This is a genomic window from Duganella kummerowiae (assembly GCF_053572355.1).
Window position 1 is genome coordinate 56045 of the sequence record NZ_JBKFEH010000003.1, and the last position, 57148, is coordinate 113192.

The following is a 57148-nucleotide window of genomic DNA, read 5'->3' on the forward strand; positions in this document are numbered from 1 at the left end:
TAGTCCAGCCAGCCCTGGTACAGGGACAGCTCGCCGCGGAACTGCGCCGGGGCCTGGTTGATGCTGACCTGGAAACCCTCTCCCAGCTCGGCCTGCCAGGCGCGCGCCTGGCGCGCGGCCGCCCGGAACACCCAGTCGCCGATCTCCAGCATCAGGCCGCCGGACTGGGCGAAGGGCAGGAATTCCACCGGCGTCAGGAGGCCGCGCACCGGGTGGCGCCAGCGCAGCAGGGCCTCGGCGCGCTGCACCTTGCCGCTGTCCAGGCTGACGATGGGCTGGTAGTGCAATTCCAGCTGCTGCTGGTCGAGCGCGGCGCGCAAGTCCAGCGCGGCCTGCTGGCGGGCCTGGGCCGCCAGTTGCAAATCCGGCGTGAAATAGCTGTAACGGCCACGGCCTGACTTCTTGGCCGCATACATGGCCTGGTCGGCATGCTCCAGCAGCTGGTCCGGCTCGGCGGCATCGGCCGGGTACAGGGCGATGCCGACACTGGCCGACACCGTGCAGGCCTGCCCGTCCAGCTGGAACGGACGCTGCAGCGCCACCACGATGGCTTGCGCGATGCGCTCGATGGCAGACACATGGTCCAGCCCGGACAGGATGATGGTGAACTCGTCGCCGCCCAGGCGCGCCAGGGTATCCGTGGCGCGCACGCAGGCGGCAATACGGCTGGCGGCCTCGACCAGCAAGGCGTCGCCCTGCTGGTGGCCCAGGGTATCGTTGACCAGCTTGAAGCCGTCCAGGTCGATGAACAGCAGCGCCAGCAGCAGGTCTTCGCGCTGGGCCTTCTTCATTTCCTGGGCCAGCCGGTCCTGGAACATGTGGCGGTTGGGCAGCGCAGTCAGGGTATCGAAATTGGCCTGGTGCCACATCAGCTCGGTGGAGGCGCGCCGCTCAGTGATGTCGGTCACCAGCGCCAGTGCGCCCAGGTAGGCGCCATCGGCGCCGAAGATGGGATTGGTGACCAGGGTGGCCCACAGCTCGCTGCCGTCGCGCCGGATGAACTTGTACTCGCTGCGGTCGCCGCCGCCCTGCTGGCGTTGCGCGATATTACGCTCCAACAGATTGCGGCCTTCGGCATCCATGAAGGACACCAGCGGCTGATCCAGCATGTCCTCGATGGCGTAGCCCAGCATCCGGGCCATTTTGGGGTTCACGAAACTGGTGCGGGCGTGCTGGTCCAGCTCCCAGACGCCCTCCTCGGCCGCATGCACGATGCGGCGGAAGCGCTCCTCGCTGCGTTCCAGCGCGGCCAGCTTGCCCTCGGCCAGCTCCAGCACGATGCGCAGCGACTGCCCGGTGGGATCGACGCTGGCGCGCAGGGTGACGGGAAAGCCTTGGTGGTGGCGGTGGCGTGTCATTTGCAGGTCGCAATGCTCGGGCACGCGGCTGGCGATGGCGGCGCGGATGAAGCGATCAAAGTCGTCCAGGAAGCGCGGCGCGATGAAGGAGCGCAATTGCGCGCGGCCCGGATGGGCGCGCTGCACGCCCAGCAGGTCGGCGCCGACAACGTTCAGTTGCAGGATGGTGGTGTCGAAGCCGAGCACGAAATAGCCGACCGGGGCCAGCAGGTAGATATCGTTGAAATACGCTTGTTCCTGCTGGTGGCGCAGGCGTCCGGCGGCCGGTCCGTCGCCCTCGGCGGGCAAGGCGGCGCCGGCCAGGGTGGCGACCATGGTCTCGTAGGGCTGCAGCTCGGTCTGTTGCGACTGGGCCTGGCGCGCCAGGTCATCCAGGCGCGCCGCGCTGATGGGCTGCCGGCGCGGCGGCTCCCCGGACGATGTCTCGTTCTCCATATCCTCCGCTCTTTCGGCTGTGCAGGCAGGTGCAGACTAGCATTTACGCGGGGGACTGTCGAGGCGCGGCTTGTGGAGGAAACAACGGCCGAGTCAGCGGGTCAGACTAAGGAGTACCCATACATGCAGGCTCCGCCACCCGCAGCGCCGAGATCAGGTTGCGGTCGTCCACCACGAACTGTACCCGCAGCAGACAGGTCGGGAAATAGCCCTGCTGCTTGGTGCAATCGAATTTCTCGCGTTTCGCGCCGCTGACGAAGCACCGGTAGCCCTCGGCCGCCAATTTCTGCTGTCCTGGCCAATATTGCTCACCAACCCGCACTCCCATGGAGGCCAGACGCTCGGGGCTGATCTTCACGGGCGTGCCGCAACCCGCGAGGTAAATGGCCATCGCAGAAGCCATGCTGGCCGCCCGGCTGAATTTCTTCAAAGTCAAAGCGCCCTCCTCATGTCCTCATCCCTCAACGCTGCTGGCCACTATGGTAACGCCGCACCAGCTGCCGCTGGACGCCTTCAAAGCCCAGGCACAGTACCCATAGATGGCCGCAGCTGCCAGGTACCGCGGCAGCGGCCGGAAGCTGGTGGAGATGACTTCCTTGGTGGATAGCATCAGCTCGGTCAGGGTGATTACCGAGGCGCGGCGGCTGCGCGTTTCAGATGACTGTACAGCAGCATGCAAATCCCAGGGGAAGTTGATCACCAGGCGCCCAGACGGCCGCGCCCGCGAAAGTTGTGTCCGGCCACCAACGTGGTGCTGGCCACCAGGCTGCTGAGGCCGATCAGCAGCTGCACCAGCTTATCATCGGGCAGTATCCACAGCGTGCCCTTGGGTTGCTCGACCCGGGCTGCCGCCATGATCAGCGGCGCCACCCAGGACGCTTCCTCGTCCACGTCCAGCAGGATGGCGCCATCGGCGGTCTGCATCACGATATCGCCGCCTTCGGCCAGGGTGAAGCGCACGCCGTAGCCGGTTTCGTTCTTGGCGATGTGGTCCTGCAGGGCCTGGTTATGCTCGGCGATCCACAGTTCGGCGTCGGCCGGGGTCGCGATGCCGGGCCAGGGCACGGGGCGGAAGCGGGGTGGGTCCTTGTCGTCCGTCACGCTCAGCCTTTCCAGGTGCGCTGCAGGCCGGTGTCGGCATGGATCCAGCCGCCGCGCGGTCCGGAACGGTAATAGAAGCCGACCCCGCCCTGGCGGAAACTGCGCACCAGGCCGCCCAGCACCTCGGCGTTCAGGTTGGGGATGCGGATATCGGCCGCCTTGCCCACCATGTGCAGCGACTGGCGCGCGGCGGGCACGCCGGCTTCGCGCAGTTTTTCGTTGGAGGCCGGGGTACGGTAGCCGGACAGGATCTCCAGCGGAGACTCGATGCCGTAGCGCGCCACGAAGGCTTGCGAGCCCCACAGGGTTTCAAACAACTTGGGATCGATGGGGATGGTTTCCTTGCCATTGACGTCACGCAGCAAGTGGCACAGTTCCTGGTAGGCGGAATCGATGATTTCCCCGTCCTTCCAGTACAGAAGCTTGGCCTTTTCGCCGCTTTGCGGACGTATCACGCTGATGGTGCGCGGCTTGAGCCAGAATTCCAGGTCCAGGGCCTGGGCGTCGAAGATGTCCGGCGGCGGCTCCAGCTCGGTGCTGGCGGCGGGGGGCCGCGCTTCAGCCTGGGCCAGCACGGCGGCCGGCTTGGCGGCCTTGGCCGCGTGCACGGCCGGTTTGGCGGCGGTGCTCGGTTGTACGGTACGGGCGGCGCAGCCTATCATGGGCGCGCCCAGGACGCTGGCGGCGGTCAGCCCCAGTCCATGTTGGAGAAATGCTCTGCGGGTTGCCATAGTTAACCTGTTGAATCAATGTGATTACTATAGCGTATAGCAGGGGCGGCGCGTAAGCCCGCACACTATTCGGCCGCCCGGCGCCGGCCTGGATCAGGCGGCCACGGCCTGCCTGGGCGGCGGCGGCACCAGGCTGGCGCGCGGGGTGTCGAGCCAGAAGCCCTGGCCCAGCACCGGCGCGCCGGCCGCCTCGCCCAAGTCGCGCACGGCGTCCACCGCCGCTAGCGTCTCCAGGCGCTTGAACACCACGCGGGCGCCGGTGGCAGCGGCGCGGCGCAGCAGTTCCAGCACGCTGTCCTGGTCGCCGGGGCTGCGGGCGTCAAGCTTGAACACATCCGGACGCACCCGCTCCAGCACCTGCAGCGCCTCGCGCGCATGGGCGGCATGGACGGCGAAGCGGAAGCCGTTGCGGCGGTAATTGTCGGCCACGTAGTTCAGCAGCCAGCCTTGCTGCGGCGTGACCGGCGGCAGTTGCAGCACGATGCGGTGCAGCGGCAATTCCAGCGCATCCAGGATGCGGCGGAAGGCATGGCCGTGGTTGCTGCTGACGGCGCTCAACAGGCGGTCGTGCACGTTGAGGAACAGGTCCGGTCCGGCGTCGGCCTCGGTCTGGCGGAAGAAATTAATCGCGTGCAGCATCCGGCACAGCCGGTCCAGTTCGACGGACTCGTCGTCGCTGGCCGCGTGGTCCAGCAGCTTCCACAGCGACAAGCCCTGGTCGGCCGAGGACACGCTGCGCGCCAGGCCTTCGTAGGCCTGCACCTGGCCATTATCCAGATTGCGGATCGGCTGGAAGGCGCTGCTCATGGTGCAGTTGAAGAAGCGCCCGTGCGCCTTGCCATCGGCATCGAGCCAGATGCTGGACGCGGCGCCGGTGCCGTCGGACAAACGGGCCAGGTATTGTTGCAAGACGGGAAATGACATGGGACTCCTTGGTCGGGACACAGGCAATACCGACAGCCTAGGGCCGCCCGCGCAAAAGGAGAAGGAATGCTTTTGCCCTATCTTATTTGCCCTGCGCATAACGCAAGCGCGGCAGGCGCCCTATATCGATATGCGCAAACATTCCTTCCGTACAGGGAATGGCGGCGCTATCGTCATTGCATGTGCCAATTACTCGCAATGAACAGCAACCAGCCCGCCAGCCTGGGATTCTCGTTTGAGGGATTCGCCGAGCGCGGCAGCGAACACAAGGATGGCTGGGGCATCGCCTTCCACACGGCCGGCGGCTGCCGCCTCTATACCGACCACCTGGCCTCCATCCATTCGCCGCTGGCGCAGCAGATCAAGCAGCAGCCCATCATGGCGCGCAACGTGGTCGCCCACATCCGCAAGGCCACCCAGGGCCGGGTTGCACTGGAAAACAGCCATCCGTTCACGCGTGAGCTGTGGGGCCGGACCTGGTCCTTCGCCCACAACGGCGACCTGAAACTGTTCCATCCCGCGCCCTGCTTGTATGCGCCCTGGGGCGACACCGACAGCGAACGGGCTTTCTGCCACCTGCTGTCGCAGCTGGCGCAGCGCCACGCCCGCCAGCCCGCGCGGCAGGAGCTGGCCGACAGCCTGCGCCAGCTGGCGGCCGGGATCGCGGCGCATGGCACGTTCAATTTCATCCTGTCGAACGGTGAAATGCTGTTCGCCTACTGCAGCACCGACCTGCATTATGTGGTGCGCGAATATCCGTTTTCGGTGGCCAAGCTGATCGATTGCGAGCTGAGCATGGACTTCGCCCGCTGCAACCACCTGGACGACCGCATGGCCGTGATCGCCACGCAGCCGCTGACCTCGAATGAAGCATGGCGCGCCTTCGCGCCGGGGGAATTGAAGCTGTTCGAACGGGGCCGGGAGGTGCGACTGGGCCAACCCGTACCCACCGCCGAACTGCAGTTTGCCTACAGTTAATCGTTATCTCTAAGCGCTATTGCAGTTGCAAAAACGCTTGCGCTTGCCGGGCTCCGCGCAGGCGGCCGCATCCAGCTGTTTCCAATAGAACGTGGTTTCCACGCCATAGGGCGAACGCACCTTGCCCGCATCGACATAGCCGCGCCCGGCAAAGAAGCCGGCCGCGCTGGCCGTGCTGTGCAGTTGCAGCGCCTTGACGCCCCAAGCGAGCGCTTGTTCTTCCATCTTGCCCAACAAGGCCGTGCCCACGCCTTGGCCACGCGCGTCCGGCTGCAGGTAGCACAATGCCAGCTTGCCGGCGCCGGTCAGCAGGGCCACGCCCACGATCTGGCCGTCCAGCAGCGCCACCAGCGAATAATTGGTGGGAGAGCCAAACCAGTTGGCGACCATCTCGGGGGTTTTGTTGCCCAGCCAGGCGTCGAGGATGCGGGGATCGTTGCGGTGGTCCTGCACGCAGCACTCGGCGATGGAGCGGCGCAGGACCGTGCAGGCTGCCGCTGCATCGCTCGCGGCGGCAGGACGGATTTCAAGACTCATGTACGCTCACAAAATGTTTCAGTAGCAAAATGAAGCGTGGCGGCGTCTTCGTTGTGCATGAACGGGACTATACACGAAGCGCAAAAAAGCCGTTGCCGACGCCCCCGACCGTGACAGCCTACGGCCCTGCCGCTCAATTGCCCACGAATGGTTTCAACCATCCTTATGCGGTTTATAGTGAAAACCCCGTGCTTTACATACCTGCTAAGCATATTACAAAAAAGTCGTATCTTTTCGGGCCGAAATTTTACACCATGGATATTTCATCGATCCCAGCACACGAGAGACCCTCATGTCCCAAAAAAATACAATACGCCGCCTGTTCCTCGCCACTTCCGCCGCCTTCCTGGCCCTGCCGCTGCTGGCCAGCGCCGCTGAAACCGTCCTGCTGAACGCTTCCTACGATGTGACGCGCGAGCTGTTCAAGGATATCAACCCGGCTTTTGTTACCGAATGGAAGAAAACCACAGGCGAAACCATTAATATCAACCAGTCGCACGGCGGCTCATCCAAGCAGGCCAGGTCCGTGGCGGATGGCCTGGAAGCAGCCGTGGTCACCATGAACCAAGCCAACGACATCGATATCCTGGTCGATCGCGGCGTGGTGCAGCCGGGATGGGAAAAGAAATTCCCCAACGGCGCGGCGCCCTTCTCCTCGACCCTGATCTACCTGGTGCGCAAGGGCAATCCCAAGCAGATCAAGGGCTGGGACGACCTGGCCAAGCCCGGCGTAAAAGTCATCATCCCCAACCCCAAGACCTCCGGCAATGGCCGCTACAGCTACCTGGCGGCCTGGGGCTCGGTGATCAAGAAGGGCGGCACCGAAGCGCAAGCGCGCGACCTGGTGAGCAAGATCTTCAAGAATGTGCCGACCCTGGACGGCGGCGGCCGCGGCGCCACCACCACCTTCACCCAGCGTGAAATCGGCGACGTGCTGGTGACGTTCGAGAACGAAGTGGCGCTGGTGCGCGCCGAGTTCGGCGACAACTTCGAGGTGGTGTATCCGGCCATCTCCATCCTGGCCGAATCGCCGGTGGCCGTGGTGGACAAGGTGGTCGACAAGCGCAACCTGCGCAAGCAAGCCACGGCTTACCTGAACTTCCTGTGGTCGGAACAGGGCCAGGACATCATTGCCAAGCACTACCTGCGCCCGCGCTCGGCTGCCGCCGCCAAGAAATACGCCGCCAATTTCAAGCCCATCACCCTGTTCACCGTGGACGAGGTGTTTGGCGGCTGGAAAGCGGCCCAGAAGAAGCACTTCGACGATGGCGGCGAGTTCGACAAGATCTACGCCAGCAAATAAGCTTGCATAACGCAAGCCAGCGCCAGGCCCCCTGGCGCCCAGCCCCGGCATCCCCGGGGCTTTTTTCTTCCTACGCACAAAATACCCGCGCACGCAAGTTACACGGCATAGACGAGAATTCACTTTAATGTTATCGTCTAAACTTCGTAAATATTGCTGTGTGGCTATTATTGCCACAACACGGCAATCTGTTCCCTCCCCTCAAGAATACCTGACATGCTGAAGAAAATTGTAGCTGGTTTGTTGACCTCATTGTCGGCGGCCGCCATCGCGGCCGTGCCGCTGGGATCGCAATCCGTGCTGGTGGTGGAAGACGGCGGCAAGGTGCTGCTGGAGAAGAATGCCAATGTGCAAGTGCCGATCGCTTCGCTGACCAAGCTGATGACTGCCATGGTCGTGCTGGACGCCAAACTGGACATGGATGAGCCCATCAACATCGACAAGAGCGATGTGGATACCTTGAAACACAGCGCTTCGCGCGTGCCGGTGGGCGCGGAAATTTCGCGTGGCGACGTGCTGCAGCTGGCGCTGATGTCGTCCGATAACCGCGCGGCCGCGTCGCTGGCGCGGACCTATCCGGGCGGCCCGGCTGCTTTTGCCGCCGCCGTCAGGGCCAAGATCAAGGCCCTGGGCATGACGCAGACCGTGATCGAGGAACCGACCGGTTTGTCGCCGAACAATCGTTCCACCGCAGCCGACCTGGTCAAGATGGCAACCGCCGCAGCGGCCTATCCGGACATCCGCCGCATCACCACCGACACCAAGGACGTGATACGCATCAAGGGCCGCGACGTCGAATACCATAATACCAATCGCCTGGTGGGCGCCAAGGGCTGGGACATTGGCATGTCCAAGACCGGCTACACGGAGGAAGCCGGCCGCTGCCTGATCATGCGCATCAAGTCCGCCGGCAAGAATGCGACCCTGGTGTTACTGAACGCCAAGGCCAACTCGGCGCGCCTGATGGATGCGCTCAACATCCGCCGCTTCATTTCCGGCGGCGAGGACGAACCCAAGGTGATGCGCGCTTCCACCCGCCTGAAAAAAGCCGTCAAGGCCATCAAGCGCAAGCGCCGCAGCTCGTAACATTGTTATCGATCTGAATACAAAATATCCGGGCTGCGCGCCCGGATTTTTTTCGCCCCATCCTCCGCCTCACCCCGCCGCAGCTACGTCTCAGGCCAGAATTTGGCTGGCACATGCCAAGTTCTAGTCTGATTCCAGCAATAAACGCAGTCCGGAAGCCCGCTGCGTGCGTTGCGCTATGCCGTCCAGTAATACTTGTCCCTCCGGCGTCAGCAAGGTGAATTGTGTCTTGGCGCGGGTGATGCCGGTGTAAATCAGCTCACGCGCGAGCACATTGCCGCCGTCGCGCGGCAGCACCAGCACCGTATGGCTGAATTCCGATCCTTGCGATTTATGCACGGTCATGGCAAACGCCGTCTCCACATGGCGCAGTCGCGTTGCCAATACGCTACGCACCTGGCCGCCTTCGGAGAAGTACACGCGCAACGATCCCGGCCGTGCGGGGTCCGGCAAGGTCAGCCCGATATCGCCATTGAACACGCGCAGGCCGTAATCGTTGCGGGCAATCATGATCGGTCTGCCAACATACCACTCTGAGCCACTGCGTACCAGTCCGGCCATGTGCAAGCGCTGTTCGATCACCTCGTTAAGGCCGGCAACGCCCCATTCGCCATTCCGTACGGCGCACAGGATGCGGAAGGCCTCGAACTCTTTTAATACCGACAGTACCCAGCCGTTGTAACCGTCGACGCCGCCCTGATAGCCATTCCGGATGGTCTTCAGATAAGGTTGATATCCGGACAAGGCCAGCTGGATGGCGTCGCCCTGGGTCGCGTGATCGGTCCATGCCACCTCGGCCGAATTGCTCCGCAGCACTTCCAGCACTTCGGCTGCCTGGCCCGCGTTGACGGCCAGAGCCAGCTTGCCTATGGGTCCGCCGAAGCGCCGGCTCTGGCGCAGCATCACGGTCTGCTGGGCGATCGGGCCGCCATGGCCATGGAAACGGGGCGCTACCGCCTCCCCCGTCGCAGCCTGCACGAACGACAATGTTTCCGGCGTGTACAGGCCATCCGCCGCCTGGTGGCACAGATCGCCCAGCACCGCGCCGGCCTCCACGGATGCCAGCTGATCTTTATCTCCAAGCAAGATCAAGCGCGCGTCGGATGGCAGGGCGGCCAGCAGGGCGGCCATCATCTCCAGGTGGATCATTGAGGCCTCGTCAACAATCAAGACGTCGACCTCGAGCGGGCGCCCCGCGTGGTGCTGGAAAGCGCGCGTATCGGGCCGCGCGCCGAGCAGGCTGTGCAGGGTGCCGGCGGCTCCCATGCGGGCCGCCAGGTCGCGCAGGGGCAATGTATCGCCAAGCAAGCTTGCCAGATCGTCCAGTGCGGCATCGATGGATTGCTTGAGGCGGGCCGCCGCTTTGCCGGTAGGTGCGGCCAGGGCCACGCGCAATTCGCCGCGGGCCTCGCCCGCGCTGGCAAACAGCACGGCCAGCAGGCGCGCCACGGTATAGGTCTTGCCGGTGCCGGGACCGCCCGTGATGATGCCCAGCTTGCCGCGCATGGCAATGGCGCAGGCGACTTTCTGCCAGTCCGTGCCGCCATCGCGGGTGGCGTGGGTGAACAGCTGGTCCAGCCAGCGGCGGATGGTGGACGGATCGGCCTGCGCATCGCCACCGGGGGCGGCGCGCGCCCTTACCGCTTGCGCCACCAGTTTTTCGTCGCGCCAGTAGCGCCGCAGGTAGAAGCGTTCGCCGTCGAGCACCAGCGGCTGCTGGAAATCCAGGTCGCCGACCGGCCACACTTGCTCCGCTTCGGCCAGCAGTTTGCGCCAGGCGGCCGGCCTGGCCGGCCAGCTGCCGACGGCGGCCTTGAGCGGTTCCCATTCCTCCGGTCCCCAGCCCAGGAGGCCGGCCGGACCGGCCGCCAGTTCATCGATCGGCAGGCAGCTGTGTCCCTGCCCCTCCAGTTCGGACAGTAGCATGCAGGCGGCCAGCAATTGCGGGGTGCTATGGCCCAGGCTGGCGATGAAGCGGGTGAAGGCGGCGCTCAGGCGGCGCAGCTTGCCCGCCTCGGCCAGCGCATCCAGGTGCGCCAGCAGGGTCTCATGTGTGCTCAAGATGGTCATGTCAGGACTCCTGTCCCAGCAGGCGGTCCAGCCCTTCCAGTAGTTCGGGATGCGGTTCCAGCAGGTAGCAGCCGCGCGTTTGCGCATGGCCTATGCCGCGCAGGAACAGGAACAGGGCGCCACCCAGTTGCGACGCCGGATCGTAATCGTCCCCGAGCCGGCTTTGCAGCAGCCGGTGCAGGGCCAGCATGTACAGCGCGCCCTGGATGTCGTAGCGGTGCTCGGCCATGCCGGCGGCCAGGGCCTGCTGGTGGTAGGCCACGTCGGCGCCGCCCAGGGCATTGGACTTGTAGTCCAGCACCCAGTAGCGGCCCTGGTGCTCGAACACCAGGTCGGTAAAGCCTTTCAGCATGCCGTGCAGCTGGCGCTCGGGCAGCAGCGGACGCGGCGTCCCGTCCAGCAGGTGGACGCGGCACAGGCGGTCCAGCGCGCCGCTGGACAGGCGCTCGCTGGGGAACCAGAATTCCATTTCCGGCAGGCCGCCATCCAGGTCGGCCAGCGCCACGCCCAGCGGCGGCAGCACGGTCTCCGCGATGGCATGCAGCCAGGCGGTGGCGTCCTCGCCACGGTTGGCCCAGCCTGCGCGTTCGATGCGGCGCGCCAGGCGGGCGTCGAAACCGGGATCGCGCACGCAGCCAAAGCCCTCCTGCCCCATCCACTCCAGCTGCTCGTGCAGGAAGTTGCCGGGCACGGAACCGCGCGGGAAGCGGTGCCAGGGCGCGTCCCCGGTGCGCTGGGCCGGGGCAGCCAGTGCGCCGGCGCCCTGTTCCAGCAGCTTCTCCTCCAGCGCGTGGCGCGGCACCGGCACGGGCTGGGCGCCCACGGCGCTGCTGCGCCGCGCCAGCGATGTGAAGCTGCCGACCGACCAGTCGCGCTCGAAGCGGCCCTGGTAGGGACGGGTGGGCAGCAGCTCGGGCTGCTCGTCCTGGCGGGTCAGCATGGTGACGGTGTCCGCCTCTTCCAGCAGTCGCGCCGCGATGGTGTCGCAACCGCCGCGCACCCGTTCCCAGTGCTCCAGCAGCTGTTCGCCATCCAGCGCTGCGTCCGGCGATCCGCCACTGAGCAGGTAGCCGAGCGCGGAATCGGACAGCCCCTTGCCGGCCACGCCCAGCCACAGCAAGTGGCGCGGCCGGGTCAGCGCCACGTACAGCAAACGCAGGTCTTCGGCCAGGCGCGCTTCCTCGGCCGCCGCCTGGGCCTCGGCCGAGCCGAAGGGGTCGATCCGGCGTTCACCGTCCTGGCCGGCATACTCCATGAAGCCGCCCGGCTTGACCTTGCGCGCCGTGGCCGCATACGGCAGGTATACCAGCGGGTATTCCAGGCCCTTGGACTTGTGCACGGTGATGACTTTCACCAGCTCGGCGTCGCTTTCCAGGCGCAGCACCCGCTCGTCGCCCTGCTCGCTGCCGTCTTCCATCTGCTCGGCCAGCCAGCGTATCAGGGCCTGTTCGCCGTCCAGCTGGCGGCTGGCCGTTTGCAGCAGTTCCGCCAGGTGCAGCAAATTGGTCAGGCTGCGTTCGCCGCCCGGCTGGCCCAGCAGCATGGACGGCAAGCCCAGTTCGTGGATGAAGCGGCGCAGCATGGCCAGCACGCCCTGGCGCTGCCACACGATGTGCAGCTCCTTGAGCTGTTCCACGCGCTGCTCCCACGCCAGCTCGTCCTGCGCCAGGCGCGCCAGTTCGGCCAGCGGCAGCTGCGCCGTGCGGGTGGCGAAGGCGGCGCGCGCCAGTTCGCCGTCCAGCGGATTGGCCAGGGCGGCCAGCCAGCGCAGCAGGTCGCGCGCCTCGTCGCTGTCCAGCACCGAGTTCTTGTCCGACAGGTAGACGCTCTGCACCCGGCGCTGCGCCAGCGCGCGGCGGATGAAACGGGCCTCGGTGCGGCCGCGCACCAGCACCGCGATATCGGCCGGCTGCAGCCGGCGGAAGCCGTCCGGGCCCTCGAAGCCGGCGCGCTCGTCGTTCAGCAGGCGCACGATGTGCTCCGCGCAGTGGTGGGCAAAATAGGCGCGCAGCTCGTCGGCCTTCATGTCGGCCACGCTGCAGCCCACGGTCAGGGCCTGCAGCGGACCGTCCACCCCGACCAGCTTTTCCTTGCGGCCGGCGGCGCCGACGGCGTCGAACGGCAGCCGGTCGCTGTCCGCAGTGCGGAAGCGGAACGCGCCCCTGGCGCAGCCCGGCCCCTCGGCATGCAGGAAGACGCGGTTGACGGCCTCCACCAGCGCCGCCGTCGAGCGGTAGTTGGTGCCCAGCTTGTAGTGGCGGCCCTCGGTGGCGGCGCGCGCGCGCAGATAGCTGTGGATGTCGGCGCCACGGAAGCCGTAGATCGACTGTTTAGGATCGCCGATCAGGAACAGGCCCAGCTCCGGATTGTTGTCCTGTGTGCGGTACAGTAGGTCGAAGATCTGGTACTGCTCGGGCGAGGTATCCTGGAATTCATCCACCATGGCCACCGGAAACTGTTCCGTGATGCGCTTGCGCAGGGCCTCGCCGTTCTCGCCCAGCAGCACGCCGCGCAGGCGTTCCAGCATGTCGGCAAAGCCGTATTCGCGGCTGCGCCGCTTCAATTCCTCCATGCGTCGCGCGATGGCGCCGGCGGCGTGGTAGTGCAGCGCATGCGCCAGCGGCGCAAGCTTGCCCAGGGCCTCGAACAGCGGCTCGACCTCCCCGAAAACGGCCGGCAGCGCCGGCGTGTAGCCCTTGTTGCAGCAATCGGACAGCCCGGCAGGCGTCAGCTTGCGCCACTCGGCGGGCTTGAGGCCAGTGTCCACCTGCGATGGGCGCATGGCCCATTCATTCAGGCGCTGCAGCCATTTGTCCAGCGAGGCCGGTTTCAGCCTGGTGCCGCTGAAGCCCTTGGGGTGGGCCTCGCGTTCGGCCGCGAACCAGTCGGCCATGCACTGCAGCCGTTCGCGCCAGCCCTGCTTGAGCAGCGCCAGCTGTGCTTCCAGCGCGCCCTGCTCGCGCGCGATCAGGGCGCCCAGCGGCTCCTGCGCAACGCCGGGCAGCAAATGCTTGCGCTGGACCAGCTCGCGCACCCCGGCCTTGAGCTGGCCGACGTCGGCCCAGCATTCCTGCAGCAGTTCCAGCGCGCGCGGATTGAGTGGATAGACTTGCTGGCGCCAGTAATCGTGGGCCGCATCCTCGAACAGCCGGCGCTCATCCGTGACCAGGGTTTCGTCGAACAGGCTGCCGCTGTCGAAGGCGTGCTCGCGCAGCATGCGCTGGCACCAGGCGTCGATGGTGAAAATGGCCGCTTCATCCATGGTCTCGGCGGCCAGCACCAGGCGGTAGGCGGCCCGCTGGCGCGCCGTGTCGTCCGGATAGGCGGCCAGCAGCGCATCGAGGTAATCGTCCGCCCTGGCCGGCTGGCCACGGAAATAGGCGGCCGCCTCCAGCAGCCGTTCGCGTATGCGGTTCGACAATTCCTTGGTGGCGGCGCGGGTGAAGGTCATCACCAGGATATCGGCCGGCAGCAGCGGGCGCGGGAAGGCCTGTTCGCCGCCGTGTCCCAGCACCAGCCGCAGGTACAGGGCGGCGATGGTCCAGGTCTTGCCAGTGCCGGCGCTCGCTTCGATCAGGCGCGTACCGTGCAGCGGGAAGCTGCGTGCGTCGAGCTGCTGGCTCATTGCCCACCCTCCTCTTGCGCCGCTGCGGGCCCGATGGGAAATACCTGCACGTGCCGCTCCAGCCAGGCCGCCAGCGGTCCGTACAATTGCTCCGCATAGCGTGGCCAGTCCGGCTCGGCCGCCAGCGCCGCATAGTCGGGCCACAGGCGCGCCAGGCTGACGTCGTCCACTTCGCCGCCCATCACATGGCTGCCATCGTACACGCCGCGTGCGTCGCCCTTGCGCAGCAGCGCCAGCGCGGTGCGGCAGGCCACCGGCAGCGGACGGTCCATGCCCTCGCGCCACAGCGCGGCCAGGCTGGCCAGCGTGGCGCGGGCTTCGGCGCCGTCCAGCGGCGCCATGGCCAGGCGGGCGTCGCGCGCCACCAGGTGGCCGCTCACGGCCTTGCCGGCGGCGGCGGCGGCCAGCTGGCGCAGCCACATGGGCAGCAGCTTTTCGCCGCGCAGCTGACCCTTCTTTTCCAGCACCTTGGACGACATCTGCATCAGCCACACGGTCTCGCTGCCGTTGGCGCGCAGCCGGTCCAGCCAATCGTCCAGCCGCACGCCATCCAGGTCCAGCGAGACCGGCAGCTTGGACGCCTCGTGCGGGTATTGGTGGAACAGCCGCACCCAGTCCTCGCGCACGGGCGCCAGCGCATCGACCAGCTGCTGCTGCAGCTGGCGTCCCACCAGGCCGATGGGCAGCAGCCCTTGCCGCACCAGCTGCTGGGCGCGCGCCTCCAGCCTGGTGCGCACCTCATCCAGCGGCTCCGGCCGGCCATCGTCGGCCAGCATGGCGTCTTCCACGCCGTAGCGTTCCAGGCCGTTCAATGAGAACGGTTCTTCGTCCTCGCCCACCTGGGCGCTGTCCTGGAACACCACGCCCAGGCGCTGGCGGAAGAAGTATTTGGCGGGCTGGCGCAGGAACTGCTGCAGGGTGGCCAGGCGCAGCGTGACGGCGCCATCGGACTCGAACGGCGGCAGTCCGGCGGCCGCCGCGCCGGCGGCGCCATCGTCCTGGGCGTAGGCGGCCCGCCATTCACCGGCGTAGGTCAGCAGGCCGCCGGCCTCGAAATAGCGGCGGCTGAACGGCTGCAGTGCGTGCTCGGTGGTGCGCAGTCCCAGGTCCAGGTCCCAGCCGGCCTTGAGGTAGTCGCGCAGCTGCGACACCAGCACCGACGGCGGCTGCTCGCTGTTGTCGCGCACGTTGCGGCCGACCCAGCTGATATACAGCTTGTCGCGCGCCGCCAGCACGGCTTCCAGCATCAGGTAGCGGTCGTCGTCGCGGCGCGAGCGGTCGCCCGGGCGTGCCATGCCGGGCAGCGCCAGCAGGTCGAAATCGGCCTTGCGGGCGCGGCGCGGGAAGTCGCCGTCGTTCATGCCCAGCAGGCAGACCACGCGGAATGGCACCGCGCGCATCGGCATCAGGGTGCAGAAGGTGACGCCGCCGGACACGAACTGGTGGTCCAGGGTCGCTTCTTCCAGGCCGCCCAGCCAGGCTTCGCGCAGCACGCCCAGCGGCACGCTTTCATCGAAACCGGCGTTGTCGCAAGTCTCCAGCCAGCGGTTCAGGGCGTCGTGCAGCTGGGCCAGCATCAGGCGGTCGCCCTCCTCGCCGCCGTCGAAGAAGGCATCCAGCAGGGCGCGCGCCTGCTGGCCCCAGGCGGCCGGGGTGCGCGCCTGCGACAGCGCCGCACGCCAGTGCAGCAGGCCGTCCACCAGCTGCGCCAGCGATCCGGCCAGGGCCGCATCCAGGCCGCCCACTTCGCTGTACGGTTCGATGTCCTGGTAGCTCTCGCCGGCGCCGCTGGCATAACCGAGCAGCATGCGCCGCACGCCGAAGATCCAGGCGTTCTGCTCTCCCGCCGGAGCCAGGCCCAGGCCGGCGCGGTGTTCGCGGTCCAGCCCCCAGCGCACGCCCGCGCCTTCGATCCAGCGCCCCAGCGTGGGCATGTCGTCTTCCGACAGGCCGAAGCGGCGCGCCAGGGCCGGCACGTCCAGCAGGTCGCGCACCTCGCTCTGGCGGCAGCGCTGCTGCGGCAGGCGCAGCAGCCATTCCAGCGCCACCAGCAGCGGGTTGACGCTGCGGTCGTTGACGTCGCCGATCTCGAACGGGATATAACGCGGGTCGCTGCGCTTGTGCTGGGCGAACACGGCATGGATGGCGGCGCTGAAGAGGTCGATGTCGGGCACCATCACCACCACGTCGCGCGGCGTCAGCGGATGGCCGGACTGTTCGCCCTCGGCAAACATGGCCAGCAGCTGGTCGTGCAGGATTTCCACCTCGCGCTGCACGCTGTGGGCGACATGGAATTCGATCGAGCGGTCCTGGTCCGGCGGCGGCGCGTGCGGATGGTCGGACAGCGGCAGCAGGTCGCGCACGGCGGCCTGCACCTGGGCCAGCAGGGTCTCGCCGGCATCCTCGCTGAACAGGTCCACGCGCGGCGCGGCCAGGCCAGCGCCGCCCGCCTCGCCACCCTGGCTGGCGGCGTCGAATTCGTCGAGCATGCGCACGAAGTCGCGCCCCTGGCGGCCCCAGCTTGCCAGCAGCGGATGGCTGTGGACGTGCAGTTCTTCCAGCGGGATGGCGCCCAGCTCACGCCCCTCGCGCAGCTGCTGGCGGCGGTGCGCTGAACGCAGCAGTTCGCGCCCTTCGATGATGTCGCCCCAGTAGTAGCGGCAGGGATTGGGCACGGCCAGCAGCACCTGGGTGTAGCGCGCCAGCGAGGCCAGCGCCTGCAAGGTCTGGTACGGCAGCGCCGAGACCCCGAACAGCACGATGCGGCGCGGCAGCCTCCCGGCCGGTTCATCGCCGCGCCCGGCGGCGCGCACGAAGGCGGTGTGCACGCTGGCGCGGCCCAGTTCGCGCTCCTCGGGCGCCACGCTGGCCATCACGGCGCGCCACAGGGCCGCCTGCCAGCACTGGTCGCCGGCCAGCGGGCGCAATTCGCCCTGGGCCGTGCGCAGCTGGTCGCGGCCATGGGCCCAGTCGTCCAGCCAGTCGGCGCGGTAGACCTGGTACTGGTCGTACAGGTCGGCCAGGCGCTCGGCCAGCTGCATGCGGCGCTCGGCGTCGCCGTCGCCCAGGAAATGGCGCAACGGCGCGAACACCGGGTCGGACAGCAGCTCTGGCAGCAGCCGCATCAGGCGCCAGGTCAGCGGCCCCTTGTCGAAGGCGGAGATGGGCGGCACCCGCTCGCGGCCCAGCATGCCGCGGTAGGTCTCCCACAGGAAGCGCGCCGGCAGCGCCACGCGGGTGGCGGCGCACACGCGCAATTCCCCGGCCAGGGCGATCTTCAGCCATTCGGCCACGCCGTTGGACTGCACCAGGAAGATGTCCGGTTCCAGCGGACCCAGGGGATTGTTGCGCAGCCACTGGAACACGGCGGCGCGCAGCAGTTCCATCTGGTTGCCGTGCAGGATCAACAAGCCGGGGGTGACACTGGATTGCATGGGTCTCCAAGGGGGATGGGATGTGACGGCATTATCGCCGCTGGCGCGTCTATGCGCATCCCCGCCACGCTGTTTTTATGCGTCGGCCGGGGCGCTGGCCTGCAGTTCGTGTGGAATCAGCACGTTCAACTCGGCCAGCATGGCGTGCATGCGGGCCACGATCTGGCGCGCACTGTCGAGGTCGGGCTGCTTGCGCATCTGCTCCAGCGCCAGGCACAGTTCGCCGAACTGCATGGCGCCAACGGCGCGCGCCGAGGACTTGATGCGGTGGCCCAGCTCGCCCAGCTGCGGCAGGTCGGCGCGCGCCAGGGCGGCGTCGATCTCGGCCATGCCGTCGCCGGCGGCCTGCAGGAACAGCATGGCGAACTTGCGCATCTTGTCGGGCCGGTGGCCAAAGGTCTGGGCCAGGGCGGCAGTGTCGAACATCTCGCAGGGCGCCGCCGTGGCCGGGCCGGCGGCGGGCGGGCGCGGCGCGGCGGCCGGAGACGGGATAGGGGCAGCCGGCGGCGCCGGCACCGTGGCCGGCGCCGCCGGGACCGGCCACGGAGCGGACGCGCCCGCCCTGGCCACAAAGCCCCGGTCGCCGCGGCGCCGCCCGCGCATGCAGCGCGCCAGCAGCGACAGCAGCGCGTTGGGCGCGATCGGCTTGGTCACGAATTCGTCCATGCCCGCCTCCAGGCAGCGCGCGTGGTCCTCGCTCCCGGCATTGGCGGTCATGGCGATCACCAGGGTATCGGCCGTGGCGGAACAGGCGCGGATCAGGCGGGTGGCCTCGTAGCCATCCATCACCGGCATCTGCACGTCCATCAGCACGCAGTCGAAGCGTTCCTTGAGTAGCAGGTCGATGGCTTCCTTGCCGTTGTTGGCCACGCACACGGTGGCGCCGGCGTCCTCCAGCAGCTCCTGGCCGACCTGCTGGCTGAACACATTGTCCTCCACCAGCAGCACCGAAGCGCCGCGTATCGAATCGAGCAGTTCCGGCTGCACCGGCTCGGCCGTGGCCTGCAGCAGGTTGCAGCTCCTGGCCAGGCGCGCCGTGAACCAGAACACGCTGCCCTCGCCCAGCCGGCTTTCCACGCCCACCCGGCCACCCATCAGCTCCACCAGCTGCTTGCTGATCACCAGCCCCAGCCCGGTGCCGCCGTACTTGCGGGTGGTGGACGGGTCGCCCTGGTGGAAGGACTGGAACAGTTGCTCCATCTGGCCCAGGGTCATGCCTATGCCCTGGTCCTCGACCTCGAAGCGCACCATGGTGTAATCCTCGCCCTCCTCCACCGGCCGCACGCGCACGAACACCTTGCCGTTTTCCGAGAACTTGATGGCGTTGTTGACGAAATTGAGCAGCACCTGCTCCAGCCGCAGCGGATCGCCGCGCAGGGCGTGCTGCATGCCGGGGCCGATCTCGTACACCAGTTCCAGGTTCTTGCGCGCCGCGCTCTCGCCCAGTTGGCTGGAGATATTGTCCAGCAGCGCCTCCAGCGCGAAATCGAGTATCTCCAGCTCCATCTTGCCGGCCTCGATCTTGGAAAAGTCCAGGATGTCGTTGATGATGCCCAGCAGGTGCTGGCCCGAATGGAAGATCTTCTGCAGGTAATCGCGCTGGCGCGCGTCCGCCACCGTCTTCAGGGCCAGGTGCGCCATGCCGATGATGCTGTTCATGGGGGTGCGGATCTCGTGGCTCATATTGGACAGGAAATCGCTCTTGGCGCGGTTGGCGCTGTCGGCCTTTTCCTTCAGCTTGTGCAGCTCGGTCACGTCGGTGGACATGGCGATCACCGCCGTCACCGAATCGTCGATCACCACCGGCACCCGCACCGTCCACAGGTACTGCACCACGCCGTCGCGGCTGGTGTAGCGGCTTTCGGCCGAGCGCTTGACGTTGTCGGCAAACACCGGCCGCTCCTGGGCCCAGGCCGCATCGGCCTCGGCGGCCGGCATCAGCTCGCGGTCCAGGCGGCCGATGATGTCGCGCACCGGCCGCCCCATGGCCTCGGCCATCTTGGCGTTGGCGTAGATGTAGCGCCGGTGCTGGTCCTTCATGTAGACGTGGGCGTCGACATTGTTGAGCACCGTGTCCAGCAGCACGCGCTGCTTGACGGCGCGCCGCCGTGATCCGTACAGCACCAGCAGGTAGTTATACAGCAGCACCGTGCCGCCGGCGCCGGTGACCAGCGCGATCCAGGGGAAATAGCGGTCGAAACCGTTCAGCATGTCGCTGCGGCGGACCCGGAACTGGGCTTTCCACAGGGTGCCGTTGAAGTCCACCGGCAGCACCGACTCCAGGTACTCGCCGCGCTGGCGCGGATCGGCCAGGGTTACCGACAGGGTGCCGTTGTCATTGAACAGCAGCCGGTCATTGTCCTCGATGACCAGGCGGCGCCGTTCCGGGTCGGTGGCGCCGTCCGCGTACAGCACCAGGCGCACCTGGCGCACCGCCATCTCGTCCACCGCGCCCTGCACCAGCCGGGCCACGCTGAAGCCGATACCGACCGACCCCATGTAAGCGGCGCGGCGCTGCGCCACGTCATTCAGCGGCAAGCCGCGCCGGTACACCGGCAGCCGCACGCCCAGTCCGATATGCGGCGCCGGTTGCTGCACCACCACGGGCTGGCCGGAGGCGCTCATCTGGCCGCTGTCGCGGGCAGCGTCCAGGGCGCGGCCGACAGCGGCGTTGGCGGCGATGTCCACCCCCAGCTTGTCGTCCAGCAGTGCGCCCGGCTCCAGGTAGGTCAGCACGGCATAGACAGGACGGCGTCCGGCCGGCTTGATGTCGAAGCGCGGGTAACCCTCCGGACGCAGGCTGCGGTCGGCGCGCACGGCGGCCACGAAGGCGTCGCGTTCGGCGTCGCGCACCAGCGGCGCGTAGCTTACCGCTTCGATGGCCGGATAGTGCTGCGCCAGGTCCAGCCCGGCCACGTACTGGTGGAACTGCAGGCGGCTGACCTGGTCGCTGGTCTGGAACAAGGCCACCAGGCCGCGCGCCACGTCCGAATAGGCCTTGATGCGGGCCGAAATGCTGTACTGTGTACTGCGCGCCACGTTCTCGAAGCGCTGCTCCGCATCCTCCTGCACGGTGCGCTCGGCAGCCGCGTACAGCGCCATGCCGACGCACAGCGCCAGCATGGCGCCCGTGCACCAGATCAGCAGGCGCGAGCTTGCCCGGGGTGTCAGCGAGGAATTTTGCATCACAGCAGCATACTATCAATGCACGGCGGGAACCAGCGGCGCATTGCGGCATACTTGCAACAAAATACAGACGCATGCAATCGTGCGCGTGAGAAAATTGTTTTCCGATAATCTTTTCTGCTGGGATACGTTTTAATGTTCCTGATAGCTAAAATATAAGGTTGCAACGCCCCCAGGCGGCCGTTTTTTGACTAGTATTAGAGCCTGCGACAGCAAACCATCCAACCCCACAACTGCCGTGCAGATCCCTAAAGTCCTGTTGGTCAACGACGATCCCGCCAGCCTGTACGCCCTGGAGAGCTTGCTGCTGGAGGCGCCGCAGCGCGACCAGTATGACCTGGTGACGGCTGCCTCCGGCCAGGAGGCGCTGCGCCAGGTGCTGCTGCTCGAGTTCGCCGTGATCCTGCTGGACGTGAGCATGCCGGGCATGAACGGTTTCGAGACGGCCGAAGCCATCCATTCGCACCCGCGCTCGGCCGCCACCCCCATCATTTTCATCACAGCCCATTACGCCGACGAGCTGAACCGGCTCAAGGCCTACCAGAAGGGCGCGGCCGACTATCTGTTTACGCCCGTCATCCCGCAAATCCTGCAGGCCAAGGTGGCCGTGTTCGTGGAAATGAAACGCAAGAACATGGAGTTGCGGCGCCAGAGCGAGGAACTGGCGCGGCTCAACCAGGATTTGCGCGTCCAGCGCCTGCAGGACCTGGAGCGCATCAACGCCGAACTGCAGCTGGAGGTGCGTGAGCGCAAGCTGGCGGAACAGCGGGCCCATGAACTGGCCACCCGCGATCCGCTCACCAACCTGATCAACCGCCGCTCGCTGATACAGCACCTGGAGCACGCGGTGGCCACCTCCGACCGCAGCGGCGCCCCCTTCGCCCTGCTGTTCATGGACCTGAATAAATTCAAGCAGGTCAACGACCAGCACGGCCACGAAACCGGCGACGAGCTGCTGCGCCAGGTGGCGGCGCGCCTGATGGCGTCGGTGCGGGCGGCCGACGTGGTGGCGCGCCTGGGCGGCGACGAATTCGTGGTGCTGATTGAAGGACGCCTTGCGGCCGCCAACGCGGCCAAGGTGGCGCACAAGATAGAACAGGCATGCGCCCTGCCGTTCGACATCAACGGCCAGCGGGTGCGCAGCGGGGCCAGCATCGGCATCGCCCTGTATCCGCAGGACGGCGCCGACGCCCAGGTGCTGATGAAGAACGCCGACACGGCCATGTACCACGCCAAGCAGCAGCACGGGGTCCAGGAGGAGCGCCACATCCAGTTCTTCCACCAGGAGCTCAACCAGCGCGACCGCGAGCGCGAACGGTGGACACGGGAACTGCGCGCCGCGCTGTCCAGCGGCCAACTGGAGCTGCGCTACCAACCGCAGGCAGCGCTGGGCGGCACTCCGCCGGGCGGCGCCCCGACTCAAGGCGCCGCGCAGGAAGGCGCCGCGCTGGCAGGGGCCGCCCTGGCCGGCGCCGAGGCCATCCTGCACTGGCGCCACCCGGAACACGGCCTGATCGCGGCCGACCGCTTCCTGCCCCTGGTGCAGGACCGCGCCCTGCTGGACCGGCTGGACGCCTGGATGATCGCAGCTGTGTGCGCCCAGGCCGCCGCGCTGCGCCAGGCTTTCCCCGGCCTGCCGGCAGCGCGCCTGCCCTGCCTGTGGCTGGACCTGCACGCCGCCCAGTTGCAGGAGGATGTGCTGCGCCAGCTGCTGCCGGTGCTGCTGCGGCACAAGCTGGGCAGCGGCAGCATAGGCCTGGAGCTGGGCGAGGATTTACTGCTGGGCCCGGCCGACGCCGTCAACCCGCTGCTGGCCAGGCTGCACCAGGCCGGGGTGCAGGTGGCCCTGGACCACTTCGGCAGCGCGCGCTCCTCGCTGGCGGCCTGCAAGCGGCTGCGCATCGGCGTGCTGAAGATAGAACCCGGCTTCGTCCACGCCATCGGCAACGACGAGGGCGGCACCGACATGGTGGCGGCCGTGCTGCACCTGGCGCGCGCCCTCAAGATGCGCAGCGTGGCCCTGGGCGTGCACAGCGCCGCCCAGCTGGACGTGCTGCGCCGCCATGGCTGCGATCTGTACCAGGGCGACCTGCTTGGCCCTGCCCTGTCCCCCGCTGCGCTGCAGGAGCTGCTGCGCGCGCAGGCCCAGACTTCCACCTTCCCAGACAACGAGGATACCGTCCATGAACAACATGAGTGATTTGGCCGAAGAGCTGGACATGAAGCTGCTGCTGTCCACCCTGATGGCCCTGAAAAAAGGCGATTTCACGGTGCGCATGCCGTCCGACTGGACCGGCATCTCGGGCAAGATCGCCGACACCCTGAACGACATCATCGAGACCAAGGAAAAAATGGTCGAGGTGGTGACGGAAGTGAGCCAGGTGGTGGGCCGCGAAGGCCGCTTGACCCAGCGCGCCGAAGTGCCCAACATGGCCGGCGGCTGGGCCACCATCATCAGCTCCGTCAACACCCTGATCGACGACCTGGTGCGCCCCACCACCGAGATGGCGCGTGTGATCGGCGCCGTGGCCAAGGGCGACCTGTCGCAGACCATGGCGCTGGAGGTGGACGGCCATCCGCTGAAAGGCCAGTACCTGCGCGCCGCCATGACCGCCAACACCATGGTGGAGCAGCTGTCCTCCTTCTCGTCCGAGGTGACACGGGTGGCGCGCGAGGTGGGTACTGAGGGCAAGCTGGGCGGCCAGGCCCAGGTGAAAGGCGTGGCGGGAACGTGGAAGGACTTGACCGACTCGGTGAACTCCATGGCGGGCAACCTGACCTCGCAGGTGCGCAACATCGCCGAGGTGACCACGGCGGTGGCCAACGGCGACTTGTCCAAGAAAATCACGGTGGACGTGCGCGGCGAGATCCTGCAGCTGAAGGACACCATCAACGTGATGGTGGACCAGCTGCGCTCCTTCGCCTCGGAAGTGACGCGGGTGGCGCGCGAGGTCGGCACCGAGGGCAAGCTGGGCGGCCAGGCTTACGTGCCGGGCGTGGGCGGCACCTGGAAGGACTTGACCGACAACGTGAACTTCATGGCATCCAACCTGACCGGCCAGGTGCGCAACATCGCGGCCGTGACCACGGCCGTGGCCAATGGCGACCTGTCGAAAAAGATCACGGTGGACGTGAAGGGCGAGATCCTGGAACTGAAAAACACCATCAACGTGATGGTGGACCAGCTGTCCTCCTTCGCCTCGGAAGTGACGCGGGTGGCGCGCGAGGTGGGCACCGAGGGCAAGCTGGGCGGACAGGCCCAGGTGAAAGGCGTGGCGGGAACGTGGAAGGACTTGACCGACTCGGTGAACTCCATGGCGGGCAACCTGACCTCGCAGGTGCGCAACATCGCCGAGGTGACCACGGCGGTGGCCAACGGCGACTTGTCCAAGAAGATCACGGTGGACGTGAAGGGTGAAATCCTGGAGCTGAAAAACACCATCAACGTGATGGTGGACCAGCTGAACTCCTTTGCCTCGGAAGTGACGCGGGTGGCGCGCGAGGTGGGCACGGAAGGAAAACTGGGCGGCCAGGCCAATGTGTCCGGCGTGGGCGGCACCTGGAAGGACTTGACCGACAACGTCAACTTCATGGCCTCCAACCTGACCGGCCAGGTGCGCAACATCGCCGACGTGACCACGGCCGTGGCCAACGGCGACCTGTCGAAAAAGATCACGGTGGACGTGAAAGGCGAGATCCTGGAACTGAAAAACACCATCAACGTGATGGTGGACCAGCTGTCCTCGTTCGCCTCGGAAGTGACACGGGTGGCGCGCGAGGTCGGCACCGAGGGCAAGCTGGGCGGCCAGGCTTACGTGCCGGGCGTGGGCGGCACCTGGAAGGACTTGACCGATAACGTGAACTTCATGGCCTCCAACCTGACCGGCCAGGTGCGCAACATCGCGGCCGTGACCACGGCCGTGGCGCGCGGCGACCTGTCGAAAAAGATCACGGTGGACGTGAAGGGCGAGATCCTGGAACTGAAGGACACCATCAACGTGATGGTGGACCAGCTGTCCTCGTTCGCCTCGGAAGTGACGCGGGTGGCGCGCGAAGTGGGTACCGAGGGCAAGCTGGGCGGCCAGGCCAATGTGTCCGGCGTGGCGGGGACCTGGAAGGACTTGACGGAGAACGTCAACCAGCTGGCCGCCAACCTGACCAACCAGGTGCGCGCCATTGCCGAGGTGGCGACCGCCGTGACGCGCGGCGACCTGTCGCGCTCGATCCAGGTGGAAGCGCGCGGCGAGGTGTCCTACCTGAAGGACAACATCAACGAGATGATACGCAACCTGAAGGACACCACGCTGAAGAACGCCCAGCAGGACTGGCTCAAGACCAACCTGGCGCGTTTCACCCGGCTGCTGCAGGGCCAGCGCGACCTGCAGGCCGTGACCAAGCTGATCCTGTCCGAGCTGGCGCCGCTGGTGTCGGCCCACCACGGGGTGTTCTACATGATGGACGCCGGCGACAGCGACGCCCGCCTGCGCATGATCGCCAGCTACGGCTACCGCTCCAGCCGCAAGCTGCCCACCTCCTTCCTGCCCGGCGAGGGCCTGGTGGGCCAGTGCGCGGTGGAGAAGGTGCGCATCTGGCTGACCGACGTGCCGCGCGACTACATCGTGGTCTCGTCCGGACTGGGTGCGGCCCCGCCCACCAACATCGTGGTGCTGCCCATCCTGTTCGAGCAGCAGGTCAAGGCCGTGATCGAGATCGCTTCGCTGGACCGCTTCACGGAAACCCACTTGTCCTTCCTGGACCAGCTGATGGAATCGATAGGCGTGGTGCTCAACACCATCGAGGCCAACAGCCGCACGGAATCGCTGCTGACCCAGTCGCAGTCGCTGGCGCAGGAACTGCAGCAGACCAACCAGGAGCTGGCCGAAAAGGCGCGCCTGCTGTCCGAGCAGAATATCGAGGTGGAGCGCAAGAACCGCGAGGTGGAACAGGCCAAGCTGGCGCTGGAGGAAAAAGCCACCCAGCTGGCGCTGTCGTCCAAGTACAAATCCGAGTTCCTGGCAAACATGTCGCACGAGCTGCGCACGCCGCTGAACTCCCTGTTGATACTGGCCCAGCAGCTGGGCGACAACCCGGAAGGCAACCTGTCGAGCAAGCAGGTGGAGTTCGCCAAGACCATCCACGGCTCCGGCTCCGACCTGCTGACCCTGATCAACGACATCCTGGACCTGTCCAAGATCGAGTCGGGCACGGTCACCCTGGACGTGTCGGAATACCGCTTCCAGAACCTGCGCAACTACGTGGACCGCACCTTCCGCCACATGGCCGAGGCCAAGCACCTGGGCTTCTCGGTGGAGCTGGCGGACGGCCTGCCCACCGCCACCATGACCGACGTGACGCGCTTGCAGCAGGTGCTGAAAAACCTGCTGTCCAACGCCTTCAAGTTCACCACCCATGGCCACGTCTCGCTGCGCATCGGCCTGGTGACCAGCGGCTTCAGCAGCGACCACCCCAACCTGCTGCACGCGGACGCGGTACTGGCATTTGCCGTCAGCGACACCGGCGTCGGCATCGCGGCCGACAAGCTGCAGCTGATCTTCGAAGCCTTCCAGCAGGCCGACGGCTCCACCGCCCGCAAGTATGGCGGCACCGGCCTGGGCCTGTCGATCTCGCGCGAGCTGGCGCGCCTCCTGGGCGGCGAGATCCGGGTCGAATCCGTGGTGGGCAGCGGCTCCACCTTCACCCTGTTCCTGCCCTACAATCGCGCCGGCTTCATCAACTACGACATGGGCCGCGCACCCCAGGTGCGGCTGCCGGTGCAGCCGCCGCAAGTGGTGTACTCGCCGCCGGTGGCGCAGGAAGCGCCCGAGCACACCGTGCTGGCCGATAGCGTGGAGGAACCGGACTACGGCAGCAACGACGACCGCGGCCTGGTCGCGCCGGGCGACCCGTCGGTGCTGATCGTCGAGGACGACGAACGCTACGCCCAGCTGGTGCTGGACTTCGCGCGCGAGAAGAACTTCAAGGGCATCGTCACCAGGCAGGGCGACTGGGCCCTGAGCCTGGCGCGCGACTACCTGCCGTCCGCCATCCTGCTCGACATCGACCTGCCCGACATCGACGGCTTCACGGTGCTGGACCGCCTCAAGCGCGATCCCAGCACGCGCCACATCCCGGTGCACGTGATGTCCAGCCTGCGCGAGCGCGAAAAGGCGCTGCGCCAGGGCGCCATCTCCTACCTGAACAAGCCGGTCAGCCGCGAGGCGCTGCAGGAGGAATTCCTGCGCATCCAGAAGTTCCTGCTGGGCGGCAAACGCAGCCTGCTGGTGGTGGATGACGAGGAAGCCCAGCGCGAAGCCATCATCGCCCTGATCGGCGACGCCGATATCCGCATCGTGGCCGTGGGCACCGGCGAGGAAGCCCTGCAGGTCCTGCGCGAACAGCACTTCGATTGCATGGTGCTGGACCTGACCCTGCCCGACATCAATGGCTTCGACCTGCTCGACACCATAGGCCAGGACACGTCGCTGCGCGACCTGCCCATCGTGATCAACACCGCCACGGAATTGAACCGCAAGGAAGTCGCCAAGCTGAAGCGCTACGCCAAGACCATCGTCATCAAGGACGCGCGCTCGCCCGAGCGGCTGCTGGACGAGACGGCGCTGTTCCTGCACCGTTCCCAGGCCAGCCTGCCGGAGGCGCAGCGCCGCATGCTGGAGGAAATCCACGCCGCCGACGCCGGGCTGGCGGGCCGCAAGGTGCTGATCGTGGACGACGACCTGCGCAACATCTTCGCCCTGTCCTCGCTGCTGGAGCGCCAGCAGATGCTGGTATCGTTCGCCGAGAACGGGCGCGACGGCATCGAGGTGCTGGAGCGCGACCCCACCATCGAGATCGTCCTGATGGACATCATGATGCCGGAAATGGACGGCTATGACACCATGCGCGCGATCCGGCGCATCCCCAAGTTCAAGTCGCTGCCCATCATCACGCTGACGGCCAAGGCCATGAAGGGCGACCGTGACAAGTGCATCGCGGCGGGCGCCTCGGACTACATCACCAAGCCGGTGGACGTGGCCCAGCTGCTGTCGCTGATGCGCGTCTGGCTGCACTGACGCGATGGCGACCCTGATGGCGGCCTTCAAGGCCGCGCTCAAGACCACGCAGGCGGCGGAACTGGCCGAGCTGGAGGCGGCCGCCAATGCGCCGGACGCGGCGCCGGCCCCGGCCTCCGCCCGGTCCGCCGCCGCTGAGGGTAGCCTGCCGTTGGCCGGCGCGCCGCCGCCCACCGTGGAGGAACTGGAACTGGGACTGCTGCTGCAAGCCATCGCCCTGGTGCACGGCTACGACTACCAGGGCTATCTGCGGCCGGCGCTGTGGCGCAAGCTGCATCCGGTGATGGCCCGGCTGGGCGCGCGCAGCGTGTCGGCGCTGCAGGACCTGGTGCTGCACCAGCCTGGCGCCGCCAGCGCCGTGCTGCGCGCCCTGTACGTGGAGCCGGCCAGCATGTTCGACGATCCGCAGGAAGTGTCCATGCTGCGCGTGCTGCTGGGAGCCAGCCTGCGCGGGGCCCCGCTGCCGCGCGTCTGGCTGGCCGACTGCGCCGGGGCGCAGCAGGCCTGGACCACGGCCATCCTGCTGGAACAGGAACAGCTGGGCGCGCGCACGGAAATCTACGCCACCGTGGCCAGCGACGAATTGCTGGCCGAAGCCAGGCAGGCCACGCTGCCCCTGGAGCGCCTGGGCGAATTGCAGGGCAACTACCTGCGCAGCGGCGGCACCGGCAGGCTGCTCGACTACTTCGACGTGGACGGCAACCACGCCGTGCTGCGCCCCGACCTGGCGGCGCGCATCACCTGGGCCCAGTACAACCTGGTGACGGACGCCTCGTTCAACGAATTCCAGCTCATCGTTTGCCGCCGCGCGCTGGCCGACTTCGGGCCGACCTTACGCAGCCGGGTGCTGCGCCTGCTGCACGACAGTCTGGCGCCGTTCGGCGTGCTGGGCCTGGACCGTCCCCTCGACGCGCAGGACGGACTGGCGGACGCTTACCGGCCCGTGCTGGCGCACCAGCCCTGGTACAAGCGCGTCGGCTAGCGCCCGGCTCCGGTGCGCGTGAGCGCGTAAGCACAGCCACGGCAGCGCGGCGCCGTGGCAGCCTGGCGCTGCCGGGAAGCGCCGTGCTGATGAGCGCGGGACGGCAGGTGATGCAAGGCCCTGCGTACCGCAGGGGCCGGGCCGGTCAGGCCACGGCGGCGCTGGGCCGCTGGGCAATGCGGTCGCGCCAGGCCTGCAGGTGCCCGTACCCCTCGGCGCCGGGACGGAACTTCATCAGGCCACGGCCGAACTCCAGCGCGCAAAAGGCCGTGATATCGGCAATGGTGAAGCGGGCGCCGGCCACGTACTCCTGCCCTGCCAGTACACCGTCCAGCCAGCGCGCGGTGTCGCGCAATTTCTGCCCCTGGCTGGCGCCGAAGTCCGCAAATTGCGGCTGCTCCAGCGCCGCCAGCCCGGGATGCGTGTGGCGCACGCAGTTGGCGATGGGGCTGAACAGGTGCAGCTCCACGCGCCGGTCGGCCATCTCGATGAAGGCGCGCTGGTCGGCGTCCTCGCCCATCAGGTTGGGCTGCGGCGCATAGCCCTCCAGCCAGGTGCAGATGGCGCGCGTCTCGCACAGCACGCGCCCGTCACCCAGTACCAGCGCCGGCACCCGGCCGAAGGGATTGAGCGCCAGGTATTCGGGGCTGCGGTGCTGCCCCGCGCCGAGGTCGATCTGCACCTGCTCGATGCCCTGCAGCCCCTTCTCGGCCATGAACATCGCCACCCGGCGCGGGTTGGGCGCGCGCGCCGTGGTGTACAGCTTGACTGGCTTGACCATGTCTGTCTCCCGTATGATGTTGTTTGATGCAGATTATGCCCGCGCATAGTCGCTACAGGGTAGTCGCGCCAGGCGCAGGCACAAAAAAAGAGCCAGCTGCACCGCGAGGTGTAGCTGGCCATAAACGCTCGGAAGCGTGGGGATGTCCGGTTTCCGTCGGCTGTGGCGCCGCCTGGAAGGAATTTGTGCCGGGCTTTAAGGTCCGGCAGCCTGGCGCACGACGGTGGCCGTGCGCTATGGGTGTTACTTTGCCAGCAATCTTGAAGCCCAGGCTTAGGACTTCATTAAAGTAGCTGAACAAGCAAGTGTTGGTGCCGGTGCTTGGGGCGACCGGCCGGCCCGCCGAGCCTCGCTCCGTGAAATCCCGTACCGCTTGGGATACGGCGACCAGCTGGAGCGCGCTGGAATCGGCGTAGCGCATATTAATCGGCCATTGTGACGGCCAAATGACGGTGGAGACCATGCGGACCAGAAGTATTTTTCGTTTAGAAACACTAGTTTCCACACTGGCGGCAGCCATGTTCGCGACCCTGGGCGCCTGTACGCAGATGCCGGACCAGCGCGGCGGCGATGGCGCGACGGCCGCCAGCCAGGCGCCCGCAGGGCAGCCGGATGCAAGGCGGCCGGCCAGCCCGCCATCGGCCGCCAAGCCTGCGCCGCTCCGTCCGGCCAAGCCGGCGCCAGCGACGCCGCCAGCTGGCTCTGCAGCGAGTTCCGCAGCAACTGCCGGAGCCGCTTCCGGCACGGCGGCTAGCGGCGCTGCCGCGCCGGCGAGGCTGGCGCCCTTGCGCATCGACAGCAAGCGCTCCCTGATCGCGGTCACGGTGCGGCGCGGCGGGCTGCTGGCGCGGCTGGGCCACGATCACGTGGTGGCCAGCCGCCACATCGAGGGCAGCGTGGCGGCCGACCGCAACAGCGCCGAGTTCCAGTTCCGCCTGGACCAGATGACGGTGGACGAGGCCGAACTGCGCACCGCCGCCGGGCTGGACAAGCAGCCCGACGCCGAGGCCATCGAAGGCACCCGCCGCAACATGCTCACCAAGGTGCTGGATGCGGAGCGCTATCCGCTGGTGAAGGTGCGCGCGCAGCGCGGCGCTTCGGCAGGCGCGCCCATGCAGGTGGCGATCACGTTGCACGGCGTGACGCGCGTCATGACGATACCCGTTCAGCTGGCCGACGGCGCGAACGCCATCACGGCCAGCGGCACGGTCAACCTGAAGCAGACCGACTTCGGCATCACGCCGTTCAGCCTGTTCGGCGGCGCGCTGGCGGTGCAGGACCAGCTAGAGCTGCGCTTCACGCTGGCCGCTGCGCCATGACGGCCAGCAGGTTGTCGAGACGGCTCTCGTCGCAGCTGAGGGCGATGCCGCCCTCGAACACGGGCGCGGTCAGCCTGGTCAGCACCGAGCCGCTGGGCATTTCGACCGCCAGCCGCGCACCGCGTTCCCAGGCATGGCGCGCGGTATCGTGCCACAGCACCTGGCGCGCCATGTTCAGGGCCAGGTCGCTGGCGATGCGCCCGGCGTCGAACAGGGCGCGCGCGGCGCTGCTGCTGATATAGGCCAGCCTGGGCCGCGACAGCGGAACGGCGGCGAATGCCTGCTCCATCCGCCGGGCCTGTTCGTCAAGCAGCGGGCAGTGCGAAGGCACGCTGACCGCCAGCCGTTCCGCGCGCTGTGCGCCGTGTTGCAGCGCCAATTCGCCAGCAGCGGCCAGCGCCGCATCGGCGCCGGACAGCACCAGTTGGCGCGGCGCGTTCAGGTTGGCCAGGTAGACCGGGCTGGCGCGGCTGTGGACTTGGGCGATCAGCGGCTCCAGCTGCAGCCGCTCCAGGCCCGTGATGGCGCACATGCCATAGCCGCCTGGATACGCCTCCTCCATCAGCCGCCCGCGCAGCGCCACCAGCCGCACGGCATCCTCGAATTCCAGCACGCCAGCGGTGACGGCGGCAGGATATGCGCCTATCGACAGCCCCGCCACCATGGATGGCTGCGCGCCATGTGCGGCCAGCACCCGCGCCATCGCCACCCCCGCGATCAGCAGGCAAAGCTGCACCGCGAAGGTGGAGCGCAATGCCTGCGCGCTATCGAGCGCCAGCGGATCGGTGCATGCGCCGGCCGCGCCATCGGCTACGCTGCCGCCCTGCGTGCTGCGGCCGCTGCGGACCGCCGCATCCAGCGCGCTGGCCGCCTGGTCCAGGGTGCGGCGCGTTTCGGCGTGGCAGGGCAAGGCGTGCAGCATGCCAGGCCGCTGCGCGCCCTGCCCGGGGAAGGTGTACAGCACGCTCATGGGCCCTGCCAGGGATCGCGGCACAGCAGCGGTCCGCCGCCAGTCTTGACCAGCACGCGCGCGGGGCTGCGCAGCCATTCGGACAGGGCGAACGCGCCATGGCCGGTGTCGACCTGGATATCGACCCGGCATCCGGCGGCGCCGTACAAGGCCGCCAGCTGCTCGCGGCGGCCGCCATCCAGCGGCGCCGGAGCACGCACCAGCAGGTCCAGGTCGCTGTCCGGACGCAGCACCGTCAGCCCGGTGGCGAGCTGGAAGCCCACGCCGCCGGTCGGTCCCCATGCCAGGCCGGTGGCGTCCAGCAGCGGCGCCAGCCGGCACAAGGCCTGCAGCGCGGCCAGCGGCGGTTCCAGCGGCAAGGTGCGCAGGCTGCGCGCCAGCATTTCCGGCGTCACGCAGCGCGCCACCGCACGGCGCTGCACATAGCCCTTGCAGCGCTGGCTGCGCGTGGTCCCGCGTGCGCCCACCGGCAGGCGGCCATCCGCCATGGCCTCGCGCCGCACCACCACCGGCGCGCGCATGAACCATTCCGCGTCCAGCCAATCGGGCCACTCATCGGCAGGGCGAAAGCGGTCCGCCACGGTCAGCCACAGCAAGTCGTGCGGACGGAAATCGGCGGCGCCCATGACTCAGCCCACCAGCGCCCGGGTGGCGAAGAACAGCAGCGACGGCCCGAGCAGGCAGCCCAGCCCGGTGTGGAAAGTCGCCACCAGCGCGCCATATGGCACCAGCTTGCGGTCGGTCGCGGCCAGCCCGGCAGACACACCGCTCACCGTACCCGCCAGCCCGCCGAACACCATGGCCGAACGCGGCGTGCGCAGTCCCAGGAAGCGCGCCGCCATCGGCGTGCCCACCATCACCATGATGGCTTTCACCAGCCCGGTGGTGATGCTGAGGGCCATCAACTCGGAACTGGCGCCGATGGCCGCGCCGGTTACCGGCCCGACGATATAGGTTACCGCGCCAGCGCCTATGGTGGTCATGCTGACCGCGTCGCGGTAGCCAAACGCGTAAGCCACGCTGGCGCCCACGATAAACGGCAGCACGGTCCCCAGCAGCAGCGCCGCCACGCCGATCAAACCGGCCTTGCGGGCCTCGGTGGCCTGCACCTCGAAGGCCGTGGCGACGATGGCGAAATCGCGCAGCATGGCGCCGCCCATCAAGCCGATGCCGCTGAACAGCGACATATCGGCCAGGCCTTTCTGGCCGCCGGTCTGGGTGCCGCCCCACCAGGCCAGCGCCAGGCCGATCAGGATGGCGATGGCCGAGCCATGCACCCGCCCCATGGTCAGGTGGCGCGACAGTTTCATGGAGACGTACATCACCAGCCCGACCACGGCGAATGCCGTCACCAAGCCGTTGTGCAGCACGGTTTTTTCCAGTAGTTCTATCATGATCGTCTCCTCAGGCGCTGCGGACGACAGCGGCAGGCTGTTCGGCCGGGCGCTCGCTGCGGTTGATCAGCGCGATGCAGCAGGCGCAGGCCGCCACGGTGGCGAAGGCGGCCAGCAAGGCCACCGGACCACCGCGCAGCGCCGCCAGCACGTTCTGCTGGGCCGCCATGGCCACCACCACCGGGATGTACAACGCCCCCCAGAAAGTCACGCCCATTTCGGTGGTTTCGGGCAGCCAGCCACGCTTGTGCAGGTAGAGCCGCGCGCAGATCAGCAAGATCATCGCGATGCCGACCCCGCCGACATTGGTTTTCACACCTATCATCGCCCCCAGCAAGTCACCGAGGAAGATGCCGAGCAAATGGCATAGCGCCAGCAAAGCCGTTCCGTAAATAATCATGATATGTCTCCGTTGTTATAGCTTGTTGATATGTGGGTCCGCTCTGACGGCGGCTCACCACTGGGCTTGCAGCAACTCCCTTACCTTGCGCGACGCCTGCCGGTGTTCCCCTTCCAGCCGCCCCGCCAGATCCGTCCCGCCGGCCGCGATATCGGCCAGCGCTTCATGCAGCGCGGCGCGTACCTGCGCCACGTCGTGTTCCGCCGCCGCGTCGGCATCCTCGGGCCGCAGCACCTTCCACACCAGCCCGAGCGAGGCGAAGCTGCGGATGTCGTAGGCCATCGGCGGCACGCTGGCGGCCAGCGCCTCCAGCGACGCCACCGAGCGCAAGGTGATGCGCGCGGCCGAGGCCTTGCCCATGGCGTGCACCATCACCTTGGGGTCGTCGAAGGCGATCAGGCGGTTGGCCTGGTAGCCGTGCGCCAGGAAGGCGCCGGACATGGCCAGCCCCACCACCAGCCCGATCACCGGATGGCCGGCCAGCCGCGCCTGGGCATAGGCGCCCGCCGCGCCGGCCAGCGCCTGGTGGATGCCGTAGGCTTCCTCGCGGCGTCCGTAGGCCTGGCTCGCCACATCGATCACCGCCACGATGGGACGCTTGACGTCCGCCCCATGGTCGGCCGCGATGACCTCCTGCACCGCCTGCGCCACCTGCCACGCTTCCACCAGTCCGACCTCGCCGGCGCGGGCGCGGGGGAAGCGGTTGCCCGGATCGGGGACCACGGCAATGTAGCGCGCCGGCTGGCCCGCCAATGGGGCGTCGCAGACCTGCACCGCAGGCCAGTCATGCGCCAGCGCGGCGCCGCCGGTCAGGCGCGACAGCCACAGGGCGCCGCGCGATGGGGTAGTGGTCTCGGCCATCACAATTCTCCTTGGGTGTATATCGCGCGCACGTCCTGCGGCGCGGGCTGGATGCCGGCGTCCACCCTGGCCAGGGCATCCAGGTAGTGCTGGTACTGCTCGCTGCGGTGGCGTGCGGGCAGGCCGGCCCTGAACAGTGCCGCCACGGCGGCGCGGATCTGCGCCGTGTCATCTTCGGCATAGGCGTCGGCCAGACCGGTTGCGCAGCGCTGCTCGCCGCCGGTCAGGCCCCAGATCAGCGGCCGGTTGCGCGAGTCGAATTCGGCCACGCCGGCTTCCTGCTCGATCACCTGCGGGCCATTCAGGCCGAGGCGCGCCTCGCGCGTCAGCACCAGGTAGGAGCACAGCCCGGCCGCGATCGACATGCCGCCGTAGCAGCCCACCGTGCCCGCGCTGACGCCGATCACGGGGCGGTAGCGGCGCAGGTCCACGATGGCGGCCTGGATCTCGGCTATGGCCGCCAGTCCCAGGTTGGCTTCCTGCAGGCGCACGCCGCCGGTCTCGAACACGATTACGGCCTGGGTGGCGATGCCCTTGCGGTTGTCCTGCGCCGCCAGTTCCAGCGCGCCGGCAATCTTGGCGCCGCCCACCTCGCCCATGCTGCCGCCCTGGAACGCGCCTTCGATGGCCAGCACCACCGTCGGCTGGCCGTCCAGCGCGCCCTTGGCCACCACCACGCCGTCGTCCGATTGCGTGACCAGCTTCTGCATGGCCAGCCAGGGCGAGGTGACGCGGTCGAACGGCCCCGCCAGCTCGCGGAAGCTGCCGGGGTCCAGCAGGGCTTGGGCGCGGCTGCGCGCGCCGCGTTCGATGAAGCTGTCGCGCGCCAGCAAGTGTTCGATACTCATGGCTGCCCCGCTTCTTCAAATGCCTGCTCCAGGCGCATGCGCACCACGCCAGGGGTGGCGCCGTTGTCGTTGATCTCGATGCTGGCGGCCGGCAGGCCACCGCTGCCCAGCACCCGCTGCAGCAGCGCGCCCCAGGTGGCGGCGTAGCCATCCACTGATGTCTGCACCGCCACCGTGGTGGTGCCGGGCTGGCCCGGTTCCAGCAGAACTTCCAGGTCGCCGGAGCTGACCACGCCGGTCACCGTCCGGCCGGCAGCGGGCTGCCCGGCCGCGAATTCATAATGCAGTCGTTCCATGACTGGTCTCCAAGTGAGGTTGTTCCAGGCGGTCCAGCAACAGCGCCGCCGCCAGCAGGTCGGCCGCGCCGCCGGGCGAGACGCCCAGCGCCAGCATGTGCTGCTCCAGACCGTGCAGCGCGGCCTTGCCTGCCGCCGTGGCGGCGCCGCCCGCCAACAGCACGCCGCGCGCGCCTTGCTGGCAAGCCACCAGCGCCGCCGGACCGCCGCGCGCCAGCAAACAGGTGTCGTCCAGGCCGGCGATGACCGCCAGCAGCGCATTCAGCTGGGCCGCGTATTCCGCATCGCCGCGTGCGCGCGACTGCCGCAGCATGGGCAGGGCGACTCCGGTCACGTGCGGAAAGCCCAGCTGCGCCTGCGCCCGCGCGCCGCCCACGTGATACCTCTTGCGCGCCAGCTCGCCCTTGTTCCCGCTGCTGGCTGGCGCCCCGGCGTCAGGCAGCCGCGCCAGCGCCCCGGCGCGCTCCGCCACGGCGTGCGCGTGGCTCGGGGCGGCGCTGGCTCCCCTGGCTCCCCTGGCCCGCAGGCCGCAGTGCCGCGCCCGGGGGTGGGCGTCCACGGCCTGGCCGCGCTGCGCAGCCGCCGTCACCAGCAATCCCAGCGCCCAGATCGCGCCGCGATGGGTATTGACACCGCCGGTAGCCGCCATCATGGCGCGCTCGGCCTCGCGGCCTATGGCGCCTATGCGTGCCCGCAGCGCATGCTGGTTCAACGCTTCCTGGCCAGCCAGCGCCATGTCGCGGAAGTACGGCCTTAGCGTCTGCGCTGAATGGCACATGAGCAGCCAGTTCAGGTCCGTATGGGCGCCGCTGCCGCGCATGTCCACCAGCCCGGGCTTGGGCGTCAGCATGGCTTCGTCCACCAGGGCGGACACCGCCAGGTCGGCCAGCCGCCCGGCCAGCGTCTCGTGGCGGGTGCCATGTTGCACATCGGGTATGGGCAAGGCGGCCATCACCAGCTCCTGAATTTGGCGGGCGGCGCATACAGGCCGCCGGACCAGTCGACCAGTTCGCCTATGCTCTTGGCCGCCAGCAGCGAGCGGCTGGCCTGGCCGCGCTGCACGCCGATGTCCTCGGGCAGCGCGATCAAGCCCTGCTTGCGCATGCTGGCCGTCCGGGCCGGGTCGTGGCGCAGGCCGATGGGCGTCACGCCCGCCACTGCCGCCAGCATGGCCTTGCGCTCCTCCAGCGAACGCGCCTTGTACAGGTAGGCGATGCCTTCCTCGGTCAGCACATGGGTGACGTCGTCGCCGTAGATCATGACCGGCGCCAGCGGCATGCCGCAAGCCTTGCCCACCTCGACCGCGTCCAGCGATTCCACGATGGTGGGCTGGCTGCCGTCCTGGAAAGTCTCCACCATCTGCACCACCAGCTTTTTGCCGCGCGCCAGCGGGTCCTCGGTTTCCACCAGGTCCAGCCAGGCCGGCGTGGGATGCCGGCGTCCGCGCGGGTCGTGGCCCATGTTGGGGGCGCCGCCGAAGCCGGTCAGGCGGCCATGGGTGACGGTGGACGAGTTGCCCTCGCCATCCATCTGCAGGGTGGCGCCGATGAACAGGTCGACCGCATACTGGCCCGCCAGCTGCGACATGCAGCGGTTGGAGCGCATGGAACCGTCGCGTCCCGTGAAGAACACGTCCGGCCGCGCCGCCGTATAGGCCTCCATGCCCAGTTCCGCGCCGAAGCAGTGCACGCTCTCGACCCATCCGCTTTCGATGGCCGGGATCAGGGTCGGGTGCGGATTGAGCGCCCAGTGGCGGCATATCTTGCCCTTCAGGCCCAGCTGCTCGCCGTAGGTCGGCAAGATCAGCTCGATGGCGGCCGTGTTGAAGCCTATGCCATGGTTGAGCGACTGCACCTGGTGCCGCTCGTAGACCCCGCGGATGGCCATCATCGCCATCAGCACGTGGACCGGCTTGACCAGGCGCGGATCGCGCGTAAACAGCGGCTCGATGTAGAAAGGCTTGTCGGCCTGCACCACGAAGTCGATCCAGGAACCGGGGATGTCCACCCGCGGCAAATCCTTGGGATCGTCCACGATCTGGTTGACCTGGGCGATCACGATACCGTCGCGAAAGGCGGCCGCCTCGACCAGCGCCGGGGTGTCCTCGGTGCTGGGACCGGTGTACAGGTTGCCCTGGCGGTCGGCCGTGTAGCCCGCCACCAGCACCACATTGGGCGACAGGTCCACGTACAGCCGCGCATACAGTTCGATATAGGTGTGGATGGCGCCCATCTCCAGCGAGCCATCCTGCAGGAATTGCGAGATGCGCAAGCTCTGCGCCCCGGCATACGCGAAATCGAGCTTGCGCGCGATGCCGCGCTCGAACAGGTCGAGGTGCTCGGGCAGGCTGACGCTGGGCATGATCAGGTGCAACTGGTTGACCCGCCCGGGATCGACCTGCACCAGCGAGCGGGCCAGGAAATCGGCCTGCTTCTGATTGTTACCTTCCAATACGACGCGGTCGCCGCTGGCGACCAGCAGTTCCAGCGCTTCCACGATGCGGTCGCTGCGCAGCACGGGGCCGTCGGCCAGGTGCCGCACCAGCGCCAGGCGCCGCTGCCGCTCCTGGCGCCGCGTGTCCCAGCGGCGCGGCCCGGCGTTTTCATGTTCTGCCATGGTGTCTCCTACAAAGGTGCAGTGTCAACCAGCATAGGAAGACGGCACGCCCGCTTCAATCAACCCGGCGCTACAATGTTTACTCCCAGGTTAACGATGGCCAGCCATGATAGACGAAGAAATTACGCTCAAGAAACTAGAAGTCTTCCTGGCCTTCATGCGCCACGGCAGCCTGGCGCGGGTCTCGGAAGAATTGCAGCAAAGCACCGTCAGCGTGCACCGCGCCCTGCACTCGCTGGAACAGGGCCTGCGCTGCCCGCTGTTCCGGCGCGAGGGCCGCAACCTGAGTCCCACCCCGGCCGCCTATGCCTTTGCCAAGCACGCCCAGCGCGCCGTCACCGAATGCGAGGACGGGATACGCAAGGTACGCGAAATCGCCGGCTTCAACAGCGCGCGCATCCGGCTGGGGTCGCTGTATTCGCTGACCCTGCGCTGCGTGCCGCAGCTGATGATAGGCGTCAAGCTGCGCCGGCCCGAAGTGCAGATGGACCTGACCCTGGGCTCCAACCACGAATTGCTGCGCAGCCTGGAGGACGGCCGGCTGGACGCCGTGGTGATCGGCCTGCAGGCGCCCCTGGACGACCCGCAGCTGGTGGCGGTGCCGCTGTTCGAGGACGAGGTGCGGCTGGCGGCACCCGCCAACTCGCCCTACGCGGGACGCAGCCACGTCGATTTGAAGGAGTTGCGGCATGAGCCTTTCATCACGCTGGGCGACGGTTTCGTGACCTCGGACAGCTACGGCCACGCTTTCCGACAGGCCGGCTTCGTGCCCGATTCCACGCTACGGGTGGGCGACATTTTCTCGCTGATCAACCTGGTGGGGGGCGGCATGGGCTACAGCGTGCTGCCCAACCGCGTGGCCGAGTTCAGCAACCGCATCGAGCTGATCCCGCTGGACGCCCGCTACTCTTCGCACCAGACCATCACCCTGTTGTTGCCGCGCGCCCGCGAACGCGATCCCAACCTGCTGGCCCTGGCGGCGGAGTGCCGCATGTATGGCAAGAAGGAATAAAAAAAACGCCCGCAGCCATCCCGGCGCGGGCGCGAAGTTTCAAATCGGGAGAGACTTGAAAGAGCAGGACCATTATGCGGCGCCAGCGTGACGCCCTGATGACAGTTTCGTGACGATTCGTTGACAGCCTGCGCCATCAGCGTCTATCCTGATGCTACGAAGGAGAAACCTGCATGCACGAGATGCCGCCGCCCGAGCTATCAGATATCCTGATGCGCGACGTAGTCATGAGCGAAAACGGCATCGCCGTTCTGGATCCGCACAACCTCTTCCTGTTCCACAACACCACCTTTGCCCAGATGTTCGGCTTCGAGGGCCAGTCCATGGTCGGCCTCAGCCTGGACCACATGATGGAACAGGCTCACACCCATCATCGCGGCCCCCGCATCAACGCCCCCACCCTGCAAGCCTGGCTGGACCACGTGCACGCGCGCCAGCGCTCCGCGCCGCACCGCACCTTCGAGGTGGACCTGCATGGAGGCCGCTGGATACTGGTCAGCGAGCAGGTGCACGCTGGCGGCGAACTCATCATGCTGTGCACCGACATCACGCGCCAGAAGCGCGCCGAGCTGGACCTGGTCAAGGCCCACGCCGACCTGCAGCGCCTGGCCCATACGGACGAGCTGACCGGCCTGCCCAACCGCCGCCATTTCCTGCAGCAGCTGGACGTGGAAATGGAGCGCGCGCGCCGCTACCGCCATCCGCTATGCCTGGCCATGCTGGACCTGGACCACTTCAAGCGCGTCAACGACCAGTTCGGCCATCCGGCCGGCGACGAGGTGCTGCGCCACTTCTCGCGCTTTTTGCGCCTGCACCTGCGCACGCCGGACGTGATCGGCCGCCTGGGCGGCGAGGAATTTGCCGTCATGCTGCCCGAGACCACGCTGCCGGACGCCCTGTTCGTGCTCAGCCGCATGGTCGAGCAGCTCAACCATGAAACCGTGGGCGCGGTCGCCCCCAACTTCCACTACAGTTTTTCGGGCGGGGTGGCCAGCGCGCCCAACGACGGCTTCTCCACCTCCTGCAAATGGCTGCTGGCCAGCGCCGACGAGGCCCTGTACGTGGCCAAGAGCCGCGGCCGGCACCAGATCGTGTCCTACCAGGCCGGCGCCGCCCTGTCCCATTGACCATTGACCATTGACCATTAAGGCCTCACAGCCCGGCCGCGCCGGAGCTCAACGTCCCCGGACCGTCAGCGGCTGACGATCAGCCGCAATCCCAGCCCCACGAACACGGCGCCCGCCAGCCGGTCCATCCACAGGCCGGCGCGCGGGCTGCGGTTGATCCAGGCCCCCACCGCGCCCGAGAAATAGCCCAAGAGCCCGAACAGCACCACCGCCTGCGCCGTGAAAACCAGGCCCAGCTGGGCGGTCTGCCACGCCACGTCGCCCCGTGCGGCCGACACGAACTGCGGGAGGAAGGACAGGAAGAACAACACCACCTTGGGATTGATGGCGTTGGCCACCAGGCCCTTGCGAAACAGCCGTCCCAGGCTCTCGTCCGGCGCTGCGGCGCCCTGCACCCGCGCGCCGCCCCGGCTGCGCAGCGCGCCCCAGCCCAGCCAGATCAGGTACACGCCGCCTGCCACCTTGAGCGCGCCGAACGCCAGCGGACTGGCCTTGATCAGCGCTCCCACGCCCAGCGCCGCCAGCAGCGTATGGCTGAGGCAGCCCAGCGCGCAGCCCAGGCCGAAAGCCATGCCGTGGCGCCTTCCGCGCGACATGCCCACACTGAGCACCATCAGGTTGTCGGGACCGGGAGAGGCCGTGATCAGCAGCGCGGCGGTGAGGAATCCGAGGAACTGCTCAGGTGAAATTAACATTATGAGAACTTTCGCAAACGCCAAACCATCATGATACCCGGTGGTGAAATGGCAATCTATTTTCGTATAAAACCAAGAGTTTCTCGATTAAAATGGGCCGAAGTCCATCTCCCGTCCGTTCCCAGCGCTGTCGCGTCGTGCCGGCCAACGCAATTTGTCATGAGTAGAGCTAGCAAGATGTCGTTCAGTGCACTGATCCCGGCCCTGCGCGCCTGGCTGGCCGCACTGCTGCTGGCCCTGGCGGCGCCGGTGCTGGCGCAGCAGCCGCTGGCAATGGACGGCAAGTCCAGCCTGGAGCTGTCCGCCGCCCGCCTCTACCATGACGAAGGCCAGCCCTTCCCGTCGAGGGTGGCCGGACTGCCCGCCCTGCTGGCCGGTCTCAAGCCGGCCTCCAGGGTCGACCTGCTGGGCGGGCGCTACTGGCTGTACACGGAAGTGCGCAACGACAGCCGCCAAAGCGCCTACGTCATCGATCCCAACGATACCCTGATCGACCAGGTCGATATCCAGGTGTACGGCGAGGATGGCAGCGTGCGCCAGCTGCAGACCGGCTACCGCCACCCGCATCCCTACATGCTGCACTACGGCAAGGATATCGAATTGCAGCCAGGCCAGCGATACCACGTGCTGATACGCTTTTCCAGCCCCTATTACGCGCGCAGCCCGGTGTTCGCCGTGATGCCGCGCGGACGCTACCAGGAGCTGGTGGCGCGCGAGAACACCCTCATCATCGGCTCGCTGGGCGCGCTGGCGGCGCTGGCCCTGTTCAACTTCTTCATCTACTCCTTCACGCGCGAGCGCTCCTCGCTGTACTACTCGGCCTATGTGCTGAGCTACGGCGTGGCCTGGGGCCTGACCTTCCACGTCGGCGCCGACCTGTTCGGCTGGCACAACCTGCACTGGCACTATGTGTTCTTCTTCCTGCTGCCGGTGTTCAGCACCCTGTTCTACACCAGCTTCCTGCGCCTGAAGAAGAACGCCCCCCGGCTCTACCGGCTCAGCCGCATCAACCTGGTGCTGCCGCTGCTGGCCCTGCCCAGCTGCTTCGTCCTCCTCAGCCACGCCCACGCCATCGCCACCGTCGTCATCACCATCTGGATGGTGCTGGCGCTGGCCACCGGCATCCTGGTGTGGCGGCGCGGCTACCAGCCGGCCCGCTTCTTCGTGCTGGGCTTCGTGGCGCTGATGGTGCCGGGGCTGCTGATCCTGCCCGCCAACGTGGGCCTGATACCGGCCGTGGTGCAGAACGCCCAGCTGTTCACGCTGCTGGGCGGGACCCTGGACGGCTTGCTGCTGGCGTTCGCGCTGGCCGACCACATCCGCCTGCTGCGCAGCACCCTGGAGCAGCGGGTGCAGGAGCGCACCGCGCAACTGAGCGAGGCCAAGGAGCGCGCCGAGGTGGTCAGCCGCCACCGCATCGACTTCCTGTCCGCCATGAGCCACGACATCCGCACCCCGCTGGCTGGCGTGATCGGCATGCTGAAGTTCGCCATGCGCGACCGGTCGGTGCATGGCCGCACCGGGGAATACCTGCGCATCGCGCTGCAAAACAGCGAGGCCCTGCTGGCCATCCTGAACGATATCCTGGACTACTCCAAGATCGACGCCGGCCGGCTGTCGCTGGAAAGCGTGTCCTTCGACCTGGTCGAGCTGGTCGATGACGCGGTGGGCATCCTCCAGGGCCAGGCGGACGCCAAGAGCCTGCTGCTGCGCAGCGAGCTGGCGCTGGACCTGCCGCGCTACGTGGTGGGCGACCCGACCCGGCTGCGCCAGATCCTGCTCAACCTGCTGGGCAACGCCATCAAGTTCACCGACCACGGCGAGGTGCGGCTGGACGTGCGCGCCGGCGCGTGCAAGGATCGCCAGGCCTCGGTGTGTTTCTCGATTGCCGATACCGGCCCCGGGATTCCCGCCGATGTCCTGCCGCGCCTGTTCCGGAAATTCGAACAGGCCGACCATTCCACCACGCGGCGCTACGGCGGCACCGGCCTGGGACTGGCCATCTGCAAGGAACTGGTGGAGCTGATGGGCGGCGCCATCGCGGTGGAAAGCCGGGTCGGCGCCGGCTCGACTTTCAGCGCCACCGTGCCGCTGGCGCTGGGCGCGGCGCCCGCGCACGACCCGGATGCGGCGCCGCGGCCCGAGCACCACGCCTACCGCCTGCGCGTGCTGTGCGCCGAGGACGTGCGCACCAACCAGATCATCATCAGCACCCTGGTGGAAGCCATGGGGCACGATATCCGCATCGTCGAGAACGGCCTGCAGGCGCTGCATGCCCTCAGCACGGCCGAATACGACCTGGTGCTGATGGACGGCCGCATGCCGATGATGGATGGCGAACAGGCCACCCGCCTGCTGCGCGCCGGCGGCAACGAGGACTACCGCGTGCTGGACCGCGACGTGCCGGTGGTCGCGCTGACCGCCAACGCCAGCGACCATGACCGCGCCCGCTACCTGGCGGCCGGCATGGACGGCTTCCTCAGCAAGCCGGTCGACGAGCGCCTGCTGTTCGACCAGATCGAACAGGCCATCGCCCGCCACCTGGGGCGGGGCCGGGCGCTGCGTCCGGCCATGCATGACGATCAGGCGCCCCTGGCGCCGGCTGCCAGCGCCGCCACCGTGGACGAGGCGGCGCTGGCGCGGCAGTTCGGCGTGGCGCCGCCCGCCGCCCCGGACACGGTGCAGATCATGCCGCTGGCCGGGCTGTCGGCCAAGCACATGCAGCGCATCAGCCAGGCCTTCCTGGACGAAGCGCCGCGCCGCCTGGCGTTGGCGCGCAGCGCCGCCCTCGCCGACAATGCCTCGGCGGCGTCGGCCGCCTTCCACGCGCTCAAGGGCAGCGCCGGCTATCTCAGCTCGCACCACCTGCACAGCCTGTGCCACCGCATGGAGGCGCTGGCCGCCGCCGGCGAGCTGGAACAGGTGCGCAACCGCCTGCACGAGGTCGAGGCCGAGCTGGAAAAAGCCTGCGCCGACCTGCGCCAGCCGCTGCAGGCCTTGTCGGAAAGCTAAGCCTGCGGCGACAGCCTGCAGGATTTCAGGAATTCCGCGACAATGACAGGCTTCGTACCACGCATCCAGCCAGCCATGCCGCCAAACGACGCCGCCACCCTCCCCGACCATCTGGCGCAGCGCGACGGCCTGCCGGCCGACGCGCGCCGCTGGGCCATGCTCACCGTCGCCCTCGGGGTCGGCATGGCCTCGCTGGACACCGCCATCGCCAACACCGCCCTGCCGGCCATCGCCGAACAGCTGCGCGCCACGCCGGCGGCATCGGTGTGGATCGTCAATGTCTACCAGCTGGCCATGGTGGCCACCCTGCTGCCGTTTGCCGCCTTGGGCGAGGTGATGGGCTACCGCCGCCTGTACATCTTCGGCCTGGGCCTGTTCACGGCGGCCTCGCTGGCATGCGCGCTGGCCTGGTCGCTGCCTTCGCTGGTTGCGGCGCGCCTGCTGCAGGGGGTGGGCGGCAGCGCCATGATGGCGGTGAATACGGCCCTGCTGCGCACCATCTTCCCGGCCCGCCTGCAGGGACGCGGCTTCGGCATCAATTCACTGGTGGTGGCGGTGGCGTTCGCGGTCGGTCCCACCACGGCCTCGCTGATCCTGGCCGTGTCATCCTGGCCGTGGCTGTTCGCGGTCAACGTGCCTATCGGCCTGCTGGGCCTGCTCATCGGCCTGCGCGCGCTGCCGGAGAGCCCGCGCGCCACGCACCGCATCGACGCTCTGACCGCCCTCTACAACGTGGGCGCCTTCGGCCTGCTGATCCTGGTGTTCGGCGACGCCGCCCACCTGGCCGGGGCGCACGTCCTGCTGCCGGAAATCGCCGCCACCGCGCTGTTCTTCGTGTTGCTGCTGCGGCGCCAGGCCGGCCACGCGGCGCCCATGCTGCCGGTGGACCTGTTCCGGCGGCCGCTGTTCGCGCTGTCCTCGCTGACGGCGGTGTGCACCTTCGCCGCCCAGGGCCTGGCCTTCGTGGCGCTGCCATTCTACTTCGAGCACACCCTGGGCCGCTCCCCCATCGAAACCGGCTTCCTGCTCACGCCATGGGCGGTGCTGGTGGCGGTGATGGCGCCCATCGCCGGGCGCTTGAGCGACCATTATTCGCCCGGAGTGCTGGGCGGCGTCGGCCTGGCCATCCTGAGCGCGGGATTGGTCACCATGCTGATGCTGCCGGGCCAGCCCGGCATCGCCGACATCGGCTGGCGCATGGCGCTGTGCGGGATCGGCTTCGGCTTCTTCCAGGCGCCCAACCTGAAAGCCATCATGGGCAGCGCCCCGCCTTCGCGCGCGGGCAGCGCCAGCGGCACGGTGGCCACTTCGCGCCTGATCGGACAGGCCACCGGCGCGGCGCTGGTGGCCTATTGCTTCTCGCTGGCGGGCGCCAGCGGCAGCCGCTATGCGCTGGGCCTGGCGGCCGCCTTCGCGGCCGCCGCCAGCATCGCCAGCTTCGCGCGACTGAAAGTCGCCCAGCCAGCCTGAGTGGCTGGACGCTGTTACGGCACGACGTGTGCACCGCGCAGGCCGCAGCGCCATGGCGCTGCCGCCATGGTGAAACGGCGGGTCACTGGCGCGGTGTGGCCGCATCCGGCTTGGGCTGCGGGCCGCCGCCATCCGGCGCCCGCCGGGAGCGGAACGGGAAGGCCGGCAGGCCGGCGCCGTTGACCAGGTTGGGGCGCGCCGCCTCGTCCCAGGCAAAGCGCACCGCCACCGGCTGCGGCACATCCGGGCTGCTGACCACCACGGTATCGCCCCGGATGGCGGCGCTGCCCGGATAATAGCGGCCATCGGCGCCGGCGATGTCGAACCAGCTCAGCGGCTTGTTGTCTCGCGCAGCCAGGCCGGCGGCGTGGTCGAAGCTCAGCACCGCCTCGTTGCCCTGCACCGCCAGCGAACGGAACACCGGGCCGTAGGCCTCGATATCCTTGCGCTGGTAGGCGCCGGCCAGCGCAAGGTTGGCCAGGCGCAGGCCGATGTTCTTCTTGTCGCGCGGATGGATGTCGTCCAGGTCGTCGACCAGGTCGGTGGTGCCTATCATCCCGGTGTTGGGGATGCGCAGCGCGTCGGCCTGGGCTTCCCACAGCTGCGGCGCGGCCTGTGGATCGAGCACCTTGTTATGCCGCACCACGTGGTACAGGTGCGGCGCCACCTGCACATAGTAGAAAGCCAGGTCGCGCTGCCAGGCTTTGCGCCAGCCGCCCACCAGCGCCTCCATGCGCGCCGTGTAGCCCGCAATATCGTCGCCCTCGATGATGTTGGATTCGCCCTGGTACCAGATCACGCCGCGCAGCGCGAACGGCGCCAGCGGCGCGATCATGCCGTTGTACAGCTGGGCCGCATCCTTGACACCCTTGGCCGGCGCCACCGGGGCCGGGGTCCACGGCTCGATGCGGGTGCCGCCCCAGGTGGCATCGATCAGGCCCACCGCCGCGCCCAGTTCCTGATGCAGGCGCCGGCCGAAGAAATAGGCTGCCGCCGAGAACTTGATCTTGTCCACCGTGGCCGGCGAACACAGCACCCACTCGCCCTTGACGTCGTCCTGCGGCTCGCCGGCCTTCTTGCGCGCGGTCTTGAACAAGCGGATGTGCGGATAATCGGCGGCGGCGATTTCGGCCTCGGCATTGAAGGTCGGCTTCTGGCCGCGCATCTCGCCCAGCGGCTTTTCCATGTTGGACTGGCCGGACGCCAGCCACACCTCGCCCACCAGCACGTCGTTGACGGTGATGCTGCTGGATGCGCCCTGCACGTTCAGGACGGCGGCGCCGGCCACGCCTTTGGACAAATCCAGCTGGACGCTCCAGCGCCCGTCCTTGCCGGCCTTGACCGACCTGGATAGGCCGCCGAAGCGCACGCTGACCTGTTCGCCCGGATCGGCCCAGCCCCACACAGGCACCTTGTCGGCGCGCTGCAGCACCATATGGTCAGACAGCACGGCCGGCAGGCGCACGGCGGCCTGTGACATGGGCGCCAGCAGCGCCAGGAGGGAAATACCGAGGGCGCGGCGCGCCGTGAACGAATGGGGCATGGAGTATCCTGCAGTGACAGCGGTACCATTATCCGGATCGACCGCGCCCTGTCCAGCTTGGCCGTGTATCGCTCAGCAGCTTGAGCGGATGCCGGCCAACCGGATTAGAATCACCCGAACCCCATCCTGGAGACCGGCATGACCAACCGTACGCTCAACCTCACCGACCAGTTGTACCGCTACGTCATCGGGCACTCGCTGCGCGAACATCCCGAACAGGCGGCGCTGCGCCAGGCCACCGCCAGCCATCCCAGGGCCGGCATGCAGATCGCGCCCGAGCAGGGCCAGTTCATGTCGCTGCTGGTCAAGCTCATCGGCGCCCGCAAGGCCATCGAGGTGGGCGTATTCACGGGCTACAGCGCATTGACGGTAGCGCTCTCGCTACCAAGCGACGGCACGCTGCTGGCCTGCGACATCAGCGAGGAATATACCAGCATTGGCAAGCCCTACTGGGAGCGCGCCGGCGTGGCCCACAAGATCCAGCTGGAACTGGGCCCGGCTTCCGGCACCCTGGAGCGCCACTTGCGGGCGGGCGAGGCAGGACTATACGACTTCGCCTTCATCGACGCCGATAAGACCGGCTACGACGCCTACTACGAGCAATGCCTGCAACTGCTGCGGCCCGGCGGCCTGATCGCCATCGACAACGTGTTGTGGGACGGCAGCGTGGCCGAAGCAGCGCAGGACGCCGACACCGCCGCCCTGCAAGCCCTGAACCGCAAGCTGCACGCCGATATGCGCGTGGACCTGTCGCTGCTGCCCGTGGGCGACGGCCTCACCCTGGCACGCAAGCGCTGATCACTGCTTCACCAGTTCCACGCGCCGGTTCCTCTCGCGGCCGGCCGCGGCGTCGTTGGTCGCTGTAGAAAAACTCAACGCTATTTTAAATGCACGATTACCGCTGCTGGATCTTCGCCAGCGGCAGCGTGGCCAGGCGATCTGTCACCACCTGCTTCATGGCGGGCGGCGCCGGCAGCTCGCTCAGCAGCCGCGGCCAGGTATCTCTGGCCGCGGCTACCGCCGACTTGACCGCCGAGGCCGCGATGCGCGCCGCAATCCCGCTGGCGCGCGCCACCGCCACGTAGTCGTGCAGGGTCTGCGCACGATGCAGCTTGTCGATCGCCACATTGGTGCCATAACCGGCAAACCCAGGCAGCGCGGCCACGCAAACGATATCGTAGGCCGGGCTAAGCTGCGGAAATATGCGGTCCTGGTACAGCACCGAGAAATTCTTCAGGTGCGCATCGCTGTTGCCCAACAAGGTGTTAACCGCCTGCCGAAGGAAAAATTGCCGGACGTCCTCCATGCCACGCGGACTCAGCCGCGCTAACAAGGTAAGAAAAGCCTGATAGTCCCCGGCCTTGCCGTATTTCGCGCGCGGCATGCGGCCCAGCACCTGGCAAGCATCCTCCACATGCACGCGTTCATGGTGCGCCCGGTCATACCGCTGGACGGCCAGGAACGAGCCCTGCCCCTCCAGTCCCGGGATTTCCAGCGCGCTGAGCGGCACCGGCTCGCATTGCGCCACCTCCACGCCGGCGGCGGCGGCCAGCCGCATCGCCACATACTCGTTGTAGATTTGCGAGTCGTCGTCGCGCGGCGGGAGTTTGGCGATGACATCCGACAGCCGGCCACGGCCCGGCATGGTGTAGCGCCTGCCGGCCTATATGGTCGACAAGGCCAGCTTGTTCTGCACACCGGAGATGGAGGCCGCCCCTTCCGCCGCGCCTTCAATGACGGCCACCTCCAGGTTATCGACACCGCCCGTCACGCCGAAGGTGCGCGCATATTCCGGAATGCCATGCGGATTATCCGGCGGCCGGACGATGACGGCGCCGGGCAAATCCAGCCCGGCCGCAGCCAGGATACCGAAGTCATCGCGGTCGGCCGGATTATGGCGGGTCAGTTCCAGACGCCTGCGCAGTTCGCTCTCCGGCAGCAGCCCGGCGAAAAATGGCGGCAACTCACCGGCATGGCTATACAGCGCCGGATGAAAAGGATGCGAGAACACTTGCGCCGCCACGGTGGGCGCATCGGGCACGGCCAGCGACAGGCTCACGGTCGGCTGCCCACCCGCTGCTCGAAACCGGTCCGATGGCACAAACCTGCAATTACCATTCAGCTCGCACAAGTATCCACACAGGCCGCCATGCAGCCAGACTTCCAGGTAGCGCGGAGAAAGCGAACTGCTCACTTGCTGCGCTCCAGAAATAGCTCGACGGCGCTCTTGGCGGTCCAGTCCGGTCCGCTGCCGTGCCCCTCCACCACGCGCCGCACCTCGGCCAGATGCTCTTTCGGCACCAGGACCCATTCGGCCTCCAGCGCCGCGGCTAGCCCTTCCAGTGTGGACGCCCGACTGTCGTGCCTGCCGGACAGTACCGTGACAAGGTTGGGCCGCGCCATGCCTATCAGTTCCGCCAGCCGGACCATCGTGATGGCGCGCCGCTTGATCAGTTCCTTGATTTGAAGCATGTATGGCATTTCATACTTTCTGACGTCAAAGTTTGAAATATCATACACCCGGTTTATTTGGGCCGCGGCGCCTGCAGTGTTTCATCCGGCTGCTGCATACGGCCGGCGCGCATCTGCTGGACGCCCCTGGCCACGGCCCGCGCCACGTTGCGCACTTCTTCCCGGAAAGCGGCGTCGCGGTCCAGCGCCTGGTGGCTCTGCGCATAGGATTCGTAATAGCCCAGGTAGCGGTCCAGCTGCGATTGGTGGCCCGCGCTGACCAGGCCCATCCACTCCAGCCAGTCCGACAGGTTGCGGCGCAGGCTTTCTATGCCGGCCACGTCGCCATGCACGGCCAGGCCATACACGCGGCCCGCCAGGTGCTTGGGATAATCCCAGCCCTTGAGCTCCAGCTCCTTGGCCTCGGCCGCCTTCTTGCCGTGGGTGCTGGTGGGATCGGGATTGCCGCCATCGGCGCACACCAGGCGGTCTATCATCAGCTTGAGCACGGACGGCGCCTGGTACCAGTAGGTCGGCGTCAGGATGATGATCCCGTGCGCCGCCACCCATTTCTCGTAGATCTCCGCCATCCAGTCATTGGTCTGGCGTTCGCCGTGGTTGGGGTAGCAGCTGCACGGCCAGTGGCACAGCGGCATGGCGGTGGACACGCAGCCCTTGCAGGGATGGATGTGCAAGTCGTAGGCCGAGGTCAGCAGGCTGAGGTCCAGGATGTCGGTTTGCACGCCGCACTCGCCCAGGGCCTGCTCGGCCAGCCTGGTGAGGCGCCAGGTCTTGGAGATTTCGCCGGGGCAGCTGCCATCGTTGCGTGCGGCAGCGTTGATCAGCAGCACGCGTGACGGCGATGAGGGATCGCGCTGGCGCGCCTCAGCGGCCAGCAGGCGGTCGCGGGTCTCTTTCCACTCCACCGACAAGTCATAGTCGGGATCGGTGAACTCCGGCCCCGCCTTCTGCGTGCGCGGCGCCTTGCGGCTATTGTCGTAGTTCTCCCAGGCCACTTGCTCGACTTGCGACAGGGCGGCATGCACTGCCTCGAAGGTGGGATCCTGGAAAGAGCGCATGAATTGCAGGTGGAATTCATGTCGGTCCAGCTTGTCGGGCGCTTGCCCGGTACGTACTTCCGTTGCCATGGCGGTCTCCTTTATGGATTCCAAGCCTGACAGCGAACAACACTGCACTCTGTACGCCAGCGTACCCGGACAGCTGTCAACCCTCCTACGCCAGCATGCGGCGTGCGCCTACAGCCGGGGCGACAGCCGAGGCCTACGATAAGCTCACTTTCAACACAAGGAGACCATCATGGCCAACGATAAAGGCTTGAAGCCAGGCGCCAACATGACCGGCGATACCATGCAGCAAAGCGGCAACCACGCCACCGGCAACCCCGGCAATGACACGCCGGGCGTCGCTACGCCCTCCAACAACCGCCAGCAGGCCGGCGTTCCGAACGACAGCAATCGCGCCTTGCGCGAGGGCAATGCCGGCCGTGCCGACTTGCATAACCAGCAAAGCGCCTCGGACGCCGCCAAGGCCACCACCCACCGCGACCGCACCGCAGGCGCACGCGGCGACACTGGCCGCTCCTGACCGGCCCCAATTTCCACTTTACAGGAATTTTATTTCCTGTAAAGTGGATGCATGGACATCAATACCCTCATTGCCGCCCGCGTGGCCGCACTGCGCGCCGAACGCAAGCTGTCACTGGACGCCCTGTCCAGACTTAGCGGCGTCAGCAAATCGAATATCTCGCTGATCGAACGCGGCGAAAGCAGTCCCACCGCCACGGTGCTGGACAAGCTGGCCGCCGCCCTGGGCGTGACCCTGGCCTCGTTGTTCGAAGCGGCCGAGCCGGAACAGCAGCCCTCGCCTGTCTCGCGCCGCGCGGAACAGCCGGTGTGGACCGATCCCGCTTCCGGCTACGTACGCCGCAACGTCTCGCCACCGGCGCAGTCGCCGATACAACTGGTGGATGTGGTGTTCCCGCCCGGGCAGCGGGTGGCTTACGACAGCACTGATCACAACGCCGATATCCACCAGCAGATCTGGATGCTCGACGGCGCCATGGAGGTCTCCGTCGGCCAGGAGCACTGGCGCCTGGAGCCGGGCGACTGCCTGGCCATGCGCCTGGACCGACCCATCGTGTACCACAATCCCGGCCAGCAGCCGGCCCGCTACGCCGTGGCCCTGGTCACCCTGCCCTATACCCCAAGGAGGACGAAATGAGCATCACCATCCGCCGCATACCGCCGCAGGAAGCGGCGCACGGGAGTGAGGCGCTGGCCCGGGCCCTGTCCGAGGTGCTGATCGACTGCGTGGAAGGCGGCGCCTCGGTGAGCTTCATGCTGCCGCTGGCGCGTGAACAGGCGCTGGACTTCTGGCGCGGCGTACTGGCCGGCACCGCGCGCGGCGAGCGTGTGCTGCTGGTGGCGCAGGATGGCGAGGAGATCATCGGCACCGTGCAGCTGATCACGGCCCAGCCCGACAACCAGCCGCACCGCGCCGACGTCGCCAAGATGCTGGTGCACCGCAAGGCGCGCCGGCGCGGCGCGGCCCAGCAGCTGCTGCACGCCGTGGACCGGGCCGCCATCGAGCTCGGCAAGACGGTGCTGGTGCTGGACACCGTCACCGGCGGCGACGCCGAGCGCCTGTACCAGCGCGCCGGCTGGCAGCGCGTGGGCGTGATACCCAACTACGCGCTGATGCCCGACGGGGCCTATTGCGGCACGACTTTCTTCCACAAACAGCTGCAAGCGGCGTAGTATTCGGTTTTTTATAACCTGGACTTGCGTGCCCGACTTGCCGATTACCCTACCCTTGCCGCGCGCCTGGGTGCGCATGCCTTCCGGCCGCCGCCTGGACCTGCTGGACCCCACGCCCTTCGACTGGGAAGATGAGGACCTGGCCCTGGGACTGGCCCGCACCTACCGCTGGGGTGGCCATTCAGCCTGGCCGCTGCCCCTGTCCGTGGCCCAGCACTCGCTGACCGTGATGCTGCTGCGGCGCGAACTGTCGCCCGCCCCGCTGTCCCCGGTCGCTGAACTGCGCGAACTGCTGCATGACGCCGAAGAAGGCTTGCTGGGGTTTGACGCCATCTCCGTCATCAAACCCTTCCTGGGCGACGGCTTCCGCGCCCTCACGCGCCGCCTGGAGCGGGCCGTATTCACCCGCTACGGCTTGCCGGAATGGACGCCGCACGAGCACCGCCTGCACAAGCGCGCCGACCGCCAGGCCGCCGCCAGCGAAGCCGTGCACGTGGTAGGCTGGACGCCCCGGGAAGTCCGCACCACCCTGAAAATCCGCACCGCGCCGCTGGACCTGGACCCGCTGCACGAGGTGTACGGCGGCGCCGCGTGGGAACCCTGGCCGCCGGCGCTGGCAAGCGAACGTTTTTTGACGGAGCTCAATCGTTTGAAAGCCATACTTTGATCTTAGCCAAGACCTCATCAGATTCCCGTAAATAATGAGATTTAAAGTGATTTTTCCAGATATCCACATCAGCTGTGGATAAGCTTGTGGGCAAGTGACTCTTGACAGGCAATACAGCCCGTACTGACGGGCTGAACAACAAAATGCCTAATCTGCGGGCAATTTTTAAGCCAAATAAAATCAAGCACTTAGCGGCGATCAGAAAAGCGCTGGCAAATTGCACGGCGAATCTTGAAAAATTTTTTTTTGTGCATAACTCCTGTGCAGGGCCGCGAGGCTTTGACAAAAGTATCCACAAGGAATAGTGTCACCCTTAACTCCTGAAAACCCTCCATGGGAAGTTCATGAACCAGAACGACGACGACAGTACCGATTGGATGATAGAAGACGAGGAAGCGCCGGCCGAGGCCAGGCCGGCCGCCCCGCCGGCACCGCCGCCCTGGCGGGTGCTGATCGTGGACGACGACGTGGATGTGCACGTGGTCACCAAGTTTTCCCTCAGCAATGCCTGCTTCCAGGGCCGGCGCCTGAGCTTTCTGCACGCCTACAGCGGCGAGGAGGCGCTGACCACGCTGCGCAACACATCCGACATCGCGCTGGTGCTGCTGGATGTGATCATGGAGACCAGCGACGCCGGCCTGCGGGTGGCGCGCCAGATCCGCACCCTGCTGGATAACCAGCTGGTGCGCATCGTGCTGCGCACCGGCCAGCCGGGACAGGCGCTGGAGCACAGCATCATCCTCGACTACGATATCAACGATTTCTGGTGCAAGACCGACCTCACCACGCGCAAGCTGTTCACCACTGTGATTTCCTCGCTGCGCGCCTATGCCGGACTGGAGCAGGCCTATGGCAAGCTGCACGCCGTCGAACACGAATTGCACGATGCGCAGCGGGTGCTGGCGGCAGTCGACCAGCACGCCGTCACCATGACGCTCAGCGCTGGCGGCCGCATCACTGCCGTGAACGACAAGCTGTGTACAGTGTTCCAGTACAGCCGCGAGGAATTGCTGGACGCCGATCCCCACCTGCTGCACGAAGGCCCCTATCCGGCCGACCAGCTGGCCGATGCGCTGCAGGCCCTCAAGGACGGCGAGGTGTGGACCGACGTGGTCAGCGCCAGGCGGCGCGACGGCCACGAAGTGCGCCTGCGCATCACGATCGTCCCGGACCTCGACCAGACGGGACAAGCGTGCCAGTACACCCTGGTCGGCAGCGTGCTGCAGGCCTTGAAAAAGCCGCTACAATAGCAGGCACTGTTTGCGCATACAGTAGTCAACTGCCGCCAAGTGCCTGCAAGTCAGCGGCAAAATACTGCCCAATCACAATAACGGCGCTGACTCCGTGCGCTAAGTCACGGATTGCTAAGGATTTTTTCCGATGTCCACAAATATTGTGGATATCTTTGTGGAAAAGCGCCCATTGACAAGGCATACGCCCCGCAACCACGCCATTTCCGACAAACTGCCCATCCAATAGGCACAAACTAGGCCCTTGAAAATCAAGGACTTACATCACCACTGCCAGCAAGCGCAAAATTTTTCACGACATTTCTTGTCAACGTGATTTGTGCATAACTAAATGCATTGCCGGTTGCTCCATCGGGATCACCAGGCCGGCTTGCGGCGTTGTTCAGGATGCAGCAGCACCCTTTCGATCACGTCCGGATTAACGTTATTCGACTTGAGATACTCCACCGCGCACACGGTATTGAAGCTTTCCTGTACCACGATGCCCTGATCGACCACGGCGCTGGCCTGGGTATTGGTGCGCGGGCACAGCCCGGCGGCTGGCGCTTGCTGTAGAGATGAGACGCTCATAGGTTTCCTGCGCGTTGGGAATACGGTTTGCGGCTGAGGGCAGTATCTGCCACGTGCACCCAAAGTCAATGACAGCTTCCCATCAGCTGCCGCTTTCATTGCTTTTTTCATCGAAGTTGCCTGGATAGCGTTTTATGCTGGATCAAAGACGGCGCAAATCGCGGATAATGATGCCATGAGCCAAGATCAACGCAGCCGGCCCTCATCCCCGGGCGATTTATTCATTTCCTTCACCATACTGGCCCTGCAAGGTTTCGGCGGCGTGGTGGCCGTGGTGCAGCGAGAACTGGTGGAGCGCAAGCGCTGGCTGACGCGCGAAGAGTTCATCGAGGACTGGGCCGTGGCCCAGATCATGCCCGGTCCTAACGTGGTCAACCTGTCCATGATGGTGGGCGACCGCTATTTCGGCCTGCGTGGCGCGCTGGCAGCCCTGGCCGGCATGCTGCTGTTGCCGCTGCTGCTGGTGCTGGTGCTGGCCGTGCTGCACGCGCAATACGCCAGCCATCCGGGCGTGGAAGGCGCGCTGCGCGGCATGGGGGCGGTGTCGGCGGGCCTGATCGCCGCCACCGGGGTCAAGCTGCTGTCGGCGCTGAAGAGCCATCCGCTGCCGCTGGCCGTGACGGTGCCGCTGACCGTGCTGGGCGTGGTGCTGGTGGCGTGGCTGCGCCTGCCATTGCCCTATACCCTGCTGATCCTGGGCGGCGCAGGCTGCGGCCTGACCTACCGCAAGCTGAAGGAGCGACGGCCATGAGCGGCCAGCTGCACATCGTGCTGGGCTGGGCCGACTGGTTCAACCTGTTCGCGCACTACCTGATGCTGTCACTGATGTCGGTAGGGGGCGCCATGTCCACCGCGCCAGAGATGCACCGCTACCTGGTGGTCGAGCAGCATTGGATGAGCCAGGCACAGTTCAACGACGCCATTGCCATCGCGCAGGCGGCACCCGGTCCCAACGTGCTGTTCGTGGCCCTGATGGGCTGGACGGTGGGCCTGAACGCGGGCAGCCTGGCGGCGGCCCTGGCGGGGGTTGCCGTCACCATGACCGGCATCCTGGTGCCCAGCGCGACCCTGACTTACCTGGCGGCGCGCTGGGGCCACCGCAACCGCGAACTGGTGGCGGTGCGCGCCTTCAAGCAGGGCATGGCGCCAGCCGTGGTGGCGCTGATCATCTCGGCTGGCCTGATCCTGGCCGGAGCCAACCGCGACTGGACCACAGGCTGGCCGCTATGGCTGCTGTCGGTGGTGGCCGGCCTGATCATCTGGCGCACCAAGGTCCACCTGCTATGGCTGATCGCCGCCGGCGCCCTGCTGGGCTGGTTCGGCTTCGTCTAAACCGCGCCCCCCCTCTTGGGCTATTTGTTCTGAACCCGGTGTCTGTCTGAACCCAGTGTCGAACCCGGTGTCAGATCGAACCCGGTGTCAGATCTGCCACTGGTACATGCGAACCCGGTGTCAGATCTGCCACTGGTACATGAGCTCGCTTTGTAAAGCGGACTCATGTACCAAAGGCAGATCTGACACCGGCGTTACACTGGCGTTAGACACCGGCGTTAAGGCAGATCTGACACCGGCGTTCCCGGCGTTCCGGCGTTGCCGGCGTTGGACACCGGGGTTCCCGACACCGGGGTGCCGGGGTGGGTTACGGGGCTATTTGTTCTGGTAGCCGCCGTAGTGCTTGACCGGGCTCCAGTCCGGCAGCACGGCCGGCTGGGCCGGGGCGTATTGCCGGAACTCCGCGCCCGCATACACTACCTTGCCGTTGACGATGGTCAGGCTGCTTTCCAGGTTCTTGATCTGCTCCACCGGCATCGAGAAGTAATCCTTGGGCAGGATGACGATGTCGGCGTACTGGCCGGCCACCAGCGTGCCTTTCAGCTTTTCCTCGCCACTCATCCAGGCGCTGCCCTGTGTCATCAGCTTGAGCGCCTGGTAGCGGCTCAGGCGATCCTGGTATTTCCAGATTTCCAGGCCGCCGGCCGTCTTGCCGCTCACGGCCCAGTAGATCGACGGCCACGGTCCATAGCTGCTGACACGGGTGCCATCCGTGCCGAGGCCGACCGGGATCTTCATTTCCAGCATCTTCTTGATGGGCGGCATCTGGCGCGTTTGGGCGCCATATTGTTTCCAGTACAGCTCGCCCTGGAAGTACATGCGGTTCTGCACCGCGATGCCGCCGCCCAGCGCCTTCACCCGCGCCAGTTGCGCGTCGCTGATGGTTTCCGCGTGGTCGAAGAACCAGCGCAGGCCGTTCAGCGGCGTATCCTTGTTG

Annotated in this window: 47 protein-coding genes (2 of these 47 cut by a window edge); 19 read left to right on the top strand and 28 right to left on the bottom strand. The window is 67.2% G+C overall.

All coding sequences use genetic code 11. The features are described from left to right. The 5 genes from ACLB1G_RS03150 to ACLB1G_RS03170 form a co-directional block, all read right to left on the bottom strand. Positions 1–1793, bottom strand: the 5' portion of a protein-coding gene (locus ACLB1G_RS03150) for a putative bifunctional diguanylate cyclase/phosphodiesterase (protein WP_491625727.1). Its footprint begins 469 nt before the window's first position; 1793 of the gene's 2262 nt are visible here — the first part of the coding sequence; the start codon lies at positions 1791–1793; its stop codon lies off the left edge, out of view. 106 nt (positions 1794–1899) lie between these two features. Next, complete coding sequence (locus ACLB1G_RS03155; RefSeq protein ID WP_491625728.1) at positions 1900–2229, bottom strand: hypothetical protein; 330 nt, start codon at positions 2227–2229, stop codon at positions 1900–1902. A gap of 260 nt (positions 2230–2489) precedes the next feature. Next, positions 2490–2894, bottom strand: a complete 405-nt coding sequence (locus tag ACLB1G_RS03160) for a hypothetical protein (RefSeq protein WP_491625729.1) — start codon at positions 2892–2894, stop codon at positions 2490–2492. A 2-nt stretch (positions 2895–2896) separates the two neighbouring features. Next, complete coding sequence (locus ACLB1G_RS03165; RefSeq protein WP_491625730.1) at positions 2897–3625, bottom strand: YcbK family protein; 729 nt, start codon at positions 3623–3625, stop codon at positions 2897–2899. 93 nt (positions 3626–3718) lie between these two features. Next, positions 3719–4549, bottom strand: a complete 831-nt coding sequence (locus ACLB1G_RS03170; RefSeq protein ID WP_491625731.1) for an EAL domain-containing protein — start codon at positions 4547–4549, stop codon at positions 3719–3721. 198 nt (positions 4550–4747) lie between these two features. Here ACLB1G_RS03170 and ACLB1G_RS03175 point away from each other — a divergent pair, with 198 nt between their 5' ends. Then, the gene (locus tag ACLB1G_RS03175) at positions 4748–5527 is read left to right on the top strand and encodes a class II glutamine amidotransferase (RefSeq protein ID WP_491625732.1); all 780 of its coding nucleotides are present in this window, start codon (positions 4748–4750) and stop codon (positions 5525–5527) included. Positions 5528–5536: 9 nt separating this feature from the next. On the opposite strand, the gene ACLB1G_RS03180 is transcribed toward ACLB1G_RS03175, so the two are convergent. Then, a complete protein-coding gene (locus ACLB1G_RS03180) occupies positions 5537–6064 on the bottom strand; it encodes a GNAT family N-acetyltransferase (RefSeq protein ID WP_491625733.1) in 528 nt (175 codons plus the stop codon). Positions 6065–6356: 292 nt separating this feature from the next. On the opposite strand from ACLB1G_RS03180, the gene ACLB1G_RS03185 reads away from it, so the two are divergent. Continuing rightward, entirely contained in the window at positions 6357–7367 is a 1011-nt protein-coding gene (locus ACLB1G_RS03185; protein WP_491625734.1) for a sulfate ABC transporter substrate-binding protein, read from the top strand. A 216-nt stretch (positions 7368–7583) separates the two neighbouring features. Then, positions 7584–8453, top strand: a complete 870-nt coding sequence (locus tag ACLB1G_RS03190; RefSeq protein WP_491625735.1) for a serine hydrolase — start codon at positions 7584–7586, stop codon at positions 8451–8453. 123 nt (positions 8454–8576) lie between these two features. On the opposite strand, the gene recD is transcribed toward ACLB1G_RS03190, so the two are convergent. The 4 genes from recD to ACLB1G_RS03210 form a co-directional block, all read right to left on the bottom strand. Further along, positions 8577–10523: an exodeoxyribonuclease V subunit alpha gene (gene recD / locus ACLB1G_RS03195; protein ID WP_491625736.1), complete on the bottom strand. Its 1947-nt coding sequence runs from the start codon at positions 10521–10523 to the stop codon at positions 8577–8579. 1 nt (position 10524) lies between these two features. After that, entirely contained in the window at positions 10525–14148 is a 3624-nt protein-coding gene (recB, locus tag ACLB1G_RS03200; protein WP_491625737.1) for an exodeoxyribonuclease V subunit beta, read from the bottom strand. Next, entirely contained in the window at positions 14145–17582 is a 3438-nt protein-coding gene (gene recC / locus ACLB1G_RS03205; protein WP_491625738.1) for an exodeoxyribonuclease V subunit gamma, read from the bottom strand. The genes recB and recC overlap by 4 nt, the downstream gene beginning before the upstream one ends. A gap of 75 nt (positions 17583–17657) precedes the next feature. Next, entirely contained in the window at positions 17658–20768 is a 3111-nt protein-coding gene (locus ACLB1G_RS03210) for a CHASE domain-containing protein (RefSeq protein WP_491625739.1), read from the bottom strand. A 238-nt stretch (positions 20769–21006) separates the two neighbouring features. Between ACLB1G_RS03210 and ACLB1G_RS03215 the strand changes: the two genes are divergently transcribed. Genes ACLB1G_RS03215 through ACLB1G_RS03225 form a run of 3 tightly spaced genes read left to right on the top strand, consistent with a single transcriptional unit; the run spans position 21007 to position 28820 of the window. Further along, complete coding sequence (locus ACLB1G_RS03215; RefSeq protein ID WP_491625740.1) at positions 21007–22968, top strand: putative bifunctional diguanylate cyclase/phosphodiesterase; 1962 nt, start codon at positions 21007–21009, stop codon at positions 22966–22968. After that, complete coding sequence (locus ACLB1G_RS03220) at positions 22952–27838, top strand: HAMP domain-containing protein (protein WP_491625741.1); 4887 nt, start codon at positions 22952–22954, stop codon at positions 27836–27838. Before ACLB1G_RS03215 ends, ACLB1G_RS03220 begins: the two co-directional genes overlap by 17 nt. A gap of 4 nt (positions 27839–27842) precedes the next feature. Beyond that, positions 27843–28820, top strand: a complete 978-nt coding sequence (locus ACLB1G_RS03225) for a CheR family methyltransferase (RefSeq protein ID WP_491625742.1) — start codon at positions 27843–27845, stop codon at positions 28818–28820. 145 nt (positions 28821–28965) lie between these two features. On the opposite strand, the gene ACLB1G_RS03230 is transcribed toward ACLB1G_RS03225, so the two are convergent. Next, positions 28966–29601: a glutathione S-transferase family protein gene (locus ACLB1G_RS03230; RefSeq protein ID WP_491625743.1), complete on the bottom strand. Its 636-nt coding sequence runs from the start codon at positions 29599–29601 to the stop codon at positions 28966–28968. A gap of 518 nt (positions 29602–30119) precedes the next feature. Here ACLB1G_RS03230 and ACLB1G_RS03235 point away from each other — a divergent pair. After that, complete coding sequence (locus ACLB1G_RS03235; protein WP_491625744.1) at positions 30120–30920, top strand: YceI family protein; 801 nt, start codon at positions 30120–30122, stop codon at positions 30918–30920. Here ACLB1G_RS03235 and ACLB1G_RS03240 read toward each other — a convergent pair. Genes ACLB1G_RS03240 through mdcA form a run of 9 tightly spaced genes read right to left on the bottom strand, consistent with a single transcriptional unit; the run spans position 30898 to position 38305 of the window. Continuing rightward, complete coding sequence (locus ACLB1G_RS03240) at positions 30898–31890, bottom strand: malonate decarboxylase subunit epsilon (RefSeq protein WP_491625745.1); 993 nt, start codon at positions 31888–31890, stop codon at positions 30898–30900. The two genes, ACLB1G_RS03235 and ACLB1G_RS03240, sit on opposite strands and share 23 nt — an antisense overlap. Then, positions 31887–32516 (bottom strand): malonate decarboxylase holo-ACP synthase, encoded by a 630-nt coding sequence (locus ACLB1G_RS03245; RefSeq protein ID WP_491625746.1) that lies wholly within the window; start codon positions 32514–32516, stop codon positions 31887–31889. The genes ACLB1G_RS03240 and ACLB1G_RS03245 overlap by 4 nt, the downstream gene beginning before the upstream one ends. 3 nt (positions 32517–32519) lie before the next feature. Continuing rightward, the gene (gene madM / locus ACLB1G_RS03250) at positions 32520–33284 is read right to left on the bottom strand and encodes a malonate transporter subunit MadM (RefSeq protein WP_491625747.1); all 765 of its coding nucleotides are present in this window, start codon (positions 33282–33284) and stop codon (positions 32520–32522) included. 10 nt (positions 33285–33294) lie between these two features. Next, positions 33295–33684: a malonate transporter subunit MadL gene (madL, locus tag ACLB1G_RS03255; protein ID WP_491625748.1), complete on the bottom strand. Its 390-nt coding sequence runs from the start codon at positions 33682–33684 to the stop codon at positions 33295–33297. 54 nt (positions 33685–33738) lie between these two features. Continuing rightward, a complete protein-coding gene (gene mdcE / locus ACLB1G_RS03260) occupies positions 33739–34545 on the bottom strand; it encodes a biotin-independent malonate decarboxylase subunit gamma (protein ID WP_491625749.1) in 807 nt (268 codons plus the stop codon). Beyond that, the gene (locus ACLB1G_RS03265; RefSeq protein ID WP_491625750.1) at positions 34545–35393 is read right to left on the bottom strand and encodes a biotin-independent malonate decarboxylase subunit beta; all 849 of its coding nucleotides are present in this window, start codon (positions 35391–35393) and stop codon (positions 34545–34547) included. Before ACLB1G_RS03265 ends, mdcE begins: the two co-directional genes overlap by 1 nt. Further along, on the bottom strand, positions 35390–35689 hold the full coding sequence (locus ACLB1G_RS03270) for a malonate decarboxylase subunit delta (RefSeq protein ID WP_491625751.1): 300 nt from the start codon (positions 35687–35689) through the stop codon (positions 35390–35392). Before ACLB1G_RS03270 ends, ACLB1G_RS03265 begins: the two co-directional genes overlap by 4 nt. After that, positions 35670–36641, bottom strand: a complete 972-nt coding sequence (locus ACLB1G_RS03275; RefSeq protein WP_491625752.1) for a triphosphoribosyl-dephospho-CoA synthase — start codon at positions 36639–36641, stop codon at positions 35670–35672. The genes ACLB1G_RS03270 and ACLB1G_RS03275 overlap by 20 nt, the downstream gene beginning before the upstream one ends. Further along, entirely contained in the window at positions 36641–38305 is a 1665-nt protein-coding gene (gene mdcA, locus ACLB1G_RS03280; RefSeq protein WP_491625753.1) for a malonate decarboxylase subunit alpha, read from the bottom strand. The genes ACLB1G_RS03275 and mdcA overlap by 1 nt, the downstream gene beginning before the upstream one ends. Before the next feature lie 106 nt (positions 38306–38411). Between mdcA and ACLB1G_RS03285 the strand changes: the two genes are divergently transcribed. Both ACLB1G_RS03285 and ACLB1G_RS03290 read left to right on the top strand, forming a co-directional pair. After that, a complete protein-coding gene (locus tag ACLB1G_RS03285; protein WP_491625754.1) occupies positions 38412–39317 on the top strand; it encodes a LysR family transcriptional regulator in 906 nt (301 codons plus the stop codon). 173 nt (positions 39318–39490) lie between these two features. Then, positions 39491–40444, top strand: coding sequence for a GGDEF domain-containing protein (locus ACLB1G_RS03290; protein WP_491625755.1), 954 nt, complete (start codon positions 39491–39493; stop codon positions 40442–40444). A gap of 65 nt (positions 40445–40509) precedes the next feature. Here ACLB1G_RS03290 and ACLB1G_RS03295 read toward each other — a convergent pair whose 3' ends face one another. Further along, positions 40510–41139 (bottom strand): LysE family translocator, encoded by a 630-nt coding sequence (locus ACLB1G_RS03295; protein ID WP_491625756.1) that lies wholly within the window; start codon positions 41137–41139, stop codon positions 40510–40512. 177 nt (positions 41140–41316) lie between these two features. On the opposite strand from ACLB1G_RS03295, the gene ACLB1G_RS03300 reads away from it, so the two are divergent. Next, positions 41317–44151, top strand: a complete 2835-nt coding sequence (locus tag ACLB1G_RS03300) for a hybrid sensor histidine kinase/response regulator (RefSeq protein WP_491625757.1) — start codon at positions 41317–41319, stop codon at positions 44149–44151. 75 nt (positions 44152–44226) lie between these two features. Then, positions 44227–45621, top strand: coding sequence for an MFS transporter (locus ACLB1G_RS03305; RefSeq protein WP_491625758.1), 1395 nt, complete (start codon positions 44227–44229; stop codon positions 45619–45621). Between the two features lie 82 nt (positions 45622–45703). Here ACLB1G_RS03305 and ACLB1G_RS03310 read toward each other — a convergent pair whose 3' ends face one another. Next, the gene (locus ACLB1G_RS03310; RefSeq protein WP_491625759.1) at positions 45704–47164 is read right to left on the bottom strand and encodes a sialate O-acetylesterase; all 1461 of its coding nucleotides are present in this window, start codon (positions 47162–47164) and stop codon (positions 45704–45706) included. Between the two features lie 138 nt (positions 47165–47302). Between ACLB1G_RS03310 and ACLB1G_RS03315 the strand changes: the two genes are divergently transcribed. Next, positions 47303–47962: a class I SAM-dependent methyltransferase gene (locus ACLB1G_RS03315; RefSeq protein WP_491625760.1), complete on the top strand. Its 660-nt coding sequence runs from the start codon at positions 47303–47305 to the stop codon at positions 47960–47962. Positions 47963–48059: 97 nt separating this feature from the next. Here ACLB1G_RS03315 and ACLB1G_RS03320 read toward each other — a convergent pair whose 3' ends face one another. Genes ACLB1G_RS03320 through ACLB1G_RS03335 form a run of 4 tightly spaced genes read right to left on the bottom strand, consistent with a single transcriptional unit; the run spans position 48060 to position 50763 of the window. Further along, entirely contained in the window at positions 48060–48809 is a 750-nt protein-coding gene (locus ACLB1G_RS03320; protein ID WP_491625761.1) for a type II toxin-antitoxin system HipA family toxin, read from the bottom strand. A gap of 18 nt (positions 48810–48827) precedes the next feature. Further along, on the bottom strand, positions 48828–49358 hold the full coding sequence (locus ACLB1G_RS03325) for a HipA N-terminal domain-containing protein (RefSeq protein WP_491625762.1): 531 nt from the start codon (positions 49356–49358) through the stop codon (positions 48828–48830). Further along, the gene (locus ACLB1G_RS03330; protein WP_491625763.1) at positions 49355–49636 is read right to left on the bottom strand and encodes a helix-turn-helix domain-containing protein; all 282 of its coding nucleotides are present in this window, start codon (positions 49634–49636) and stop codon (positions 49355–49357) included. The genes ACLB1G_RS03325 and ACLB1G_RS03330 overlap by 4 nt, the downstream gene beginning before the upstream one ends. Positions 49637–49689: 53 nt before the next feature. Then, positions 49690–50763, bottom strand: coding sequence for a flavodoxin family protein (locus ACLB1G_RS03335; RefSeq protein ID WP_491625764.1), 1074 nt, complete (start codon positions 50761–50763; stop codon positions 49690–49692). A gap of 169 nt (positions 50764–50932) precedes the next feature. Between ACLB1G_RS03335 and ACLB1G_RS03340 the strand changes: the two genes are divergently transcribed. The 5 genes from ACLB1G_RS03340 (at position 50933) to ACLB1G_RS03360 (ending at position 54309) form a co-directional block, all read left to right on the top strand. After that, positions 50933–51220, top strand: coding sequence for a hypothetical protein (locus ACLB1G_RS03340; RefSeq protein WP_491625765.1), 288 nt, complete (start codon positions 50933–50935; stop codon positions 51218–51220). A gap of 51 nt (positions 51221–51271) precedes the next feature. Continuing rightward, entirely contained in the window at positions 51272–51856 is a 585-nt protein-coding gene (locus tag ACLB1G_RS03345; protein ID WP_491625766.1) for a helix-turn-helix domain-containing protein, read from the top strand. After that, entirely contained in the window at positions 51853–52392 is a 540-nt protein-coding gene (locus ACLB1G_RS03350) for a GNAT family N-acetyltransferase (RefSeq protein WP_491625767.1), read from the top strand. The genes ACLB1G_RS03345 and ACLB1G_RS03350 overlap by 4 nt, the downstream gene beginning before the upstream one ends. A 76-nt stretch (positions 52393–52468) precedes the next feature. Next, positions 52469–53059, top strand: a complete 591-nt coding sequence (locus ACLB1G_RS03355; protein ID WP_491625778.1) for a phosphohydrolase — start codon at positions 52469–52471, stop codon at positions 53057–53059. A gap of 344 nt (positions 53060–53403) precedes the next feature. Continuing rightward, positions 53404–54309, top strand: a complete 906-nt coding sequence (locus tag ACLB1G_RS03360) for a PAS domain-containing protein (RefSeq protein ID WP_491625768.1) — start codon at positions 53404–53406, stop codon at positions 54307–54309. A gap of 357 nt (positions 54310–54666) precedes the next feature. Here ACLB1G_RS03360 and ACLB1G_RS03365 read toward each other — a convergent pair whose 3' ends face one another. Continuing rightward, positions 54667–54879 (bottom strand): hypothetical protein, encoded by a 213-nt coding sequence (locus tag ACLB1G_RS03365; RefSeq protein ID WP_491625769.1) that lies wholly within the window; start codon positions 54877–54879, stop codon positions 54667–54669. Positions 54880–55054: 175 nt separating this feature from the next. Here ACLB1G_RS03365 and ACLB1G_RS03370 point away from each other — a divergent pair, with 175 nt between their 5' ends. Next, positions 55055–55630: a chromate transporter gene (locus tag ACLB1G_RS03370; protein WP_491625770.1), complete on the top strand. Its 576-nt coding sequence runs from the start codon at positions 55055–55057 to the stop codon at positions 55628–55630. Then, positions 55627–56211, top strand: a complete 585-nt coding sequence (locus tag ACLB1G_RS03375; protein WP_491625771.1) for a chromate transporter — start codon at positions 55627–55629, stop codon at positions 56209–56211. The genes ACLB1G_RS03370 and ACLB1G_RS03375 overlap by 4 nt, the downstream gene beginning before the upstream one ends. 315 nt (positions 56212–56526) lie before the next feature. On the opposite strand, the gene ACLB1G_RS03380 is transcribed toward ACLB1G_RS03375, so the two are convergent. After that, a protein-coding gene (locus tag ACLB1G_RS03380) for an amidohydrolase (RefSeq protein WP_491625772.1) crosses the window boundary here: on the bottom strand, positions 56527–57148 show its 3' end. It continues 1142 nt past the right edge of the window; the window shows 622 of its 1764 coding nt (coding positions 1143–1764); its start codon lies off the right edge, out of view; the stop codon is at positions 56527–56529.

Coding starts and splice junctions, on each gene's coding strand:
- ACLB1G_RS03165 (WP_491625730.1), bottom strand. CDS start 3,625: ATGGCAACCCGCAGAGCATTTCTCCAACATGGACTGGGGCTGACCGCC.
- ACLB1G_RS03170 (WP_491625731.1), bottom strand. CDS start 4,549: ATGTCATTTCCCGTCTTGCAACAATACCTGGCCCGTTTGTCCGACGGC.
- ACLB1G_RS03175 (WP_491625732.1), top strand. CDS start 4,748: ATGAACAGCAACCAGCCCGCCAGCCTGGGATTCTCGTTTGAGGGATTC.
- ACLB1G_RS03180 (WP_491625733.1), bottom strand. CDS start 6,064: ATGAGTCTTGAAATCCGTCCTGCCGCCGCGAGCGATGCAGCGGCAGCC.
- ACLB1G_RS03185 (WP_491625734.1), top strand. CDS start 6,357: ATGTCCCAAAAAAATACAATACGCCGCCTGTTCCTCGCCACTTCCGCC.
- ACLB1G_RS03190 (WP_491625735.1), top strand. CDS start 7,584: ATGCTGAAGAAAATTGTAGCTGGTTTGTTGACCTCATTGTCGGCGGCC.
- recD (WP_491625736.1), bottom strand. CDS start 10,523: ATGACCATCTTGAGCACACATGAGACCCTGCTGGCGCACCTGGATGCG.
- recB (WP_491625737.1), bottom strand. CDS start 14,148: ATGAGCCAGCAGCTCGACGCACGCAGCTTCCCGCTGCACGGTACGCGC.
- recC (WP_491625738.1), bottom strand. CDS start 17,582: ATGCAATCCAGTGTCACCCCCGGCTTGTTGATCCTGCACGGCAACCAG.
- ACLB1G_RS03210 (WP_491625739.1), bottom strand. CDS start 20,768: ATGCAAAATTCCTCGCTGACACCCCGGGCAAGCTCGCGCCTGCTGATC.
- ACLB1G_RS03220 (WP_491625741.1), top strand. CDS start 22,952: ATGAACAACATGAGTGATTTGGCCGAAGAGCTGGACATGAAGCTGCTG.
- ACLB1G_RS03225 (WP_491625742.1), top strand. CDS start 27,843: ATGGCGACCCTGATGGCGGCCTTCAAGGCCGCGCTCAAGACCACGCAG.
- ACLB1G_RS03230 (WP_491625743.1), bottom strand. CDS start 29,601: ATGGTCAAGCCAGTCAAGCTGTACACCACGGCGCGCGCGCCCAACCCG.
- ACLB1G_RS03235 (WP_491625744.1), top strand. CDS start 30,120: ATGTTCGCGACCCTGGGCGCCTGTACGCAGATGCCGGACCAGCGCGGC.
- ACLB1G_RS03240 (WP_491625745.1), bottom strand. CDS start 31,890: ATGAGCGTGCTGTACACCTTCCCCGGGCAGGGCGCGCAGCGGCCTGGC.
- ACLB1G_RS03245 (WP_491625746.1), bottom strand. CDS start 32,516: ATGGGCGCCGCCGATTTCCGTCCGCACGACTTGCTGTGGCTGACCGTG.
- madM (WP_491625747.1), bottom strand. CDS start 33,284: ATGATAGAACTACTGGAAAAAACCGTGCTGCACAACGGCTTGGTGACG.
- madL (WP_491625748.1), bottom strand. CDS start 33,684: ATGATTATTTACGGAACGGCTTTGCTGGCGCTATGCCATTTGCTCGGC.
- mdcE (WP_491625749.1), bottom strand. CDS start 34,545: ATGGCCGAGACCACTACCCCATCGCGCGGCGCCCTGTGGCTGTCGCGC.
- ACLB1G_RS03265 (WP_491625750.1), bottom strand. CDS start 35,393: ATGAGTATCGAACACTTGCTGGCGCGCGACAGCTTCATCGAACGCGGC.
- ACLB1G_RS03270 (WP_491625751.1), bottom strand. CDS start 35,689: ATGGAACGACTGCATTATGAATTCGCGGCCGGGCAGCCCGCTGCCGGC.
- ACLB1G_RS03275 (WP_491625752.1), bottom strand. CDS start 36,641: ATGGCCGCCTTGCCCATACCCGATGTGCAACATGGCACCCGCCACGAG.
- mdcA (WP_491625753.1), bottom strand. CDS start 38,305: ATGGCAGAACATGAAAACGCCGGGCCGCGCCGCTGGGACACGCGGCGC.
- ACLB1G_RS03285 (WP_491625754.1), top strand. CDS start 38,412: ATGATAGACGAAGAAATTACGCTCAAGAAACTAGAAGTCTTCCTGGCC.
- ACLB1G_RS03290 (WP_491625755.1), top strand. CDS start 39,491: ATGCACGAGATGCCGCCGCCCGAGCTATCAGATATCCTGATGCGCGAC.
- ACLB1G_RS03295 (WP_491625756.1), bottom strand. CDS start 41,139: ATGTTAATTTCACCTGAGCAGTTCCTCGGATTCCTCACCGCCGCGCTG.
- ACLB1G_RS03300 (WP_491625757.1), top strand. CDS start 41,317: ATGTCGTTCAGTGCACTGATCCCGGCCCTGCGCGCCTGGCTGGCCGCA.
- ACLB1G_RS03305 (WP_491625758.1), top strand. CDS start 44,227: ATGCCGCCAAACGACGCCGCCACCCTCCCCGACCATCTGGCGCAGCGC.
- ACLB1G_RS03310 (WP_491625759.1), bottom strand. CDS start 47,164: ATGCCCCATTCGTTCACGGCGCGCCGCGCCCTCGGTATTTCCCTCCTG.
- ACLB1G_RS03315 (WP_491625760.1), top strand. CDS start 47,303: ATGACCAACCGTACGCTCAACCTCACCGACCAGTTGTACCGCTACGTC.
- ACLB1G_RS03320 (WP_491625761.1), bottom strand. CDS start 48,809: ATGCCGGGCCGTGGCCGGCTGTCGGATGTCATCGCCAAACTCCCGCCG.
- ACLB1G_RS03330 (WP_491625763.1), bottom strand. CDS start 49,636: ATGCTTCAAATCAAGGAACTGATCAAGCGGCGCGCCATCACGATGGTC.
- ACLB1G_RS03335 (WP_491625764.1), bottom strand. CDS start 50,763: ATGGCAACGGAAGTACGTACCGGGCAAGCGCCCGACAAGCTGGACCGA.
- ACLB1G_RS03340 (WP_491625765.1), top strand. CDS start 50,933: ATGGCCAACGATAAAGGCTTGAAGCCAGGCGCCAACATGACCGGCGAT.
- ACLB1G_RS03345 (WP_491625766.1), top strand. CDS start 51,272: ATGGACATCAATACCCTCATTGCCGCCCGCGTGGCCGCACTGCGCGCC.
- ACLB1G_RS03350 (WP_491625767.1), top strand. CDS start 51,853: ATGAGCATCACCATCCGCCGCATACCGCCGCAGGAAGCGGCGCACGGG.
- ACLB1G_RS03355 (WP_491625778.1), top strand. CDS start 52,469: ATGCCTTCCGGCCGCCGCCTGGACCTGCTGGACCCCACGCCCTTCGAC.
- ACLB1G_RS03360 (WP_491625768.1), top strand. CDS start 53,404: ATGAACCAGAACGACGACGACAGTACCGATTGGATGATAGAAGACGAG.
- ACLB1G_RS03365 (WP_491625769.1), bottom strand. CDS start 54,879: ATGAGCGTCTCATCTCTACAGCAAGCGCCAGCCGCCGGGCTGTGCCCG.
- ACLB1G_RS03370 (WP_491625770.1), top strand. CDS start 55,055: ATGAGCCAAGATCAACGCAGCCGGCCCTCATCCCCGGGCGATTTATTC.
- ACLB1G_RS03375 (WP_491625771.1), top strand. CDS start 55,627: ATGAGCGGCCAGCTGCACATCGTGCTGGGCTGGGCCGACTGGTTCAAC.